Source organism: Glycomyces sp. NPDC050141 (assembly GCF_055586545.1).
The window spans coordinates 1-57,671 of sequence record NZ_JBVJHZ010000035.1 but is presented as its reverse complement, the minus strand read 5'-3'; the positions used below and the strand labels follow the sequence as shown (position 1 = coordinate 57,671).

General features: G+C 70.7%; 51 protein-coding genes (1 of these 51 running past the window's edge). 11 read left to right on the top strand and 40 right to left on the bottom strand.

Features of this window, described 5'->3' with window-relative positions; all coding sequences use genetic code 11:
- The 11 genes from rpe to ACZ60M_RS19435 all read right to left on the bottom strand — a co-directional run.
- On the bottom strand, positions 1-657 hold the 5' portion of the coding sequence (gene rpe, locus ACZ60M_RS19485; RefSeq protein WP_465419971.1) for a ribulose-phosphate 3-epimerase. The gene continues 39 nt to the left of window position 1, outside the view; the window shows 657 of its 696 coding nt (coding positions 1-657); its start codon is at positions 655-657; its stop codon lies off the left edge, out of view.
- A 226-nt stretch (positions 658-883) separates the two neighbouring features.
- Positions 884-2,257: a glycoside hydrolase family 6 protein gene (locus ACZ60M_RS19480; RefSeq protein WP_465419969.1), complete on the bottom strand. Its 1,374-nt coding sequence runs from the start codon at positions 2,255-2,257 to the stop codon at positions 884-886.
- A 171-nt stretch (positions 2,258-2,428) separates the two neighbouring features.
- Entirely contained in the window at positions 2,429-3,817 is a 1,389-nt protein-coding gene (locus ACZ60M_RS19475; RefSeq protein WP_465419968.1) for an RsmB/NOP family class I SAM-dependent RNA methyltransferase, read from the bottom strand.
- On the bottom strand, positions 3,814-4,737 hold the full coding sequence (gene fmt / locus ACZ60M_RS19470; RefSeq protein ID WP_465419966.1) for a methionyl-tRNA formyltransferase: 924 nt from the start codon (positions 4,735-4,737) through the stop codon (positions 3,814-3,816). Before fmt ends, ACZ60M_RS19475 begins: the two co-directional genes overlap by 4 nt.
- Positions 4,734-5,285, bottom strand: a complete 552-nt coding sequence (gene def, locus ACZ60M_RS19465) for a peptide deformylase (RefSeq protein WP_465419983.1) — start codon at positions 5,283-5,285, stop codon at positions 4,734-4,736. The genes fmt and def overlap by 4 nt, the downstream gene beginning before the upstream one ends.
- Before the next feature lie 246 nt (positions 5,286-5,531).
- Entirely contained in the window at positions 5,532-6,257 is a 726-nt protein-coding gene (locus ACZ60M_RS19460) for a hypothetical protein (protein WP_465419964.1), read from the bottom strand.
- Positions 6,258-6,259: 2 nt separating this feature from the next.
- Positions 6,260-6,958 (bottom strand): hypothetical protein, encoded by a 699-nt coding sequence (locus ACZ60M_RS19455; protein WP_465419962.1) that lies wholly within the window; start codon positions 6,956-6,958, stop codon positions 6,260-6,262.
- Positions 6,959-6,960: 2 nt separating this feature from the next.
- On the bottom strand, positions 6,961-7,719 hold the full coding sequence (locus tag ACZ60M_RS19450) for a hypothetical protein (RefSeq protein WP_465419960.1): 759 nt from the start codon (positions 7,717-7,719) through the stop codon (positions 6,961-6,963).
- Between the two features lie 2 nt (positions 7,720-7,721).
- A complete protein-coding gene (locus tag ACZ60M_RS19445; protein WP_465419958.1) occupies positions 7,722-8,597 on the bottom strand; it encodes an ATP-binding cassette domain-containing protein in 876 nt (291 codons plus the stop codon).
- Entirely contained in the window at positions 8,594-8,959 is a 366-nt protein-coding gene (locus ACZ60M_RS19440; protein WP_270109745.1) for a GntR family transcriptional regulator, read from the bottom strand. The genes ACZ60M_RS19445 and ACZ60M_RS19440 overlap by 4 nt, the downstream gene beginning before the upstream one ends.
- Positions 8,960-9,062: 103 nt before the next feature.
- Positions 9,063-11,408, bottom strand: a complete 2,346-nt coding sequence (locus ACZ60M_RS19435; RefSeq protein ID WP_465419956.1) for an AfsR/SARP family transcriptional regulator — start codon at positions 11,406-11,408, stop codon at positions 9,063-9,065.
- A gap of 132 nt (positions 11,409-11,540) precedes the next feature.
- Here ACZ60M_RS19435 and ACZ60M_RS19430 point away from each other — a divergent pair, with 132 nt between their 5' ends.
- Entirely contained in the window at positions 11,541-12,257 is a 717-nt protein-coding gene (locus ACZ60M_RS19430; protein WP_465419954.1) for a hypothetical protein, read from the top strand.
- 50 nt (positions 12,258-12,307) lie between these two features.
- On the opposite strand, the gene ACZ60M_RS19425 is transcribed toward ACZ60M_RS19430, so the two are convergent.
- Positions 12,308-13,726 (bottom strand): WXG100 family type VII secretion target, encoded by a 1,419-nt coding sequence (locus ACZ60M_RS19425; RefSeq protein ID WP_465419952.1) that lies wholly within the window; start codon positions 13,724-13,726, stop codon positions 12,308-12,310.
- Between the two features lie 8 nt (positions 13,727-13,734).
- On the bottom strand, positions 13,735-14,061 hold the full coding sequence (locus tag ACZ60M_RS19420; RefSeq protein ID WP_465419950.1) for a hypothetical protein: 327 nt from the start codon (positions 14,059-14,061) through the stop codon (positions 13,735-13,737).
- Positions 14,062-14,205: 144 nt separating this feature from the next.
- On the opposite strand from ACZ60M_RS19420, the gene ACZ60M_RS19415 reads away from it, so the two are divergent.
- Both ACZ60M_RS19415 and ACZ60M_RS19410 read left to right on the top strand, forming a co-directional pair.
- On the top strand, positions 14,206-15,870 hold the full coding sequence (locus ACZ60M_RS19415) for a hypothetical protein (RefSeq protein WP_465419948.1): 1,665 nt from the start codon (positions 14,206-14,208) through the stop codon (positions 15,868-15,870).
- 14 nt (positions 15,871-15,884) lie between these two features.
- Positions 15,885-16,328, top strand: a complete 444-nt coding sequence (locus ACZ60M_RS19410; protein ID WP_465419946.1) for a hypothetical protein — start codon at positions 15,885-15,887, stop codon at positions 16,326-16,328.
- Between the two features lie 47 nt (positions 16,329-16,375).
- Here the strand turns inward: ACZ60M_RS19410 and ACZ60M_RS19405 are convergent, their stop codons facing one another.
- The 3 genes from ACZ60M_RS19405 to ACZ60M_RS19395 form a co-directional block, all read right to left on the bottom strand.
- On the bottom strand, positions 16,376-17,017 hold the full coding sequence (locus ACZ60M_RS19405) for a response regulator transcription factor (RefSeq protein ID WP_465419944.1): 642 nt from the start codon (positions 17,015-17,017) through the stop codon (positions 16,376-16,378).
- Entirely contained in the window at positions 17,014-18,231 is a 1,218-nt protein-coding gene (locus ACZ60M_RS19400) for a sensor histidine kinase (protein WP_465419942.1), read from the bottom strand. The genes ACZ60M_RS19405 and ACZ60M_RS19400 overlap by 4 nt, the downstream gene beginning before the upstream one ends.
- 121 nt (positions 18,232-18,352) lie before the next feature.
- On the bottom strand, positions 18,353-18,832 hold the full coding sequence (locus tag ACZ60M_RS19395; RefSeq protein WP_465419940.1) for a VOC family protein: 480 nt from the start codon (positions 18,830-18,832) through the stop codon (positions 18,353-18,355).
- 107 nt (positions 18,833-18,939) lie between these two features.
- Here ACZ60M_RS19395 and ACZ60M_RS19390 point away from each other — a divergent pair, with 107 nt between their 5' ends.
- From ACZ60M_RS19390 to ACZ60M_RS19375, 4 genes are all read left to right on the top strand, one after another.
- Complete coding sequence (locus ACZ60M_RS19390) at positions 18,940-19,302, top strand: iron chaperone (RefSeq protein WP_465419938.1); 363 nt, start codon at positions 18,940-18,942, stop codon at positions 19,300-19,302.
- A 251-nt stretch (positions 19,303-19,553) separates the two neighbouring features.
- Complete coding sequence (locus tag ACZ60M_RS19385; protein ID WP_465419936.1) at positions 19,554-22,097, top strand: ATP-binding protein; 2,544 nt, start codon at positions 19,554-19,556, stop codon at positions 22,095-22,097.
- A gap of 145 nt (positions 22,098-22,242) precedes the next feature.
- Positions 22,243-22,668, top strand: coding sequence for a DUF4190 domain-containing protein (locus ACZ60M_RS19380; RefSeq protein ID WP_465419934.1), 426 nt, complete (start codon positions 22,243-22,245; stop codon positions 22,666-22,668).
- Positions 22,669-22,770: 102 nt separating this feature from the next.
- Positions 22,771-23,436, top strand: a complete 666-nt coding sequence (locus ACZ60M_RS19375) for an NAD(P)-dependent oxidoreductase (RefSeq protein WP_465419932.1) — start codon at positions 22,771-22,773, stop codon at positions 23,434-23,436.
- A 3-nt stretch (positions 23,437-23,439) separates the two neighbouring features.
- Here the strand turns inward: ACZ60M_RS19375 and ACZ60M_RS19370 are convergent, their stop codons facing one another.
- From ACZ60M_RS19370 to pyrR, 13 genes are all read right to left on the bottom strand, one after another.
- Positions 23,440-25,365 (bottom strand): primosomal protein N' family DNA-binding protein, encoded by a 1,926-nt coding sequence (locus ACZ60M_RS19370; protein WP_465419930.1) that lies wholly within the window; start codon positions 25,363-25,365, stop codon positions 23,440-23,442.
- A 59-nt stretch (positions 25,366-25,424) separates the two neighbouring features.
- Complete coding sequence (metK, locus tag ACZ60M_RS19365; protein ID WP_465419928.1) at positions 25,425-26,618, bottom strand: methionine adenosyltransferase; 1,194 nt, start codon at positions 26,616-26,618, stop codon at positions 25,425-25,427.
- Between the two features lie 115 nt (positions 26,619-26,733).
- Complete coding sequence (gene coaBC, locus ACZ60M_RS19360; RefSeq protein WP_465419926.1) at positions 26,734-27,924, bottom strand: bifunctional phosphopantothenoylcysteine decarboxylase/phosphopantothenate--cysteine ligase CoaBC; 1,191 nt, start codon at positions 27,922-27,924, stop codon at positions 26,734-26,736.
- Positions 27,925-27,933: 9 nt separating this feature from the next.
- The gene (gene rpoZ, locus ACZ60M_RS19355) at positions 27,934-28,206 is read right to left on the bottom strand and encodes a DNA-directed RNA polymerase subunit omega (RefSeq protein ID WP_465419924.1); all 273 of its coding nucleotides are present in this window, start codon (positions 28,204-28,206) and stop codon (positions 27,934-27,936) included.
- Between the two features lie 54 nt (positions 28,207-28,260).
- Positions 28,261-28,863: a guanylate kinase gene (gene gmk / locus ACZ60M_RS19350; RefSeq protein ID WP_465419922.1), complete on the bottom strand. Its 603-nt coding sequence runs from the start codon at positions 28,861-28,863 to the stop codon at positions 28,261-28,263.
- 20 nt (positions 28,864-28,883) lie between these two features.
- Positions 28,884-29,207, bottom strand: a complete 324-nt coding sequence (gene mihF / locus ACZ60M_RS19345; protein WP_465419920.1) for an integration host factor, actinobacterial type — start codon at positions 29,205-29,207, stop codon at positions 28,884-28,886.
- A gap of 148 nt (positions 29,208-29,355) precedes the next feature.
- Positions 29,356-30,273, bottom strand: a complete 918-nt coding sequence (gene pyrF / locus ACZ60M_RS19340; protein ID WP_465419918.1) for an orotidine-5'-phosphate decarboxylase — start codon at positions 30,271-30,273, stop codon at positions 29,356-29,358.
- Positions 30,274-30,289: 16 nt separating this feature from the next.
- Positions 30,290-31,366 (bottom strand): quinone-dependent dihydroorotate dehydrogenase, encoded by a 1,077-nt coding sequence (locus tag ACZ60M_RS19335; RefSeq protein WP_465419916.1) that lies wholly within the window; start codon positions 31,364-31,366, stop codon positions 30,290-30,292.
- 75 nt (positions 31,367-31,441) lie between these two features.
- Complete coding sequence (gene carB / locus ACZ60M_RS19330; protein WP_465419914.1) at positions 31,442-34,780, bottom strand: carbamoyl-phosphate synthase large subunit; 3,339 nt, start codon at positions 34,778-34,780, stop codon at positions 31,442-31,444.
- Positions 34,773-35,906: a glutamine-hydrolyzing carbamoyl-phosphate synthase small subunit gene (carA, locus tag ACZ60M_RS19325; RefSeq protein ID WP_465419912.1), complete on the bottom strand. Its 1,134-nt coding sequence runs from the start codon at positions 35,904-35,906 to the stop codon at positions 34,773-34,775. The genes carB and carA overlap by 8 nt, the downstream gene beginning before the upstream one ends.
- Positions 35,903-37,201, bottom strand: a complete 1,299-nt coding sequence (locus ACZ60M_RS19320; protein WP_465419910.1) for a dihydroorotase — start codon at positions 37,199-37,201, stop codon at positions 35,903-35,905. The genes carA and ACZ60M_RS19320 overlap by 4 nt, the downstream gene beginning before the upstream one ends.
- A complete protein-coding gene (locus ACZ60M_RS19315) occupies positions 37,198-38,118 on the bottom strand; it encodes an aspartate carbamoyltransferase catalytic subunit (RefSeq protein WP_465419908.1) in 921 nt (306 codons plus the stop codon). The genes ACZ60M_RS19320 and ACZ60M_RS19315 overlap by 4 nt, the downstream gene beginning before the upstream one ends.
- A complete protein-coding gene (gene pyrR / locus ACZ60M_RS19310; protein ID WP_465419906.1) occupies positions 38,115-38,693 on the bottom strand; it encodes a bifunctional pyr operon transcriptional regulator/uracil phosphoribosyltransferase PyrR in 579 nt (192 codons plus the stop codon). The genes ACZ60M_RS19315 and pyrR overlap by 4 nt, the downstream gene beginning before the upstream one ends.
- A 272-nt stretch (positions 38,694-38,965) precedes the next feature.
- On the opposite strand from pyrR, the gene ACZ60M_RS19305 reads away from it, so the two are divergent.
- Positions 38,966-39,466 (top strand): transcriptional regulator, encoded by a 501-nt coding sequence (locus tag ACZ60M_RS19305; RefSeq protein ID WP_289955862.1) that lies wholly within the window; start codon positions 38,966-38,968, stop codon positions 39,464-39,466.
- Positions 39,467-39,546: 80 nt separating this feature from the next.
- Here the strand turns inward: ACZ60M_RS19305 and nusB are convergent, their stop codons facing one another.
- The 6 genes from nusB to ACZ60M_RS19275 all read right to left on the bottom strand — a co-directional run bounded on the left by nusB (position 39,547) and on the right by ACZ60M_RS19275 (position 44,294).
- Positions 39,547-39,990 carry a transcription antitermination factor NusB gene (nusB, locus tag ACZ60M_RS19300; protein ID WP_465419904.1) on the bottom strand — a complete coding sequence of 148 codons (444 nt, stop codon included), beginning with the start codon at positions 39,988-39,990 and terminating at the stop codon, positions 39,547-39,549.
- Between the two features lie 2 nt (positions 39,991-39,992).
- Entirely contained in the window at positions 39,993-40,550 is a 558-nt protein-coding gene (gene efp / locus ACZ60M_RS19295; protein ID WP_465419902.1) for an elongation factor P, read from the bottom strand.
- Positions 40,551-40,663: 113 nt separating this feature from the next.
- Positions 40,664-41,086, bottom strand: coding sequence for a type II 3-dehydroquinate dehydratase (gene aroQ, locus ACZ60M_RS19290; protein ID WP_465419900.1), 423 nt, complete (start codon positions 41,084-41,086; stop codon positions 40,664-40,666).
- Complete coding sequence (gene aroB / locus ACZ60M_RS19285; RefSeq protein ID WP_465419898.1) at positions 41,083-42,639, bottom strand: 3-dehydroquinate synthase; 1,557 nt, start codon at positions 42,637-42,639, stop codon at positions 41,083-41,085. Before aroB ends, aroQ begins: the two co-directional genes overlap by 4 nt.
- 2 nt (positions 42,640-42,641) lie before the next feature.
- A complete protein-coding gene (gene aroC / locus ACZ60M_RS19280; protein WP_465419896.1) occupies positions 42,642-43,820 on the bottom strand; it encodes a chorismate synthase in 1,179 nt (392 codons plus the stop codon).
- Positions 43,821-43,940: 120 nt separating this feature from the next.
- Positions 43,941-44,294 (bottom strand): cupin domain-containing protein, encoded by a 354-nt coding sequence (locus tag ACZ60M_RS19275; protein ID WP_465419895.1) that lies wholly within the window; start codon positions 44,292-44,294, stop codon positions 43,941-43,943.
- A gap of 254 nt (positions 44,295-44,548) precedes the next feature.
- On the opposite strand from ACZ60M_RS19275, the gene ACZ60M_RS19270 reads away from it, so the two are divergent.
- Together ACZ60M_RS19270 and ACZ60M_RS19265 are read left to right on the top strand one after the other, a co-directional pair.
- Positions 44,549-45,535 carry a LacI family DNA-binding transcriptional regulator gene (locus tag ACZ60M_RS19270; RefSeq protein WP_465419893.1) on the top strand — a complete coding sequence of 329 codons (987 nt, stop codon included), beginning with the start codon at positions 44,549-44,551 and terminating at the stop codon, positions 45,533-45,535.
- A 71-nt stretch (positions 45,536-45,606) separates the two neighbouring features.
- Positions 45,607-48,192 (top strand): glycoside hydrolase family 9 protein, encoded by a 2,586-nt coding sequence (locus ACZ60M_RS19265; protein WP_465419891.1) that lies wholly within the window; start codon positions 45,607-45,609, stop codon positions 48,190-48,192.
- A gap of 75 nt (positions 48,193-48,267) precedes the next feature.
- On the opposite strand, the gene ACZ60M_RS19260 is transcribed toward ACZ60M_RS19265, so the two are convergent.
- The 5 genes from ACZ60M_RS19260 to gsmA all read right to left on the bottom strand — a co-directional run bounded on the left by ACZ60M_RS19260 (position 48,268) and on the right by gsmA (position 55,490).
- A complete protein-coding gene (locus ACZ60M_RS19260) occupies positions 48,268-48,672 on the bottom strand; it encodes a hypothetical protein (RefSeq protein ID WP_465419889.1) in 405 nt (134 codons plus the stop codon).
- A gap of 154 nt (positions 48,673-48,826) precedes the next feature.
- On the bottom strand, positions 48,827-49,435 hold the full coding sequence (locus ACZ60M_RS19255) for a prepilin peptidase (RefSeq protein ID WP_465419887.1): 609 nt from the start codon (positions 49,433-49,435) through the stop codon (positions 48,827-48,829).
- 196 nt (positions 49,436-49,631) lie between these two features.
- Positions 49,632-52,586, bottom strand: a complete 2,955-nt coding sequence (gene uvrA, locus ACZ60M_RS19250) for an excinuclease ABC subunit UvrA (RefSeq protein ID WP_465419885.1) — start codon at positions 52,584-52,586, stop codon at positions 49,632-49,634.
- A complete protein-coding gene (gene iscB / locus ACZ60M_RS19245; RefSeq protein WP_465419981.1) occupies positions 52,576-53,883 on the bottom strand; it encodes an RNA-guided endonuclease IscB in 1,308 nt (435 codons plus the stop codon). The genes uvrA and iscB overlap by 11 nt, the downstream gene beginning before the upstream one ends.
- Positions 53,884-54,428: 545 nt before the next feature.
- The gene (gene gsmA, locus ACZ60M_RS19240; RefSeq protein WP_465419884.1) at positions 54,429-55,490 is read right to left on the bottom strand and encodes a sporangiospore maturation cell wall hydrolase GsmA; all 1,062 of its coding nucleotides are present in this window, start codon (positions 55,488-55,490) and stop codon (positions 54,429-54,431) included.
- A gap of 177 nt (positions 55,491-55,667) precedes the next feature.
- Here gsmA and typA point away from each other — a divergent pair, with 177 nt between their 5' ends.
- The gene (typA, locus tag ACZ60M_RS19235) at positions 55,668-57,539 is read left to right on the top strand and encodes a translational GTPase TypA (protein WP_465419882.1); all 1,872 of its coding nucleotides are present in this window, start codon (positions 55,668-55,670) and stop codon (positions 57,537-57,539) included.
- Positions 57,540-57,671 lie beyond the last annotated feature (132 nt).

Below are 57,671 nucleotides of genomic sequence, written 5' to 3'. Positions count from 1 at the left end.
GCGCCGGGCCGCGTCGGCGGGGTCGGCCGCGCCGTAGATGGCGGTGCCCGCGACGAACGCGTCGGCTCCCGCTTCGGCTGCGGCGGCGATCGTGTCGTCGGCGATGCCGCCGTCGACCTCGATGCGCAGCTCCAGGTGGCCGGAGTCGGCGTGGGCGCGGGCGGTGCGGACCTTGGCGAGCAGCTCGGGCATGAACGCCTGGCCGCCGAAGCCGGCCTTGATCGTCATGATCAGGAGCGTGTCGAAGGCCGGGAGGATCTCCAGGTAGTCCTCGATCGGGGTGTCGCGGTCGATCGCAAGGCCGGCCTTGGCACCTGCCGCGCGCAAGTCCTTCGCGAGCCGGACGGGATCGTCGGCGGCCTCGGCGTGGAAGGTGACGTTGTAGGCGCCGAGCTCGGCGTAGCCGGGGGCCCAGCGCTCGGGGTCCTCGATCATGAGGTGGCAGTCGAGCGGGATGTCCGTGGCGGCCTTGAGGGACTTGACGATCGGCGGGCCGAGCGTGAGGTTGGGAACGAAGTGGTTGTCCATCACGTCCACGTGGAGCCAGTCGACGGCCCCCTCGACGGCGTCGGCCGCCTCGGCGAGGCGCGCGAAGTCCGCCGCCAGGAGGCTCGGGGCGATGACGGTGTCGGCCTGCGCCGTTCGGAACTGTGCCACACGCACAGTGTAGGTCGCGAAACCGCGACGCAGGCCGGACACCGGGCCCGCTGTGAGATCAGCGCGGAGTGGAATCCGAGTCCATTCGTTCGCTCGCAAGGCGGAGGGGCCTCTGCATACCGGTGTTGTATGCAGAGACCCCGACAACGCAGCGAGCGGGCGAATGGGCCGGATTCCGCCTGTGCTGGTCTCACAGCGGGCCCGAAGTGCCGGTTGTGATGTCAGATCAGCAGGGGACGTCCATATCGGCTGGCGAGCCGGAGGCGACGAAGCCGAACAGCTCCTTGGTCTGGCCCGCTGCGACGGCGGCGTTCCAGCCGACGTCCTTGGCGGTGACGCTGGCCCCGGACGTGGTCAGCGTCGTGTTCCAGCTGCTGGTGACCGCCTGACCCGAGGGCCAGGTCCACTGCACGGTCCAGCCGTTGACGGCCTGGGCGGAGGTCATGGAGACCTTGCCCTGCCAGCCGCCGTTCCAGGAGCTGACGACGTCGATGTGGACAGTGCAGGTGCCGACGGGGCCGCCGGTGGTGGGGTTGGCGGTCGGGCTCGTCGGCGCAGTTGTGGTCGGCGTAGTCACCGGGTCGGTCGGCTCGACCTGGCCGGGCCAGCCGCTGCCCGCGTTGTTGGCGAGCTGGTAGGCCAGGTCGGGGATGAACTGGCCCGCCGATCCGGCGCAGCCGTCGGCCTCGCCGGGGAGCTTGACCCACAGGTACGCGTCGATGCCCGAGACACCGGTCGCGGTCGTCGGGAACTTGCCGATCGCGCGGCCGGGCGGGTCGCACCAGTCGTTGGGGTTGGGCGGGCTCAGCGGACCGTTGCCGTTGCGGCTGGTGTCGATGACCACGCCCTTGTCGGACCCGACGATGCCGCGGACCTGCTGGGCGTAGGCGGTGGCCTCATCCGTGGTGCGGTAGTTGGAGACGTTGAGCGAGAAGCCGTCGGCGTACTGGATGCCGGCGGCCTGGAGGCGCTTGCCGGCCTCGGCGGCCGTCAGCCAGGCCGAGTTCCCGGCGTCGAGGTAGACCTTCGCGGCCGGGTCGGCGGCGTTGAGCTTCTGTGCCGCGTAGGCGAGCGAGGCGTTGATCTCGGCGCGCTGCGAGGTGGTGTGGCAGTCCTGCGCGAGCACGTCGGGTTCGATGATGATGTACGCGGGCCCGTCGATCTCGTTCGCGATCTGGTCGATCCAGCCGCGGTAGGACGCGTGGTCGGGCGCGCCGCCGCCGGAGTGGCCGCCGCAGTCGCGGTTGGGGATGCCGTAGACCACCATCGTCGGGGCGGCCCCGGAGGCGGCGGCGCCGTCGACGACGGCCGCGACCTGCGCGGCGATGCCTCCGGTGGGGGCGTACTGGGTGAACCAGGTGCCCGCCGGGGTCTCGGCGATCCGGTCGCGGATCATGGCCGTGCGCGAGTCGTTCGGGTTCTGGGAGACCCAGCGGGCGGCCCCCGTATTGGGGTTCGTCCACAGTGCTTGTGCCTGTGCGGTGACCTGGTCCTCCTGCGCGCCCGCGGTGGGGCTGAGCATGAGGCCCGCGCTGAGCGCGGCGGCAACGGCGGTGGCCGCTCCCGCGACGATCGCCGCGAGGCGCTGTCGTCGTTTCATCTGGTGCTCCTAGGGTTAGTCGTGCCGGTCAACCCAGGGGAATATTTACCCCTATCAATGCATGGTAGCGCTTCCAATCATCTGACTTTCGCTGCCCCACCCGAAAAAAACAGGCCCCCTCCCGCGACCGGTTCGCACCGGGACGCGGCAGGAGGCCTGCGAGCTGGAGTGTTATCGGTTGCCGGTCTTGCGAAGCAGCGCAAGGAACATCGCGTCGGTACCGTGGCGGTGCGGCCACAGCTGCACGAAGTCGCCGCGCGCCGAACCGGGCACCTTCTCGAGGAGCCAATCAGGACGGACGAGCTCCGCTCCCCCGGCCTTGAGCACCGACTCGACGACCTCTTCGGTCTCAGGCGTAACCGGCGAGCAGGTCACGTACGCGACGATCCCTCCCGGCCGCGCCAGGCGCAGACCCGAGGCCAGCAGTTCGCGCTGCAGCGGCACCAGGTCGTCGATGTCGCTGCGCTGCTTGCGCCAGCGCGCCTCCGGGCGGCGGCGCAGCGCGCCGAGCCCCGAGCACGGGGCGTCCACGAGCACCCGGTCGGCCGAGTTCGCCTCACCGTAGGTGCGGCCGTCGCCGGTGTGGACGGTGACGGGCAGGCCGCGCGCGGCCTTGGAGACGAGCTCGGCGCGGTGCGGCTGGATCTCGACCGCGTCCAGGCGGGCTTCCCGCTGCGCCGCAAGGGCACCGAGGAGGCCGGTCTTGCCGCCGGGACCGGCGCACAGGTCGATCCAGGCCGTGTCCGGGCCTTCGAGCGGGGCCTCGGCGAGCTGGACGGCCACGAGCTGGCTGCCTTCGTCCTGGACGTGCGCGAGCCCGGTGGCGACGGCCCGGACGCGGCCCGGGTCGCCGCTCGGCAGGTACACCGCGTACGGGGACCACTGGCCGTGCTCGCCGCCGCGCGTCTCGCGCGACAGGTCGCCCTTGGTGATGCGGCCCGGCTTGGCGCACAGGTGGACCGGCGGGGCGACGTTGTCCGCCGCCAGCGCGGGCGGCAGCTCGTCGGGGCCGACGACGGCCTCGAACTCGGCGGCGATCCACTGCGGGTGGGCGTAGCGCAGCGAGAGGTCGTGGAGGCGGTCGCCGGTGGCGAGCTCCGCGGTCCACTCGTCGAGGTCTTTCGCGGCGACCTTGCGCAGCACGGCGTTCGCGAGTCCGGAGACGCGCGGGGTGACGGCGGCCTTGACGAGGCTGACGGTGGTGGCGACGGCCGCGTGCGGCGGGACGCGCATGTACAGGAGCTGGTAGGCGCCCAGGCAGAGGGCGTCGACGAGGTCCTGCTGGAGCTGGCGCACGTCGCGGCCGGAGGCGGCGGCGAGGATCGCTTCGAGGGTGCCGAGGCTGCGGAGGGTGCCGTAGGTGAGCTCGGTGGCGAGCGCGGCGTCGCGGCCGGTGTTGTCGGTCTCGGCGAGCATGCGCGGGAGCACGAGGTTGGCGTAGGCGTTGTCGGCGGTGACGGCGCTGATGGCGTCGAACGCGACGCGGCGCGGGTTCACCTTCGGGCGGTCGGTCTCCTCGCCGCTCACGCGGGTGCTGCGTCGTTTCTTCTTGTCGCTCATGCGAACACCGGGCTCTCGGTCTGGAGGCCGCGGCCCCATGCGGCGGCGTCCATGGGCTTCTTCCCGGCGGGCTGGACCTGGTCGAGGAGGACCGGGTCGCTGGCGGTGCCGACGTGGACGGTTTTCTTGGTGAGGGCGATCTGGCCGGGGGCGAGGCGCGGGCCCTCGGGGTCGGGGCGGACGGGGCCGAGGCGCAGGCGCTGGCCTTCGAACTCGGTCCAGGCCCCGGGGGCGGGGGTGACGGCGCGGATGCGGCGGTCGACGGCGAAGGCCGGGTCGCTCCAGCGGACGCGGGCGTCGTCGACGGTGATCTTGGGGGCGTAGGAGACGCCGTCTTCGGGCTGCGGTTCGCCGTAGATCGTGCCGGCCTCGAGGGCGTTGACGACGTCGACGGTGAGGCGGGCCCCGGCGACGGCGAGGCGGCCGAGGAGGTCCCCGGAGGTGTCGGTGGGTTCGACGGGTTCTGTGAGGCGGCCGTAGACCGGGCCGGTGTCGAGGCCCGCTTCGAGCTGGAAGACGCACGCGCCGGTCATCTCGTCGCCGTTGAGGACGGCGTGCTGCACGGGGGCGGCGCCGCGCCAGGCGGGCAGGAGCGAGAAGTGGAGGTTGATCCAGCCCAGGCGCGGGATCTCCAGGGCGGCGGGCGGCACGAGCGCGCCGTAGGCGACGACGGGGACGAGGTCGGCGTCGAGTTCGCGCAGGCGGTCGAGGAACTCGGGTTCGCGCGGTTTCGCGGGGGTGAGCACTTCGACGCCGTGCTCGTCGGCCCAGGCGGCGACGGGCGAGCGGGAGACCTTGCGGCCGCGGCCGGTGCGCGCGTCGGGGCGGGTCAGGACGGCGACGACCTCGTGGTCGGACGCGTGGAGGGCCTCGAGGGTCGGCAGTGCGACCTCCGGGGTCCCGGCGAAGACGATCCTCATCGCTTGAAGAACACACCCTTGGAGTCGTGGGGGGTGACTTTCACTTTGACGTCTTCGTTGTACCAGTCCTGGGCCTGGATCTCGGTGAGCGCGGCTTTGCGGCGCTCGGAGTCGAGGCGGTCGATGAAGATGATGCCGTCGAGGTGGTCGGTCTCGTGCTGGAGGCAGCGGGCCATGAGGCCGGTGCCGACGATCTGGAGGGGGTCGCCGTATTCGTTGAAGCCCTTGGCGACGACGTTCTGGCGGCGCACGGTGTCGAAGTAGAGGCCGGGGAGGGAGAGGCACCCTTCGGGGCCGTCCTGCTCCTCTTCGTCGGGGAATTCGAGCACGGGGTTGACGATGTGGCCGATGACGTCGTCGACGTCGAAGGAGAACACGCGCTTGCTGACCCCGAGCTGCGGGGCGGCGAGCCCGGCGCCGCCTTCGTCGCGCATGGTGTCGAGCAGGTCCTTCACGAGGCCCCGCAGTTCCTTGTCGAAGGTGTCGACTTCCTCGGCCGCGGTGCGCAGGACCGGGTCGCCGAAGATGCGGATGGGCTGGATCGACAATGTGCTGACCTTCCGATGCGTGTACTGGCCGTCCACCAGTGTCCCACCCGCCGGGGGCTGTTCGTGCGCGGTCGGCGGCGGGTGTGGTGCGGGCCTGAGCCCGCGGGCCCGGACGGGGCCTGCGGCGGCGCGGGTCTCGGCGGTCCGTTCGGCGGCGAGCACGAGCCCGGCGACGAGGCTGGCGGTGGTGCACAGGAGGAGCACGACCAGGGGGAGCGGCACGGCGGCGTTGAGGAGTGCCATGGTTCAGGCCTGCTTCGGCCGCATCGGGGCGCGCGCGAGGAGGGCCCAGGCGAGGAGTGCGAACCCGAGCGCGAGCACGGAGTCGAGGTAGGGCCGGAACATATAGAGGTCGATCAGGGGGTATTGGAAGACGGAGCCGTCGGCGCTGCCGTTCTCCAGTCCGAAGAGGTTCATCGCCGCGAAGTAGGCGAGCTGGCGGTAGAAGACGGCGGAGACCAGGACCGCGCAGACGACCGCGCCGAGCCAGCGGCTGGCGGACCGGAGCATGACCGCTCCGGTGGCGGTGCCGAGCGCGAAGTAGAGGGCGGGGATGACGGTCGATTCGAGCGGGGTGAGTCCGTAGAACCCGACGTTGACGCCTTCGACCTGGTACGGGGAGAGGCCGAGGGCGAGGATCGCCAGTTGGGTGAGCGCCGCCGTGGCCAGGACGGTGGCGGCGCCGAACAGCGCGAAGCTGGCCAGGAACTCCTTGCGGGTCATGCCGTTGGTGATCGCGGTCGGGTAGGCGCGGGCGAGGCGGAGCCAGCCGATGGCGATCATCGCGATGGGGATGGCCTGGATGACGCCGTAGGACATCTCGGAGTCGCCGCCGAGGGTGGCCCGCAGGACCGCTGAGGCGACGGCGAGCCCGATGAACGCGGCGACGAGGGCCAGGCCGAAGGTCTTCGAGGTCTCGATCGCGAGGACGACGGCGAATCGGTACTTGCGTTGGGCGAGAACGTGGGTCATGGTCAGGCCTGCTTTGCTCTGATGGGGATCGACCGGAGGGACAGGGTCACGATGGCGACGAGTACGGCGAGGAACGCGAGACCGGTGGCGAGCCAGGCCGCGAAGGCCCAGGTCCCGGCCTCCACGCCGTAGTCGAAGAACTCGATGGAGAGGGTCCCGGCGAAAACGAGCGCGGGGAACAGGAGGAAGACCGTGGTGAGGAACGCGGCTTCCTTGCTGATGCGGAGCGCGACCGCGACGACGGCGGCTCCGCCGAAGAAGTAGACCGGGCTGACCAGCAGGTACCTCGCGCCCTTGCCGAGGGCTTCGCCCCAGGTGCCGACCGGTTCGGCGACCAGGGCGAGCATCGCGTGCTCGGCGGCGAATCCGGCGACGGCCAGGAGGCCGAGGCCGATGGAGGCCAGGGCGCCGAACACGAGGTAGGCGACCGTGACTTCTCTGCGGGTGAGCCCGTTGGCGATGTAGCCGGGCAGGGTGGCGAAGAGCCACATGCCGGCGGTGGCGGCGGCGAACCACTGGAGGACCGAGATCGCCGCACCCCAGAGGGTCACGTCGCTGTCGGGCCAGATGAGGGCCGCGGCGGGCGTGCCGATGACGGCGAGGGCGATCGCGGCGATGATCCAGTAGCGCAGCCAGTGCACCGATGCGGTGAAAAGGCGTCGTCCGAGACGGTAGCGGCGTTTGGCGAGAACGTCGGTCATGGTCAGGCCTTCTTTGCGCGGAGCGGGATGTCGATGAGGATGCGGTGGGCGGCGAAGGCGAGGACGGCGGCGGCGAGGACGAGCCCGGCGAGGACCGGGACGCGGCCCCAGTCGTCCATGAACCGCTCGAAGACGCCCGCCCAGGACGGGCCGAACGGCTCGGAGTTGTAGAGCGCGTTGTCGAGGCTGAACACGACCGGCAGGATCGGGACCAGCAGGAGCCAGCCGGTGCTCTCCCAACGGTAGGAGGCGGCGCCGATGACGGCTCCGGCGGCGAAGTAGACGAGGTAGATCAGCGGGTAGACGGCGGCGAACGCGGCGGTCTCGCCCCAGGAGCCGATCGCGGTGACCGCGCCGTTCGCGTCGACGCCCTGGGTCCAGTCCATCGCACCGTAGTAGGCGCGCTCGATGAGGAGCCCGGCGAAGACGGCCGCGCCGATCGCGGCCGACCACAGGAGACCGAAGACGCCCATGGAGACGCTGAGTTCGCGGCGGGTCATGCCCGCGGCGATCATGCTTGGCACCAGGGCGAAGAGGAACCCGCCGCCGACGAACGCGGTGAACCACTTGGCGACGTTGGCGGTGTAGAACCAGGTCGAGAGGTCGATGTCGTTGTACTGCGAGAGCGCGAGCGGCCCGAGGAAGGCGATGAGGACGGCCGCGATGATCCAGTACTTGAAGTACTTCAGGCCCTCCCAGGTGAAGCCGGCGCCGAGGGCGTACCGGCGGCCCGGGAGCGTGAGGTTCTGGAGGGTGGACACGGTCAGGCTCCGTTCCGGCTCGGTTCGGTGAGGTGGATGAAGAGGTCCTGGAGGCCGACGGGGCCGATCTCGAGTCCGGCCGCGGCGGCGCGCTCGCGCACTCCGGGCGCGACGGCGGCGACGGTGAGGCTCTTGGTGCCGCCGAGCTGCTGCTCGGCGAGGATCTCCAGGCCCGCGGCGACTTCGTCGACGGCGGCGGCGGGGCCGGTGAGGGTGGCGCCCATGCCCTGGAACACCTCGAGCTCCTCGTGGCGCAGGATGCGTCCCCTGTCGACGATGACGACCTCTTCGAGGTAGTTGGCGACCTCGTCGATGAGGTGGGTGGAGAGGATGACGGTGTGGGGCCGGTCCATGTACTCGGCCAGGAGCTCCTTGTAGAACGCGTCCCGGGTGGGGGCGTCCATGCCCAGGTGGACCTCGTCGAACATGGTGAGCTCGGCGCGGGCGGCAAGGCCGCAGACGGCGGCGAGGACGGAGCGCTTGCCGCGGGAGAGCTCGCGGATGCGCTTCTTGAGCGGCAGCTCGAACCGGTCGGCGAGCTTGAGGGCGTACGCGGTGTCGAAGCCGGGCCGGATCTGGCCGGTCTCGATGGCGGCCTTGACGGAGTCGGAGTCGTCGAAGTCGCCGCCTTCGCGGACGAGGGCGACGCGCGAGACGATCCCGGCGTTCTCCCACACCGGTTCGCCGCCGACGAGGATCTCGCCGCTGGTGGGCTTGCGGAAGGCGGCGAGGAGGCTGAGGAGGCTGGTCTTGCCCGCGCCGTTGCGGCCGAGCAGGCCGTAGATCTTGCCTGCTTCGAGTTCGAGGTTGACGTCGGCGAGCGCGTCGGTGTCGCGGTACTTCAGCGTGACGTCGCGGAGGGTGGCGGAGAAGCTCATTTGCGGGCGCCTTCCTGTGCTTCGAGGTAGTCGATGATGTCGGTCAGGGTGATGCCGGCCTGGCGGGCCTCTTGGACGAGGGGGGCGAGCACGCGCTCGAAGAACCGCTCGCGGAAGTCGGCGGCGAGCCGCTCGCGGGCGTCCTCGGCGACGAACATGCCGACACCGCGCTGCTTGTAGAGGACGCCTTCGTCGACCAGCTCCCGGAACGCCTTCTGCGCGGTGGCCGGGTTGATCTGGTAGAAGGCGGCGTACTGGTTGGTCGACATGACCTTGCCTCCCGGTTCAAGCGAGCCGTTCATGATCTCGGCCTTGATCTGATCGGCGATCTGCCGATAGATCGGTGTGCCGTCATCGAACATCTCGCCTCCTTCGGTCTAGTGCGAATCGGTTCGTTGGTTCAGAGGTTCATTACTTGACTAATGAACCATAGCACGACTGCGCCCATGCGTGTCAACCCGAGATCTACCGGGGTGCGACCGGGAGGGAGGCGAGGCGGGCGCGGAGGGTCGCGGCCTCGCGGTCGCGTCCGGCCGCGGCGGCGCGGGCGTAGGTCGCGAACCCGCGCGTCCAGGTGCGGCCGTCGCGCTCGGCGAATGCGGCGGCGCGGTCGGCGCAGGTCCGGGCGGCGCCCGCGTCGCCGAGGGCGCGGTGCGCGATCCCCAAGTAGCCCAGGGAGACCGCCTGCTCGAACGCCTCGCCGCGCCGCTCAGCCGCGGCCAGCGCGGCGGTCTGGACCATCAAGAGCTCTGTGGGAAGGCCGAGCGAGCGTTCGGCGAGGAGCCAGCCGAGCTGCCAGACCCGCAGGTCGGTCCCGAACCCGGCGTCGGTCCGCAGGAGCCCGCGCAGGACCGCGTGCTCGGCGGAGAACCAGGCGGGGGCGTCCGCGACGGGTTCGGCGAACACGCCGGGGGCGGGTGAACCGGGGTCGAAGCGGTGCGCGGCGTGCCGGTCGGCGCGGCGGGCGGCGAACAGGTAGTGCTCGACCATCCGCAGTGCCGCGGCGCGGCGCTCCACTTCGAGCACTTCGTCGACCAGGCACTCGGCGGCGTAATCGCGCATCAGGCCGTGCACGCCGTAGCGGCCGCCCGGGAACCGGTCGACCAGGTTGATCTCGGCGAGCGCGGCCAGCGCGGCGCGGGCCTCGGCGAGCGGCGCGCCCATGAGGCTCGCGAGGGCGGCCGGGGTGAGCGAGGGCCCGGGGTGGAGCGCGAAGAGGCAGAACGCGAGCGCGTCCCGCTCCCCCAGCAGCTGGTAGGAGCTGTCGAAGACCGCGCGCGGGTCGGCGGCGTAGTCGGTGGAGGCGAGCACGTTCAGGAGGTTCCCGGTGCTGGCGAGCCGGTCGGCGAGGGAGTCCAGGGCGATCGCGGGGTCGGCGGCCGACCAGGACCCGACGAGGGTGAGCGCCAGCGGGAGCCGCCCGCAGGCGGCGGCGATGCGGCCCACGGCGGCCCGGTCGTCGGCGGCGCGCTCGGGGCCGAGCCGCCGCGCCAGCAGCGCCTCGGCGTCGGCTTCGGAGAGCGGGCCGAGGGGCACGACCTCAGCGCCTTCGCTCATGTCGAGGCCGGTGAGCCGGTCGCGGCTGGTCACGATCGTGAACGAGCCGGGCGCGGTGGTCAGGAGCGGGCGAACGTGGGCGGCGTCGCGGGCGTTGTCGAGGACGATGAGGACGCGCCGCTGGGCGAGGATCGTGCGGTAGAGGCCGGCGCGTTCGTCGAGGCCGGAGGGGAGGCGTTCGGCCGGGACGCCGAGCGCGGTGAGCGCTTCGCCGAGTACCTCTTCGGGGCGGGCGCCGGGTGCGGACGGGTCGAAGCCGCGCAGGTTGAAGTACAGCTGCCCGTCGGGGAAGCGGTGGGCGACGCGGTGCGCCCACGAGACGGCGAGCGCGGTCTTGCCGACCCCGCCCATACCGGTGACGGCCGCGAGCCCGGCTTCGGCGCCGGCGTCCATGAGGAACCGGTCGAGGGCGCCGATCTCGTTCTCGCGGCCGGTGAAGCGGCGCGTGGTGCGCGGCAGCATCGCCGGGACGGCGGCGGCGACCGGCTCGGCCGGTTCGGGCGGGGCGGGTGCGGCGGGCTGGTCGCGCAGGATCGCGGTGTGGAGGTCGACGAGTTCGCGGTTGGGGTCGGCACCGAGGGTGTCGGCGAGCCGTTCCTTCAACGCGGCGAACGCGTCCAGGGCCTCGGCGGTGCGCCCGCACGCGTGCAGGGCCCGCATGAGCAGGCCGACGAGGCGCTGGCGGGAGTCGTGGACGGCGAGGACCTGCCGCAGCTCCTCGACGGCGGCCGGGGCGCGCCCGGAGTCGATGTCGGCGTCGATGCGCTGTTCGAGGAGGGTGAGCCGGTACTCGTCGAGGCGGCGGCCGATGGCCCCGGCGGCGCGGCCGGGCAGGTCGGCGAGCGCGGGGCCGCGCCATTCGGCGAGGGCTTCGCGCAGGACCGCGGCGGCGGCGTCGCTCTCGCCTTCGCGGCGGAGCGTGCGCGCCTGGTGCTCGAGCGCCTTGCAGCGCAACGTGTCCAGTTCGGTCTCGGCGATGCGGAAGCGGTAGGCGCGGCCGACGGTCTCGATGCGGTCGCGGGCGGAACCGAGCTGGCGGCGCAGGACGCCGATGGTGTTCTGGATCTGCGCTTCGGGATCGAGCGGGAAGTCGTCGCCGTAGACGCCGGAGACGAGGCCGCTCATGGGGATCACGCGGCCGGCGTCGTCGAGCAGCAGCGCGAGGATCGTGGTGGCGTTGCCTCGCGGGAAGGACGCGGGACGGCCGTCGACGCGGACTTCGAGGGGTCCGAGCAGGCGCACGTCGAGGGTCATGGCGTCGTCGCTTTCAGCACCGCGGTCGGGGGAACTCCAGTGTCCCACAAAGGTGTGACACCGGTACCACCGTGAGGCATGGCGATTCGAGGGCGGATTCGTGGCGGCCGGGGCGAGGATGCGGGCAACGACATGGAACGAGCCGAGGAGGGTCCCCGCATGGACCGGATCGCCATCCCTGAGGACTACGAGGACCGCCTGCGGGCGGCGTACACCGCGGCCGAGCGGCTGCCCGAGGGGCCGGTGCGCGACAACGCGCTGCGGGCCCTGGCCGGGGCGCCGACGCGCGAGCAGTACGCGGACGCGCAGCAGGCCGCCGCGAAGGCGGGCGCGCTGGCGGCGGGGCTGATGACCGCCGGGTTCGACGGCACCGACCCGGGCCGGGTGGTCTGGCTGCGGCTGGACTACACGGGGCGGCTCGGTTCGCTCGCGTTGAGCCCCACAGTGGACCGGATGAGCGGCCGGGCCGTCGCGAAGGCGGTGCAGACCGCTTGGGACGCCGCCGAAGCGGCCCGGGCCGAGCACGTGATGCGGGCCGAGCGCACCGCCGCCGACCTGCTCGCGCGCTGCCAGGCGGACGCACGCTCGGCGGACCTGAGGGAGTGGATCGAGCGCTCCCCCGAGCGGTTCACGAGCGAGGCCACCGACGACGACCTGTGCGAGGCGGAGGTGACCTTCGCGGGGCGGCTGACCGCGTTCCGGTTCCTGGTGCCGAATGCGACCGTGGACAGCGACCACGAGACGCTCTCGGCGGCGGTGTCGGCGGCGATCGGGCTGGCGCAGCGGCAGGCCTCTGCTCGGCTGACGGCGCTGTTCGAGGCCACGTCCCGGTTAAGCGAGACCCGTTAGGACGCAAAAGGAACGGCCCGTCGCCGACGGGCCGTTCCATGGCGGGTTCCCTAGGGTTTGCCTGGGCCCGGCAGGTCGAAGCCGGGGATGGTGAACGGGGGGTCGTCCAGGGCCGGGAGCGGCGGCAGCTCGGGGCGCTTCGGCTGCTCCTCCTGGTAGTCGACGTACGGGTTGCCCTCGTCGGTGCCGATCCCCCACACGTCGTCCTCCGGGTCCTCGGTCAGGAACGACTCGCGCTCGAACTCCTCGTCGGGGTTCGCGGCCCCGCGCGCACCGGGCGCGCCGACCAGGCCGCTGCCGACGCCGGACCTGCCTCCCGTCCCGGGCGCTCCGGTGGGGGCGGCGCCGCCGGGCGCGGTGACGAGGCCGGCGCCACCGGCCGTGCCGCCGGTCGTGCCCGTCGGGACGTCAGGCGAGCCGAGCCCGCCGCCGAGGCCGCCGCCACCGCCGGAAGCGAGGCCGCCCGAAGGCGTCTCGGGGTTCTCCAGCTCAGACGGCTTCCACGGGTCGCCCAGGTCGGGGCTGGTGGGGACGTACGGGTCGGCATTGAAGTCGGGGACCTCGGGACGGACCGGGTTCGTCGGGTCGTAACCGGGGATCTCGCCGGGTTGCGGCACTTCGGGTTGCGGGACGTCAGGCTGCCCCGGCTGCTGCTCGTCGGGCTGCTCGTTCCCGGGCCGGTCCTGGTCCTGGTTCTGATCCTCTTTGTCCTTGTCGGCGTCCTTGTCCTCGTCTTCCTTGTCCTTCCCGTCCTTGTCCTTGTCGGAATCCTTGTCCTTGTCCTTGTCGTTCTGGTCCTTCTCGTCCTTGCCCGAGTCCTTGCCGGTGTCCTTGTCGGCCTTGACGTCCGCGCGCCGGTCCTCCTTCTCGGCCCTGCCGTCGACGGGCTCGTCCGGCGGTGGCGGCGGGCAGATGGTGGGCCCGGGTCCCTTGTCCTCCAAGGGCTCCAGCGCCTCACCGGCGGCGGTCAGGGCCGTCCCGGTCGCCACGTCGGTCACGGTCAGCACCGCCAGCCCGGTCGTGAGCAGCGTCGTGCCCTCGTCCGCGCGGGCCTGGAACATCGCCTGCAGGACCGGCCCGAACGGCCCGGCCGCCGCGATCGCCGCCCAGTGGACGGCCCCCAGCTCCACCTTCGGCGCGGGCTGCACGACGAACCCGGCGCCCTTGTAGGCCGCGTCAGTGGCCTTCAACTGCTCCACCTGCGAGACCATCGCCGAACCGCCCGTGCTCAGCAGCTCCGAGGCCTCCCCGACCTTCGAGACGACCTCGTCAACATGCTCGTCCACAATGGTCACGTCGTCGTTGAACGCGGTGTTCGCCTTGTCCTGCCAGCCGTCGTTGATCTCGGTGACCTTGGTGTCGTACTCGGCGCGGTGGTCGGTCAGGTCGATCCCGGCCGCGCCCATCTCCGAGGCGCAGTCGACGAACGCGGTCGGGTCGGCGGCCAGCGCCTCCTCGTATGCGGGCATGGCTCCTCCTATTGCTCGCGGCGGACGGGGATGCGGCGTTCGAGCGCGCTGAACCTGCCGCCCACCTCCTGGTCGCACGATTCGAGCTCGTCGGCGCTGGTGGTCACCTGCGCGCCCTGCCACTGGACGCGGCGTTCGACCCCGGCGGTGACCTCGTCGAACTTCCCGTGCCAGCGCACCCCGGCGTCGCCGGTGACGAACCCGCCGTTGCCGGACGCGGCCGACTCGGCGGGCGCCTGCACCCGGTCGGAGGCCAGCTTGGCCTTCGGCGCGAGCGCCTGCAGGTCGCCGCCGCCGCCGCGCACCTGCTCCACTTCCATGTACACCTCGTCCACGCTGTCCTCCTTCACTCTTGCGCTCCCTGCAATGTGCACCAGGGCGCCACGGACCCGCCCTTTCCCGGCTAGAGCGAAGTCATGGCGAATCCGGGGCGGACCGGTCTTCCATGGGACGCACCAGGAACCATGGAGGTGCACGGCATGAGCGACGAGGGACTGATCGAGGGCTCGGCCCCCAGCGGCGACTCGGGGTCGGAGTTCGTCACGGTCTTCGAAGCCGATTCGGGCGCGACCGCCTACGACGGCGCGAGCCTCGTCTACGAGGACGCCACCGCCTACGAGACCACCAGTTACAGCGCGATGGAGACGGCCACCGCGAGCTCCACCATCGCGTTCGGCGACACCGCCGACCTGGAGACGGCCGGGGCCGAGCGCGCCGGCTGCACTGCGGGCGCCTGCCCGCACCCGGTCGCGCACCCGGCCGAGACCGACTGGGAGCAGCTGGCTTCGGCCGTCCCGGTCGAGGGCCAGCTGGGCCGGTTCAAGCCGTTCTGCGAGGGCATGTCCTACCCGACGGAGGACGACTTCCGGGCGGCGGTGAGCGCGGTGCGCCCGATCGACCCCGACTCGTTCTCGCTGCAGCGCTTGCGCACCGGCTGGAACGAGGAGGTCGCGGCCGTCATCGGCGAGTGGCCCGCCCGCCTCAAGACGCAGCTGACGGCGCTCTCGACCGGTTGGGCCGGAACGGACTTCGACGCGTTCGCCGACCAGACCGACCAGGCCCGCGCCCTCCTGGAGGGCGTCCTCGACGACGTCGAGGCGGCCGCGCAGGAGCTCAAGCACCGCGAAGAGGCGATCTACACGCTCCAGGGCGGCGACTCCGGCGAGATCCCCTACCCGGCGCCGCTGGTCGGCGCGGACGGCGAGTGGACGAACCTGGTCGCGATCCACGTGCGGCCCGCGTGGTGGCACGGCGACTGCATCCAGATGACCTGCGAGGAGGCCGAGAAGGCGCTCGAGCTGGGCGGGGCCGATCCGGCGCTGGCGGCGGAGGTCCGCGCGTTCATCGAGCAGAAGGCGGGCGAGACCGTCGCTACTGTGGTCGGTGCGGTTCCTTCCGACGCGCGCGTGGCGGCGGGCGAGGAGGCGAAGTCGGGCTTCGGTTCGCGTATCGATGCCGAGCTGGCGGCGTACACCGAGCGGCAGGCGGCGATCGACGAGTCGATCGGCGAGAAGCGCACGGGCCAGAGCGAGCAGCTGGGTTCGCTGCAGACTTCGGGCGCGGACCGGCCGTACCCGGACAGTGCGGACGCGGCCTATATGGACCTCGAACCGCCGGTGATGGAGCAGCCCGCGCCGCCGGTGGCGCCGCAGACGACGCAGGACCCGACGCCGGTGCCGCCCGGCGGGGACGGCTCGGTCGCCGCGACCGAGACGGCATCCGAGGCCGCCGCCGACCCCTGGGAGGAAGCGGCGGCGGCCGAGGAGGTCTCGGGCGGCCTGGCGAGCGGCGGTGGCGGCGGGTTCGGCGGGGGCTTCGGCGGCGGCGCCGGTGCCGTTCCGGGATCGGTGCCGGTGACGACCGGCGGCGCGGGCCCCGGGGGCGGGTTCGGGCCGACGATGCCGGGCTCGTTCGGCACGGCCGCGACGGCGGGCGCGGCCCCGTCGGGCGGAGCGGGCGGCGGCGCGGGCGGGTCGAGGACCGCGATGGTCAGCGGTGCGCCGCAGCAGCAGCAACAGGCGGCCGAGGCCCGCAAGAAGGGCAAGTCCGATGAGGACGACGAGGCGGAGGACGAGGACCTCCGCTTCCGTGAGACCGACTTCGCCTGGGGCTACGTCAAGCCCGGCGACGACCCCTACAGCTAGCGAGGAGACGCGCGATGGCAGACGAGCGGGTGTTCGACCCCGAGGCGATCGAGGAGTACCGGCTGTTCCTGCTGGAACTGCTCGACGCGCTGGAGAACCAGGTCATCCCGGTGCTGGACACCGGGACCCTGAGCCGGGCCCCGGCGTTCGGGACCGCGCCGGGCGCGGCCGAGAACGCTGCGGGCCAGTACCTGGAGTTCCACGCCGCCACGTGGCGGAACCTCCAATACCTGCGGGGAACGCTGCACGGCATGGAGGCCGCGCTGACCGTGGTCGCGGCGAGCGGCGGCGAGGCCGAGGAGGAGTCGACCGCGGGTCTCGCGGCCACCGAGTCCGACCTGGCCGAGCCTGCCGTTGAGCCGACGGCCGACCAGAGCACGGTCGGCATGGTCGTCATGTCCGAGGCCTTCACCATCGAGGGCACCGATCCCGGTGAGACCGCGGTGTTCACCGCATAGGAAGGCGTCCGGCCTCGCGCACTCGGGGCCGGGCGCCGCTATCAGACTCAGACGAGGCCGCCTTCGTAGGCGGCGATGACGGCCTGGGTGCGGTCGCGGACGCCGAGTTTGGCGTAGACGCCGCTGAGGTGGGTCTTGACGGTCTCGCGGCCGAGGAAGAGCTCGGCGGCGATCTCCTGGTTCGAGAGGCCCCTGGCGGCGAGCACGAGGACTTCGCGTTCGCGTTCGCTGAGGTCGGCGATGCCTTTGGGGGCCTTGCGGGCCGGGGCCGCAGCGGCGAGGCGGCGGACCGCTTCGGGGAACAGGAGCGCGTCGGTGCGGGCCACGAGCCGGACGGCCGCGAGGAGGTCTTCGACGCGGGTGCGCTTGAGCAGGAACCCGTCGGCCCCGGCGCGCAGGGCCTGCCACACGTAGTCGTCGTTGTCGAAGGTGGTGACGACGAGGATCTTCGGCGGCGCGGCGAGCTCGGCGACGATCCGCTCGGTCGCCTGGATGCCGTCCACTGTGGGCATCCGCACGTCCATGAGGAGCACGTCGGCCTTGCCCGAGCGGGCGATGGTGAGCGCGTCGATCCCGTCGGCGCCCTGGGCGACGACCTCGAGGTCCGGTTCGGCGCCGATGATCGCGGCGAACCCGGTGCGGATCAGGGCCTCGTCGTCGATCAGCGCGATGCGCAGCGGTGCGGTCATTCCCGGCCCTTCTGGTCGATCGGTACGGCGGCGCGGACGGTCCATTCGCCTGCGCCCCATTCGGTTCCGGCGGTCCCGCCGAGGACGGCGGCGCGTTCGGCCATGCCGATGAGGCCCCGGCCGCCCTGCCTGCCGCGCGGGCGGCGCGCGGCCGGGCTGGTCACCGTGACGGCGGCCTCGGCGGTCCCGACGTCCACCGTGACCGAGGCGCGCGGCTCGTCGGCGTGGCGGATCACGTTCGTCAGCGCCTCCTGGACGATCCGGTAGATCTCGCGGGACGCCAAGCGGCCCAATGTCTCCGGGTCGCCGGTGAGGCGCAGGTCGACCGCCACGCCGGACTCCTTGACGAGCGCCGAGAGGTCGCAGAGGTCGCGCTGCGGAGCGCGCGAGCCCTCGCGGTCCTCGCGCAGGGCCCCGATCACGGCGTCGAGTTCGGCCAGCGCGCCGCGCGCGGTCTCGCCGACGGCGGCCATGGCCTCGGCGGCGAACGCGGGGTCGCGGGCGATGAGCCGCGAGGCGGCCTCGGACTGGACGACGACCACGGAGAGGGCGTGCCCGACCGAGTCGTGGAGTTCGCGGGCGATGCGGTTGCGGGCGGCGAGGCGGGCGGCCTCGGCGCGGGAGGCGGCGAGGCGGTCGCTCGCGCCCTGGCCGAGGAGCTTGGGCGCGAAGGCCCTCATGGCGGCGGTGACGGCGGCGACGAGCGCGATGAGGGCGACCAGGCACAGCGGGCCGGTGAGCAGGCCCCAGTCGGAGAACCAGCCGTCGTACCAGCGGGTGTCGACGGGCCCGTCCGTGAACGTGCGGAGCGCGCCGTAGTGGACCAGGAAGGCGGCGAAGGGGACGAGGGCGAGCGTGATGCCGCTGACGACGCCGCCGATCGCGGCGTGGAGGGTGAACCAGCAGCCGGTGCGCCAGCGGGAGTTCCAGGAGTCGTCGTCGGCGGGCGAGGCGAACTCGGCGCCGAGGAGGCGGCGGGCGGCCGTGCGCTCGACTTCGCGGTCGGGCAGGAGGAGCGAGGCGGCGGCGACGAGCGGGAGGACGGCGGCGAAGACGACGGGTTCGATGACGCCGTCGAACCCGGCGTCCGGGTTGAGGAAGTTGTAGCCGAGGGCGCCGACCATCATGAACGGCATCATGAGCGCGCCGCCGAGGATCGCCCAGACCCAGCCGCGGTAGGTGGCCCGGGACCAGAGCGGGGCGAGGAGGCGCATGGGGCCATTGTGCCAGCGGCGGTTCATGGGTCAAGCTTCGCAGGCGCGGGGGCGGGCGGCTTCCCTCCGGGGTGGGGCGCCGGTCCCCCGCGCGGGGGACCGGGCCTGCCCGGTTTCGGTCCTAGGAGCCTTCGTAGGCGTCTTTGAGGCCTTGGAGGTCGATCTTCTTCATGGCGTACATGGCCTGGACGGCGCGCACGGCGGCCTCCTTGTCGGGGCCGCCGACGTACTGGTCGGCCTGGGTGGGCCAGACCTGCCAGTTGACGCCCCACTTGTCGGCGATCCAGCCGCACTGGATCTCGCTGCCGCCGTTGGCGAGGAACGCGTCCCAGAGTCGGTCGACCTCTTCCTGGGTGTCGCAGTTGATGAGCAGCGACATGGCGTGGTCGTGCTTGGCGGAGTCGTCGCCGTTGATGGCGGTGAACGACTGCCCGGCGAGGTCGAAGTTGACGACCATGGCGTCGCCGGTCTTGCCGTGGGCGTCCTCGACGTAGGGGATGGTGCTGGTGACCTTGGCGTCCTCGAAGAGGGTGAGGTACCACTCGACGGCGGCTTCGGCGGCGTTGTCCTGGTACCAGATGTTGGTGACGATCTTCTGCATGGCGGTTCGTCCTTCCGAGCGGATTCGATAAGCCGATTGCATCAGTTGAGACGAGGCGGCGCGCCGAAACTCATCGCTTCGGCGCGCATCGGCGCTACGTTCTGGGGATGGTGCAGAGCGACGCGGCGACCGTGGACGAGTACCTGGCGCAGCTCCCCGCGGAGCGCCGGCCGGTGATGACGGCGATCCGGGACGTGTGCCGGGCGGCGATGCCCGGGTTCGCGGAGGTCATGGCCTACGGCATGCCCGCGTTCGAGCGGGGCGAGGACGGGATCGCGTTCGCGTCGCAGCGGCGGTACATCTCGTTCTACGTGCTGCGCACGGACGTGCGGGACGCCTTCGCCGAGCGCCTCGCGGGCTACGACATGGGCAAGAGCTGCCTGCGGTTCTCGAGGCCGGAGAAGGTGGACCTGGAGCTGATCCGCGACCTGGCGGCGGCGACGGCCGCGACCCCGGGCACGATCTGCTGAGAAGCCCGGCCGCCCCGAAGCGGAGCGGCCGGGAGGACGGGCCGACGACAGCACTGGTCGGCCCGAGTTTCCTGGAAGGAACAGCCTGGAAGGGACAGTCCGGAAGGGATGATCGGCCCCGAAGGACCGCGGGCCTTCCCGGAGGATTCCAGTGCACCACCCGATCCCGGTGGGCGGCAATGACTGCGAGTGTCCCGGTGCGTCCCGGACGGGGCGGACGGGGACGCATGGGTCTCGGTACACTCAGTGATGTGCGTCATTCCCTCAATGGCCTTGACCCCTCCGCCGCCGGTTCGGCGCCCCAGATGGTGGCCCTGCTCCGCGAGCTGCGCGCCGGCTCGGGGCTGAGCATCCGGGAGGTCAGCCGCCGCGCCCGCGACCACGGGGACTGGCTCCCGACCTCCACGCTCGCGGCCGTGCTCAACCGCGACTCGCTCCCCCGCTCCGAGGTGGTCGCCGCGCTCGTGCGCGCCTGCGGCGGCGATGAGGCCACTGTGGACACGTGGCTGGCGCAGTGCTCCCGGATCGCCGCCTCCGACGTGGCCGACGCCGGGCAGGTCCCCCGCCAGCTCCCGCCCGCCCCGCACGCCTTCACCGGCCGCGAGCGCGAACTGCGCCTCATCGGCGAGCACACGCGCGAGACCGCGCCGCGCGCCGTCGTCGTCGCCGGTTCCGCCGGGATCGGCAAGACCGCGCTCGTCCTCCACTGGGCCCACCGGGCCCTCGACGACTACCCCGACGGGCAGCTCTACGTCGACCTCCGCGGCTTCTCCGGCGCAGACCCGCTCACGCCTTCGCCGGTGCTGCAGCGGTTCCTGACCGCGCTCGGCACCGACACCGACGAGATCCCGGCGGACGTGGACGAGCGCGCCGCGATGTACCGCTCGCTCCTGAGCCACCGCCGCGTCCTCGTCGTCCTCGACAACGCCCGCAGCCCCGAGCAGCTCCGCGACCTCCTCCCCGGCACCGGAGGCTCCGCCGCCCTCATCACCGCCCGAACCGTCCTATTCGGACTCACCGCGACGCACGGCGTCCCGCACCTGCGCCTCGCCCCGCTCGCCCGCGAGGAGTCCATGGACCTCCTGGGCGCCATGGTCGGACGCGACCGCATCGCCACCGACCCGCAAGCGGCCCGCGGCCTCGCCGCCGCCTGCGGCGACCTCCCCCTCGCCCTGCGCCTCGCCGCCTGCCAGTCCCTCGCCCACCCCGAGCAGGCCCTCGGCGACCTGCGCGACCGCATCGCCAGCGCGCCCCTCGCCCACCTCGACCTCCCCGGCGACGAGGCCGCCGGGCTACGCTCCTGCCTCGACGTCACCCGCGCCCGCCTCGAACCCGCCGAACACCTGGCGCTCAACGCGATCGGCCTCCACCCCGCCACCGAGTTCGAGCCCTCCGGCATCGCCGCCCTCACCGGCACCGCCGTCGCCGACGCTGCGGCCGCGCTCCACCGCCTCGCCGAAGTGCACCTCACCGCTGCTGTCGGCGACGGCCGATGGAGCGTCCACGACCTCGTCCGCGCCTACGCCCGCGAGCAGGCCGAAAACCAGCCCGACCGCGACGCGGCCCTGGCGCGCCTCTACGACTGGTGCATCGCCTCCGTCGCCGGAGCCTGGCCCGTCCTGTTCGGCCTCGACCCCGAAGTGGTCCCCGAGACCGACGTCCCCCCAGCAGCATTCGCGACCGCCGAAGCCGCCCTCGAATGGCTCGACACCCGCCACTCGGCGCTCACCGAGACGCTCCGCCACGCCGCCGCCACCGGCCACCGCTGGCACGCCGCCCGCCTCGCGACCGCGCTGTGGCGCTTCCAGTACCTGCGCGGCCTGCGCACCGAGGCCCTCGACTGCCTCGCCGTCGCGCTCGAGGCCACCCAGACCGAAGGCGACAAGCGGCACGAGGCCACCGTCCGCTACCAGATCGGCAGCACACACCGCGCCATCGGCGCCCTCGACGACGCCGAATACCACCTCACCGCGTCCCGGGACCTCGCCGCCGAGCTTGGCGACCGCCACGGTGAACTCGTCGCCCTCGCCGCCCTCGGGTGGTGCCACAGCCAGCGCTGGCGCCTCGCCGAGGCCCGGCAGTGCGCCGTCGAGGTCGCCGAGGGCTTCCGCGAACTCGGCGACGCCGTACGCGAGGCCAACGCGCTCGACGACATCGCCCACCTCGACCTCCTCGTCGGCGACAACGCGAACGCCCAGAGCGGGTTCGAGAAGTCCGTCAAGACCTTCGCCGACCGGGGCTGGAGCCAGAACCTCGGCGCCGCCCTCGCCGGGCTGGCCCGCCTGCGCCTGCGCGACCACGACCCCGAGGCGGCCGCCGACCTCCTCGACCGGGCCCTCGACGCGTACCGGGACTCCGGGGACGAGTTCGGCGAGGCGTTCATCCGCAGCCGCCTCGCGTACGCACGCGCCCACCAGGGCCTCCACGACCAGGCGAAGGCGCTGTGCGAGAAGGCGCTCGACGCGACCGCGAGCGTCCCCAGCATGGAGTTGCGCCTCGAGGTGCTCAACAACACCGGGTTCACGTACAACGTCGTCGGCGACCCGGCCACCGCCGAACGCCTCCACCGCGAAGCGCTCGACCTGGTCGAGGCCGCCCCCGACCCGTACGAGGAGGCCCGCGCCAACCACGGCCTCGGCAACTCCCTCGCAGCTCAGTCCGACGACAAGGGCGCCCGCACGCACTGGGCGCGGGCCCTGCGCCTGCACGACTCGATCGGCACGCACGGGCGCGCCGAGGTCGCCGAACTCCTCGGCAAGCGGGCCCGGGGCGGGGCCGACAGCGGACCCCGGTGAACCGGTGTTCCGCCAGCGCCTGCGCGAACTGTGGCTCGTCGCCCGGGCCCGGCTCGGGCGCGGCGAACCTGAGTGAGCAGCGGCGGGACCCCTCCCGGTCCGTTACTGCGACAATCGAAGTCCCCCTGACGTGAAGGACCCCGACATGTCCCAGGACGAACCCCGCCCCGCAGAGCCCGCGCCCGAACCGGCCGAGCCCGCCGCAGACGCTCCCGACCCGGAAACCGGGACCGCCGACGCCGAACCGGATACGCCGCCCGCCCCCGAATACCCGGCGCCGCCGCCGCAGTACGCGCCCGCAGGGCCGTACTACTACCAGTACCCGCCCAAACCCGGCACCAACGGCTACGCCGTCGCCGCCCTCGTCGTCGGCATCGTCGGCCTCTGCCTGTGCTTCGGCTTCCTGGGCATCATCTTCGGCAACATCGCCAAACGCCAGATCGAGGAGACCGGCCAGGCCGGGGCGGGCCTCGCCACAGCTGGCATCGTCCTCGGCTGGATCGCGGTCGGCTGGGTCCTGCTCCGCATCATCGCCGTCCTCGCGGTCGGCGCCTCCCCGACAGAGTTCTGACCGCGCTCGCGGCCGTACCGGGGGTCGGATCGGACCAGATCGCCCCCGCCGAGGACGCGGGCACGCGACCATCAGAACTGACCCCGAATCGAGGAGCAGGAAATGCGCATCGCAGTAGTCGGCGCCACCGGGAGCATCGGACGCCACGTCGTAGAGCAGGCACTCGCCGCCGGACACGAGGTCGTCGCCATTGCCCGCAGGCCCGAACCCGTCGCCGATCAGCCCGGACTGCAGACCGTCGCGGGCGCCGCACACGACGTCCCGGCCATGACGGCCGCCTTCACCGGAACCGACGCCGTCATCGTCGCCATCGGCCCGAAGTTCAGGAAGGGATCGCGCAAACCGGTCGACTTCATGCAGCAGCACGTGCCGCTGATCATCGAAGCCGTCAAGGCATCCGGGGCCGGGAGGCTCGTCCTCGTCTCGGCCTTCGGCGTCGGCGACACCGCGGCCAAAGCCTCCGGCTTCGCCCGGTTCATCTACCGGACCATGACCGCCCCGCTCTTCGCCGACAAGGAGGCGTCCGAACGGCTACTACCGACCTCCGGCATCAGCTGGACAGTGGTCTACCCGGTTAACCTCAACGAAGGCGTACCGGCGCACATGGCCGTGAAGGACCTCGACGAGGTCGGCAAAGTGCCAGGGCTGCCGACGCTCCCGTTCGCGGACGCCGCCACCGGCATACTCCAGGCCGCGGCCGACCCGGACGCCGCGGGCAAGCGGCTCCTCATCACCACCGAGAAAGGCTGGAAGCCCGCGAGCCGCTGAGGCTCAAGCGATCTCGCGCGGATCGATCTGGATCTTCACCTGCTCGGCCTTCGCCAGCGACCGCTCCGCGGTGGCCTTCGCGAGCACACTCGCGAGGGCCGCGCCGTCGCGGCGGCGCACCCGCAGCAGCAGCCGCTCCGTGTGCTCGTCCACCGGGATCGGCCCGATCACCTCGGCACCCAAACCTGAAGGCAGGTTCGCGGCGATCTTCTCCGCCTCCCCGTTCGGCCCCGTCAAAGCCGCGAACTTCATCACCGGCGGGAACCCCAGCTCCGACCGGTCCGCGAGCTCCTGTGCTGCGAACCACCCTGCGTCCCAACGGATCAGCGCCTGCACCACCGGCAGACCGCCGTCAGCCGTGACGACAGCGGTGCCCGTCGGCGCCGCCAGCGCCACCGCGTTCATCCAGATCCGCAGCGCCTCTTCGGCAGCGGTCAGCTCCGCCCGGGTCAGCTGCGCCCACGTGTCGAGCAGCAGCACCGCGCCGTAGCCCTGCGGCGCAGCAGGTTCGACACCGGGCGTCGAGACGACGATCCGCCGCCCCGCCGGGATCGCGTCCAAACGCTCCGAAGCATTCGACTCGACCACCTCGACGCCGGGGAACGCGCTCGAAAGCTCCTCAGCGGTCCTGGCGGCCCCGATCACCACCGCGCGGATCTGCGGCGACCCGCATTCCTGGCACTTGTGGTGCTCGTCGACCCGCCCGCACCACGTGCACACCGGCGGTCGGCGCGGGCCCGTGAGCCGCAGCGGCCCAGTGCATTCCGGGCACTGGGCCCGGGTGCGGCAGCGCTGGCAGGACACCGCCGGAACGTACCCGCGCCGCGGCACCTGCAGCAGGACCGGCTGGTCGGCGTTGAGCGCCTTCCTGGCCGCTTCCCAAGCGACCGTGGGCAGCCGGGCCGTCGAACTCGACGGGTCGGCCGACAGGTCGGCGTCGTCGCCGATCGGCACCACGCGCGGCGAGGCCTCGCGCAGCGCGCTGCGCTGCCCGGGAGCCGAATGGGCCCAACCGGTCTCGACCAGCAGCTGCGCCTGCGGCGTGCGCGAGAACCCGCCGACCACGCACGCGGCCCCGGCCAGCTCGGCGCGGGTCAGCAGCACCTCGCGGGCGTGCGGGTGCGGGGCGTGCAGGCTGACGAGGTTCTTGTCCCCGTCGTCCCAGACCGCGACCAGGCCGAGGCGTTCCACGGGCGCGAGCATCGCCACCTGCGTCCCGGCCACGACCCGCACCTCGCCCCGGAGCGCCTTGAGGAACGACCGGTACCGCGGGGTCGGCCCCATCGCGTTCGACAGGGTCACATGGCGATCCGGCCCGAGCACCTCTGTGAGCGCCGCATCGAGCCGCTCCAGGTCGTACTGGTCCGGAACGACGAGCAGCGCGCCGCGCCCGGCGGCCGAGGCCGTCGCAGCCGCTTCCGCCAACCGCGCCGCCCAGTCCTCTCCTGGGACCGCGTTCCAGACGATCCTCGGCGACTTCCCTTCGCGCACCGCGCGCAGGAATGCCTCGCCAGCGATATATCTATTCCAGTGAGTGTCAGTCGGCGCGTCCACCGGCAGCGCCTCCGCCACCGGCTCCTTCTCGACCCGGATCTTCCGCTCCGGCAGCGCGAGCCGCAGCACGTCCGCGAGGTTCCCCGCATACCGGTCCGCGACCCGCCGCGCCGCCGCCGCCACTTCACCGGTGAGCACCGGCCCCGGCGGGACCGCTTCGAGCACCGGCAGGATCTTCCCGGGGAACTCCGTCCGGTCCCGCAGCTCCATCACGGTGGCCTTGAGCTTGCGCCCGCTGAACCGCACCGCGACCCGGCACCCCGGGCGCACCTCGTCCAAGAGCTCCACCGGCACCCGGTAGTCGAAAAGCTGGTTGAGCTGCGGCAACGGGTGGTCAACGCAGACCGCTGCGTATCGTGCCGGGGACTCGTCCATCGGATAAAAATACCGGGCCCCGCCGACAGTCGACGGGGCCCGGCGGGTTGCGTCGGTGATTAGCTCACGGCTTCTTTGAGGGCCGCGGCCCGGTCGGTGGCCTCCCAGGTGAACTCGGGGAGTTCGCGACCGAAGTGGCCGTAGGCGGCGGTCTTGGAGTAGATCGGCCGGATCAGGTTGAGGTCGCGGATGATCGCGGCCGGGCGGAGGTCGAAGACCTCGAGCACGGCGCGCTCGATCGCGGCCGGGTCCACGGTCTCAGTGCCCATGGCGTCCACGGCGATCGAGACGGGCTTGGCCTTGCCGATCGCATACGCGACCTGGACCTCGCAGCGCTCGGCGAGCCCGGCGGCCACGACGTTCTTCGCGACCCAGCGGGCGGCGTAGGCGGCCGAGCGGTCGACCTTCGACGGGTCCTTGCCGGAGAACGCGCCGCCGCCGTGGCGGGCGTAGCCGCCGTACGTGTCGACGATGATCTTGCGGCCGGTCAGACCGGCGTCGCCCATCGGGCCGCCGATCTCGAAGCGGCCGGTCGGGTTGACCAGGAGCTTGTAGCCCTCGGTGTCGAGGTCCAGGCCCGAGACGACCGGCGCGATGACGTGCTCGGCGACATCGGGCGCCAGAAGCGAGTCGAGCGAGATGTCGGGCGCGTGCTGGCTGGAGACGACCACCGTGTCGAGGCGGACCGGCTTGTTGCCTTCGTACTCGATGGTGACCTGGGTCTTGCCGTCAGGGCGCAGGTACGGCACGGTGCCGTCCTTGCGGACCTCGGTCAGCCGCTGGGAGAGGCGGTGCGCCAAGGCGATCGGCAGCGGCATCAGCTCGGGGGTCTCGCGGCACGCGAAACCGAACATGAGGCCCTGGTCGCCCGCGCCCTGGAGGTCGAGCTCGTCGTGCTCGGCGGCGTCCACACGGGACTCCCAGGCCTTGTCGACGCCCTGGGCGATGTCGGGGCTCTGGCCGCCGATCGAGACGTTCACGCCGCACGAGGCGCCGTCGAAGCCCTTCTTGGAGGAGTCGTACCCGATCCGCAGGATCACGTCGCGCACGATCCGGGGGATGTCCGCGTAGGCGTGGGTCGTGACCTCACCCGCCACATGCACCTGACCGGTGGTGATGAGGGTTTCGACCGCGACCCGACTGGAGGGGTCCTCCGCGAGCAGGGCGTCCAGAATCCCATCGGAGATCTGGTCGGCGATCTTGTCCGGGTGGCCCTCAGTGACCGACTCGGAGGTGAACAGGCGACGTGCCACGGCACTCCTCAACACTTCCACGCCGCGATACGGCGCTCTTCAACTGACTTCGCAGCTCACAAGTCTATGCGCTGAAGATCTTGCCACCAAGTCGGCACGCGGCGGCCACGCGGTGTCAATCCCGTCCACTCAGCGGGAGCCGCGCTGAGACGGCATCCCAGATGGCGTCGGCAACGACCTCCTTGGAGACGCGCTCGCGGACGTCGACTTCGCCACGTTCGTCGAACACGGTGACCGAGTTCTCCGCCGAGCCGAACACGGCACCACCCGAAACGTCGTTCAGGACGACCAGATCGGCGTGCTTGGCCTCGCGCTTTCGCATGGCGTGCTCGGGTCCGTCGTGGGTCTCGGCGGCGAAGACGACGAGGACCTGGCCGGGGCGTTTCGCGGCGCCAACAGCGGCGGAGATGTCCGTCGTCGAAGTCAAAGCGAGGTCTATGTCGCCTTTGCGTTTGAGTTTGCGATCCGATGAATTCTTGGGAGTGAAGTCGGCCGGAGCGGCCGCGAGCACGGCCGCGTCGGCCTCGGCGGCGGCCTTCAAGGTGGCCCCGTGCAGTTCGGCCGTGGAGGAGACGCGTTCGACGCTGATCCCGGCGGGCAGGGCGGCGTCGATGTGGGCGGCGATCAGGTGCACGTCGGCGCCGCGCGCGGCGGCCGCCGCGGCGAGCGCGATGCCCTGCTTGCCTGAAGAGTGGTTGCCGATGAAGCGGACCGGGTCGATCGCCTCGCGGGTGCCGCCCGCGGTGACGAGGACCTTGCGGCCCACCAGGTCACGAGCGGGGGATGTGAGGAAGCCCTTGATGAGGGCGAAGAGCGACTCGGGCTCGGGCAGGCGCCCGGGGCCGGTGTCGGCGCCGGTGAGGCGGCCCGAGTCGGGCTCGACGACGTGCGCGCCGCGCTCGCGCAGGGTGGCGACGTTCGCGCGCGTGGCCGCGTGCTCCCACATCTCCGTGTGCATCGCCGGGGCGAACACGACGGGGCAGGTCGCGGTCAGCAGGGTGCTGGTGAGGAGGTCGTCGGCGCGGCCGTGCGCGGCCCGCGCGAGCAGGTCGGCGGTCGCGGGGGCGACCACGACGAGGTCGGCCTGACGGCCGAGGCGCACGTGCTTGACCTCGGACACGTCGGAGAAGACGCCGGAAGCCACCCGGTGGCCCGAAAGGGCCTCCCAGGTGGCTTCACCGACGAAATGCAGCGCCGCCTCGGTCGGGATCACTTGGACGTCGTGACCGGATTCTTTGAGGAGGCGGAGCAGGATGCAGGCCTTGTAGGCGGCGATGCCGCCGGACACGCCCAGGACGATGTTCACGCGCGAAGCTTACGCCTCGGGGTCGTCGAACGCCTTCGTCTCGAGCAGGCCCTTGTCGAGCTCGCGCATGGCGATCGACAGCGGCTTCTCCTCGGGCGTGGTCTCGACGAGCGGGCCGACGTACTCCAGCAGGCCTTCGCCCAGCTGGGAGTAGTACGCGTTGATCTGGCGCGCGCGCTTGGCCGAGTAGATGACCAGCTGATACTTCGACTCGCTCTTCTTGAGCAGGTCGTCGATCGGCGGGTTGGTGATGCCGATCGGGTCGGCGACAGTCCCTGACACGTGTATTCCTTCGTGTACGACTCGTGTGTTGCTGCCGGGTCCGGGATGCCGGACCTAGCGCGCTCCGGACTTGACGATCGCCGGAGAACTGAGCAACTCTACCAGCTCAGCGGCCGCCTGCTCGATCGACACATTGGTGACTGTGTGATCGAACTCGGCCTCCGCGGCGAGCTCTTGGCGGGCGGCGTCCAGGCGGCGCGCGATCGTGGCCTCGTCCTCGGTCCCCCGCCCGGTGAGGCGGCGGACGAGTTCGTCCCACGACGGCGGCGCGAGGAACACCAGTTGGGCGTCGTGCATGGTCCGGCGGACCTGGCGGGCGCCCTGCAGTTCGATCTCCAGCAGCGCCGGGAGTCCGGCGCGCAGGCGCTCCTCGACCGGGCCGCGGGGGGTTCCGTAGAGGTTCCCCGCGTAGGAGGCCCACTCAAGGAACTCCCCCGCGGCGATCATCGACTCGAACTGCTCGGTCGACACGAAGTGGTAGTCGGCGCCGTCGACCTCACCAGGACGCGGCTTGCGGGTCGTGCAGCTCACGGAGAGCCAGACCCACGGGTAGTACTCCTGGATGAGGGCCTTGACGCTGCCCTTGCCGACTCCTGACGGGCCGGACAGGACCGTCAGGCGCTGGGCCGGGGCTGCGTGGTGGTGATCGATGCTCACGCGACTACTACTACCCGAACTTAGGCCTGGTCGCCCTTGAATTCATCCAGAAGCGCGGCGCGCTGGTGCTCGCCGAGGCCGCGGAGGCGACGGGAGTCAGCGATCTTCAGCTTCTCCATGATCTGGGTGGCGCGCTTGTCGCCGATGCCCGGGAGGGCCTTCAGCACGGCCGAGACCTTCATCTTGCCCGGGATGTCGTCGGTGGCGGCGTCCTTGAGGACCTGCTCCAGGGTGGTCTCGCCCGACTTCAGCTTCTCCTTGAGCTCGGCGCGGGCCTTGCGGGCCAGGGCGGCCTTCTCAAGGGCTGCGGCGCGCTGTTCCGGAGTCAGTTTAGGGAGCGGCACGGGGTCTCCTTGCAGTCGATGGTTTCGTCCCTGTGGACCTTGACGTGCGGGTATCGGTGAAGCATACCCAGCTCGGGAACGGTAACCCCAGTGTCCGACACGCCTGCGACCGGGGGTGGGGCAAATTTCGGGCCCCGAATCCGCTGGTTTATTCCCCCATCGCGGCGCGGCATTCCTCCTGCAACGCCTCGACGGCGGTGCGAATGCTCGCCACGGTCGGCCCCGGCTGTGCGATTTGTCGGGAATAGGACGGGATTGCGAAGTTCGTTGCCGCGCCGAGGACGCGCGGAAGATCACTCGGGCGCCCGCCCTGGGCGCCCATGCCCGGGACCAGCACGGGGCCGTTGAACTGCGACAAGTCGTGAGCGGTGTCACGTTGGCGAACGGTGGTGTGCGTGATTCCGTAAGTCGACTCACGCAGGCGCGCCTCGCTCTCGGAGGCGCAGGCCCCGATGGTGGCGCCCATGACGATGCCGAACGGGCCCATCGGGTCCGCGTCGCCGTTCTGCTCGATGACCTCGTCGATGACCCCCTGCGCCACGGACTTGCCGTCGCGCCGCTTGGCCGTCTGCACCTGCTTGCCCTCGGGGTTCGAGGTGCGGGCCAGCACGAACAGGCCCTTGCCGTGCTCCTTGGCGAGGTCGAAGGCGGGCTGCAGCGAGCCGGTGCCCAGGAACGGGCTCACCGTGATCGCGTCGACCGCCAGCGGCGAGGCCGGGTCGAGGTAGGCCTGCGCATAGGCGGCCATGGTCGAGCCGATGTCGCCGCGCTTGACGTCCAGGATCACGAGCGCACCGGCCTGGCGGGACGCCGCGATCACCCGTTCGAGGAGCGCGATGCCCTTCGAACCGAACCGCTCGTAGAACGCCGACTGCGGCTTGATGAACGCGCAATGTTCAGCGGTGGCCTCGACGAGGGTCATCGCGAAGCGCTCGGCCCCGGCCAGGTCGTCGTCGAGCCCCCACTGCTGCAGCTGGGCGCCGTGCGGGTCGACCCCGGCGCACAGCGGGCCCCTGGCCTGCGACAAGTGGTGGGCCCGGGAGCCGAAGTCCTTCTTGGTGGGCATGGCGTTTCCTTCGTCTTCAGCGGTTCTGAGGGGAGCGGTGGCCCTGGCGGGCGGCGTTGCGGTAGCGGCGCACACTGCTGCGCACCAGGCCGGGGCCGTTGTAGACGAGGCCCGAGTAGAGCTGGACGAGGCTCGCGCCCGCGTCGAACATGGCCTGCGCGTCGTCGGCGGTCATGACGCCGCCCGAGCCGATGATCGGCAGCGTCCCGTTGGTCTCGCGGTGCACGAACCGCACGATCTCGCGCGAGATCTGCGTGAGCGGCTTCCCGGACATGCCGCCGGGCTCGGCGGCGATCGCGTCATCGCTCGGGTCCACGCCGTCGCGGCCGAGCGTCGTGTTCGTGGCGATGACGCCCGCGACGCCGGTCTCGAGGCAGACCTCCAGGAGCTGCGCCATGGCGGGCTCGGTGAGGTCGGGCGCGATCTTGACCAGGACCGGGCGCGGCTGGCGCCCGGCGGCCAGGCGCACGCCTTCGGTGCGCAGCGCGCCGAGCAGGGCCCGCAGTGCCCCGGCGTCCTGCAGCTGGCGCAGGCCCGGCGTGTTCGGCGAGGAGACGTTGATCGCGATGTAGTCGGCGAACGGGTAGAGGAACCGCATCGACGTCAGGTAGTCGTCGATCGCGCCTTCGAGGGGCACCGCCTTCGACTTGCCGATGCTGATCCCGAGCGGGCAGTTCACGGCCGGGGCGGCGGTGAGCTGCGCGGCGAGGGCCTGCGCGCCGAGGTTGTTGAAGCCCATGCGGTTGACGATGCCCTCGGAGCGCTTCATGCGGAACATGCGCGGCTTCGGGTTGCCGGGCTGGGGCTGGGCGGTCACGGTGCCGATCTCGGCGAAGCCGAAGCCGAGGGCGGGCCAGGCGCCCGTCGCGACGCCGTTCTTGTCCATGCCCGCGGCGAGGCCGATCGGGTTGGGGAAGGGCACCCCGAAGACCGTGACGGGGGCGCTGAGCTGGTTGAGCTTGATGAGCGCGTTTCGGGCCTGTCGCTGGGAGGACAGGCGGGTCAGCCAGCGCAGGGTCGTCTCGTGCGCTTTCTCGGCGTCGCCGCGTCCGATCCCGAACAGGACCGGGCGGGCCAGTTTCTGGTACAGCATGCTCATTCCTGTATACGTCAATGCGCCGGGTGAGCGGGACGGCTACCGCCGCGAACCCGCTCACCCGGCGGCGTGTCAGACGGTCGCTTCGTCGCCGCGCAGGCGCTGGTGCAGCTCCTGGAGGGAGGCGACGCGGATCTCGCCGCGGGAGGCCGACTCGATGGCCTGGGTGGCGGCGGCCGCGCCCTGGATGGTCGTCACGCAGCTGACGTCGGCGACGACGGCGGCCGAGCGGATCTCCCAGCCGTCGGTGCGCGGGCCCGAGGAGGCCGAGGGCGTGGTGATGACCAGGTCGACATTGCCTGCGGCAATTAGGCTGACGGCATCTTCGACGATTCCTCCGCCGGCTTCGCCGGTGCCGGCGCTGTGGCGGGCGACGGGCGTGAAGTCGATGCCGTGGCGCTTGAGGACCAGGCCGGTGCCTTCGGTGGCGTAGACGGTGAAGCCGAGGTCGACGAGGCGGCGCACCGGGAAGACGATGGCGCGCTTGTCGCGGTCGGCGACCGAGACGAAGACCTTCCCGGAGGTGGGCAGCTTGCCGTAGACGGCGAGCGTGGCCTTGGCGAAGGCCAGGCCGAAGGACGAGTCGATGCCCATCACCTCGCCGGTGGACTTCATCTCCGGGCCGAGCACGGCGTCGAGTCCGGCGCCTTCGACGGTGCGGAACCGCTTGAAGGGCAGGAGGACTTCCTTGACGCTGATCGGGACTTCCGGTCCGGCGTCGGAACCGTCGCCCACGGGCAGGAGCATCCCCTCGGCGCGCAGCTCCGCGATGGTCGCGCCGAGCGCGATGCGGGCGGCGGCCTTGGCGAGCGGCACGGCGGTGGCCTTGGAGACGAACGGGACGGTGCGCGAGGCCCGCGGGTTCGCTTCGAGGACGTACAGCTGCTCGTCCTTCAGGGCGTACTGGACGTTCATGAGGCCGCGCACGCCGATGCCGAAGGCGAGCTTCGCGGTGTAGTCGCGGATCTGCTCGATCACGGTGGCGCCCAAGGTGATCGGCGGGAGCGCGCACGAGGAGTCGCCGGAGTGGACGCCGGCCTCCTCGATGTGCTCCATGATGCCGCCGAGGTAGAAGTCGGTGCCGTCGCAGAGGCAGTCGACGTCGATCTCGATGGCGTCGTCGAGGAACCGGTCGATGAGGATCGGGTGCTCGGGGCTGGCCTCGGTGGCGCGGGAGATGTACCCGGCGAGGGTGTCCTCGTCGTAGACGATCTCCATGCCGCGGCCGCCGAGGACGTACGAGGGGCGCACGAGCACGGGGTAGCCGATCTGGGCGGCGACCTCGCGGGCCTCCTCGTAGGAGGTGGCGGTGCCGCCGTCGGGGGCGACGAGCCCGAGTTCGCCGAGGAGGCGGCCGAAGACGCCGCGGTCCTCGGCGTTGTCGATGGCCTTCGGCGAGGTGCCGACGATCGGGAGCCCGGCGTTCTGGAGGCGTTCGGCGAGGCCGAGCGGGGTCTGGCCGCCGAGCTGGACGACGACGCCGATGACGCCGGGCCCGCCCGCGGCGGTGCCGGACTGGTGCTCGGCGTGGAAGACCTCGGTGACGTCCTCGAAGGTGAGCGGCTCGAAGTAGAGCCGGTCGGCCGTGTCGTAGTCGGTGGAGACGGTCTCGGGGTTGCAGTTGACCATGATGGTCTCGTACCCGGCCTCGCGCAGGGCCTGCACGGCGTGGACGCACGAGTAGTCGAACTCGATGCCCTGGCCGATGCGGTTGGGGCCGGAGCCGAGGATCATGACCTTGGGCCGGTTGGAGGGCGCGACCTCGGTCTCGTCCTCGTACGTCGAGTAGTGGTAGGGCGTGTGGGCCTCGAACTCGGCGGCGCAGGTGTCGACGGTCTTGTAGACCGGGCGCAGGCCGAGCCGGTGGCGCAGGCGGCGCACGCCGTCCTCTCCGGCGAGCTCGGGGCGCAGGGCCGCGACCTGGGCGTCGGAGAACCCGGCGCGCTTGGCCTTGCGGAGCAGGGCCTCGTCGACGACGGCGGCGCCCTCGATCTCGCCGCGCAGGTCGATGAGCTGGGCGACCTGGTCGAGGAACCACGGGTCGATCTTGCAGGCCGCGTGGACTTCACTGATCGAGGCGCCGAAGCGCAGGGCGCGCTCGGCGGTGTAGATCGTGCCGTCGTGCGCGGTCTGCAGGGCCTCCATGGTGTTCTCGAGGGTGGCGCCCTCGGGGTCGGGGCGGGTCCAGAACCCGGCCTGCTTGGTCTCGGTGGACCGCAGGGCCTTCTGCAGGGCCTGCTGGAAGGTCCGGCCGAGGCTCATGGCCTCGCCGACGGACTTCATGGTGGTGGTGAGCGTCGGGTCGGCGCCGGGGAACTTCTCGAACGTGAAGCGCGGGACCTTGACGACGACGTAGTCGAGCGTGGGCTCGAACGCGGCCGGGGTGGCCTTGGTGATGTCGTTCGGGATCTCGTCGAGCGTGTAGCCGATGGCGAGCTTCGCGGCGATCTTCGCGATCGGGAAGCCGGTGGCCTTCGACGCGAGCGCGGAGGAGCGGGAGACGCGCGGGTTCATCTCGATGACGATCATGCGGCCGTCGGCCGGGTCGATCGCGAACTGGATGTTGCAGCCGCCGGTGTCGACGCCGACCTCGCGCAGGATCGCGATGCCGATGTCGCGCATGTGCTGGTACTCGCGGTCGGTGAGGGTCATCGTGGGGGCGACGGTGACGGAGTCGCCGGTGTGGACGCCCATGGGGTCGACGTTCTCGATGGAGCACACGATCACGACGTTGTCGTTGCGGTCGCGCATGAGCTCGAGCTCGTACTCCTTCCAGCCGAGCACGGACTCCTCGATGAGGACCTCGGTGGTGGGCGACTCGGCGAGGCCGTTCCCGGCGATGCGGTCGACGTCCTCCCAGGTGTAGGCCATGCCGGAGCCGAGGCCGCCCATGGTGAAGGAGGGGCGGATGACCACGGGCAGGCCGAGGTCCTTCACGGTGGCGGTGACCTCGTCCATGCTGTGGCACACGGCCGAGCGCGGCACTTCGCCGCCGACTTTGAGGACGACCTCTTTGAACTGCTGGCGGTCCTCGCCGCGCTGGATGGCGTCCATGTCGGCGCCGATGAGCTCGACGTTGTACTTGTCGAGGATGCCGGCCTCGTGGAGGGCGACGGCGGCGTTGAGGGCGGTCTGGCCGCCGAGGGTCGCCAGGAGCGCGTCGGGCTTCTCCTTGGCGATGATCTGCTCGATGACCTCGGTCGTGATCGGCTCCACGTAGGTCGCGTCGGCGAACTCGGGGTCGGTCATGATCGTGGCCGGGTTGGAGTTGACGAGGGTGACCCGCAGGCCCTCCTCGCGGAGCACGCGGCAGGCCTGCGTGCCGGAGTAGTCGAACTCGCAGGCCTGGCCGATCTGGATGGGTCCGGACCCGATGACCAGGATGTGCTTGAGGTCTGGGCGCTTAGGCATGGGTCGGGGCCCCTTCTTGCTGCTGAATGAGTTCGATCAGGCGGTCGAACAGGTAGTCGGCGTCGTGCGGCCCGCCGGCGGCCTCGGGGTGGTACTGCACGGAGTAGGCGGGTACGTCGAGGCAGGTGAGGCCTTCGACGACGTCGTCGTTGAGGCACACGTGGCTGACCTGGACGCGGCCGAAGTCGGTCTCGAAGAACTCGCCGCTCTCCGGGGCTTTCAGCGCGAAGCCGTGGTTGTGGGCGGTGATCTCGATCTTGTTGGTGTGGCGGTCGAGCACCGGCTGGTTGATGCCGCGGTGGCCGAACTTCAGCTTGTAGGTCTCCAGGCCGAGGGCGCGGCCGAGGATCTGGTTGCCGAAGCAGATGCCGAACACGGGGACCTTGCGGCGCAGCAGTTCCTGCGTGACCTTGACCTGGTGCTCGGCGGTGGCCGGGTCGCCGGGGCCGTTGGAGAGGAACACGGCGTCGGGCTTCTGGGAGAGCAGCTGGTCGACCTCGGCGGTGGCCGGGTACACGGTGGTGGTGATGCCGCGCTCGGCGAGGCGCCGCGGCGTGTTCCGCTTGATGCCCAGGTCGAGGGCGGCCACGGTGTAGCGCTGCTCCTTCGCCTCGTAGGTGTAGGGCTCGGCCGTGGTCACGGCGCCGACGTGGTTGGCGCCGGCCATGTGCGGCGAGGCCTTGACCTTCGCGAGGAGCGCGTCCACATCGGTGTCGCGCGAGGAGATCCCTACGCGCATCGCCCCTGCTTCGCGCAGGTGGCGGGTGAGGGCGCGGGTGTCGACCCCGCAGATGCCCACGATGCCCTGGGAGGCGAGCTCGTCTTCGAGGCCGCGCTTGGCGCGCCAGTTGGAGGCGGTGCGGGCGGCGTCGCGCACGACGTAACCGGCGACCCAGATGCGGCGGGACTCGTCGTCCTCGTCGTTCCAGCCGGTGTTGCCGATCTGCGGGGCGGTCTGCGCGACGACCTGCCCGTAGTAGGACGGGTCGGTGAGGGTCTCCTGGTAGCCGGTCATGCCGGTGTTGAAGACCGCTTCGCCGAAGGTCTCGCCGACCGAGCCGAAGGCCTCGCCGCGGAAGACGCGGCCGTCCTCGAGGACGAGGATCGCGGGTGCTCTGCTGCTCATTCGGACATCTCCTCTGCAATTTTCCCGTTCAGGACGGTGGCGCGTCCGCGAAGGAACGTCGCTTCAATGGTGACCGGGAGTTCCATCCCGGCGTAGGGCGTATTGCGAGACAGGGACGCGAGGCCTTCGGGCACCACGGTCCACTTCGCGGAGGGGTCGACGAGGGTGAAGTTCGCTTCGGTGCCCGGCTGCGGGTCGCGGCCGTGGGCCTCGAGGCCCGCGATGCGCGCGGGGGTGCGGGAGGTGCGCTCGGCGAGCACGTCCCAGTCCACATCGGCGGGACCGCCGAGGGCGAGGACGCTGATCGACAGCGCGGTCTCCAGGCCGAGCATCCCGGGGCGGGCCGCGGCCCACTCGCACTCCTTGTCCTGCCGGGCGTGCGGGGCGTGGTCGGTGGCGACGGCGTCGATGACGCCCTCGGCGAGCGCGGCCCGCAGGACCTCGACGTCCGCTTCGCGGCGCAGCGGCGGGTTGACCTTGTAGACCGGGTCGTAGGAGCGCGCGGCCTCGTCGGTGAGGAGGAGGTGGTGCGGGCAGACCTCGGCGGTCACGTTCGCGCCGCGGGCCTTGGCTTCGCGGATGATCGCGACCGAGCGGGCGGTGGAGACGTGGCAGAAGTGGACGCGCGCGCCGGTGTACTCGGCGAGGAGCACGTCGCGGGCGATGATGGCCTCTTCGGCGACCGCGGGCCAGCCGGGCAGGCCGAGCTCGGCCGAGACGGCGCCCTCGTTCATCTGCGCGCCTTCGGTGAGCCGGGGCTCCTCGGCGTGCTGGGCGATGAGCCCGCCGAAGGTCTTCACGTATTCGAGGGCGCGGCGCATGAGCACCGGGTCGTGCACGCAGTGGCCGTCGTCGGAGAACATGCGGACCTGCGCGGCGGACTGGGCCATCGCGCCGATCTCGGCGAGCCGCTTGCCTTCCAGGCCGATCGAGACGGCGCCGATGGGCTGCACGTCGGCGTACCCGGCGGCGCGGCCGAGCGCGGCGACCTGCTCGACGACCCCGGCCGTGTCGGCGACGGGGTAGGAGTTCGCCATGGCGCACACGGCGGTGTAGCCGCCCTTGGCGGCGGCGCGGGTGCCGGTGAGGACGGTCTCGGCGTCCTCGCGGCCGGGCTCGCGCAGGTGCGTGTGGAGGTCGACGAGGCCGGGCAGGAGCACCAGGCCGTCGGCGTCCACGACCTCGGCGTCGCTAGAGGACAGACTGCCGAGTTCGACGACGCGGCCGTCGCGGACGAGGACGTCCTGGCGTCCCCTGCCGACGATGTCGGCGCTCTTGATGAGCAGTTCGCTCACTTGCTCTCTCCGTTCGTCAGCAGGAGGTAGAGGACGGCCATGCGGACCCACACGCCGTTGGTCACCTGCTCGGTGATGGTGGCTCGGGGCGAGTCGGCGACGGCGGCGGCGATCTCCATGCCGCGGTTCATCGGGCCGGGGTGCATGACGATCGCGTGGTCGGGCATGAGCGCGAGGCGGCGCTCGTCGAGCCCGTAGAGGCGCGAGTACTCGTTCGCGGTCGGGAAGAACGCGGCGTTCTGGCGCTCGTGCTGGACGCGGAGCATCATGACCGCGTCCACGCCTTTGAGGCTCGCGTCGAGGTCGTAGCCGACCTCGACGGGCCAGGCGTCGATGTCCTTGGGCAGCAGGGTCGGCGGGCCGACCAGGCGCACGTTCGCGCCGAGCTTGGTGAGCAGCCAGATGTTCGAGCGGGCCACGCGCGAGTGGAGGATGTCCCCCACGATCGCCACGGTCCGGCCCTCGATGCCGCCCAGGCGCTGCTTCATCGTGTACGCGTCGAGCAGGGCCTGCGTCGGGTGGGCGTGCGTGCCGTCCCCGGCGTTGAGGACCGCGCCGTCGATCCACTCGGTGAGCCGCTGCGGGGCCCCGGCGGCCGGGTGGCGGATGACGACCGCGTCGGCGCCCATGGCCTGCAGGGTGAGCGCGGTGTCGCGCAGGCTCTCGCCCTTGTTGACGCTCGAGGTCTTCGCCGCGAAGTTCACGACGTCGGCGCTCAAGCGCTTGGCGGCGGTCTCGAAGGAGGTGCGGGTGCGCGTGGAGTCCTCGAAGAAGAGGTTCACGACGGTGCGGCCGCGCAGCGCCGGGAGTTTGGGGACCTCGCGGCCGGTGACGGCCTCGGCCATCTGCTCGGTGACGTCGAGGACGAGCTCGGCTTCCTCGCGGGTGAGCTCCTTGGTGGTGAGCAGGTGCTTCATCGCTCCCGGCCTCCAGTGAGGACCACGGCGTCGAAGCCGTCGTACTCCGTCAGGCGCACGGCGACGGACTCGTCGCGCGCGGTGGGGATGTTCTTGCCGACGTAGTCGGCGCGGATGGGCAGCTCGCGGTGGCCGCGGTCGACGAGGATGGCGAGCTGGACGCTCGCGGGGCGGCCGAGGTCGTAGAGCGCGTTGAGCGCGGCGCGGACGGTGCGCCCGGAGTAGAGGACGTCGTCGACGAGGATGATGCGCTGGTCGTCGACGCCGCCGGGCGGCAGCTCGGTCGGGCCGAGGGCCCGGAGCGCATTGCGGCGCAGGTCGTCGCGGTAGAGCGTGATGTCGAGGGTCCCGGCGGGGACGTCGATGTCGGCGAAGCGGCGGATGCGGTCGGCGAGCCGGCCGGCGAGCGCGACGCCGCGGGTGGGGATGCCGAGGAGCATGGTGTCGGGGGCGCCCTTGGTCTTCTCCAGGATCTGGTGGGCGATGCGGTCGAGGATGCGGCCGATGTCGTCATCTGACAGGATCTGCTTGCCCGACGGGTCTTCCTCTGACTGCCTGAGGGCAGGGGAAACCACGCGAACCTCCTTCTCCGCCTCACTGGACGGTCTGTTAAAGAACGGTTTCGTCGCGGGTCATGCTACGCCGCCGGTGACGGAGCGTAAAGGCAGATCCCAAAACCGCAGGGTCGGTAGCGGCATTGATGTCGGGTTATATATGGTTTGCCAGGCGGTTGCGAAGGGTTCACGCGACGAAGAACACTGTTTGAGGGCACCCCACCGGCCGATGGTCACCGACCGTAGTCAACAATAGGATTCCTCTCGTACCGAAAATTGGAGTTGATCCCAGCATGGCGACATCTGACTACGCCAAGGCGCTCGGCAACCGGCTGCGTGACATCCGCATGCAGCAGGGTCTGTCGCTGCAAGGCGTCGAGGACAAGTCCGGCGGCAAGTGGAAGGCCGTCGTCATCGGTTCCTACGAGCGGGGCGACCGGTCGATCACCGTGAGCCGCCTCGCCGAACTCGCGGACTTCTACCGCATCCCCGTTTCCGAGCTGCTCCCCGAGGGCGTGCCGCTCCCGGTCGAGCAGGCCGAGAAGATCGTCCTCAACCTCGAGGCGCTGTACGACCACCCGGACTCCGAGCTGGAGCACGTCGCCAAGCTCGCGCGCTCCATCCAGCAGCGCCGCGGCGACTACAACGGCCGCATCCTCTCGATCCGCGCCGACGACCTCTACACCCTGGCCGTGGTCTACTCAACCACGCCTTCGGGCCTGATCGAGAAGCTCGAGGACTTCGGCGTCCTCGTGCACGACCTCCAGGCCTTCTTCGCCTCGGACGCCGAATAAGCGGTTTCGGCAGGGACAGATGAAGCCGGGCCTCCCCAAGAGGGAGACCCGGCTTTCGCGTATCTACTTACGGCCCTTGGCTACTCGGCCCTCGCGGCGGCGTCGAGGACGGCGTTCACGAACGACGTGTCGTCCGAGGAGCCGATCTGCAGCGCCACGCGCATCGCCTCTTTGATGGCGACGGCGGTGTCGACGTCGTCGACGTGGCGGATCTCGTAGAGGGCCACGCGCAGGACGTTCCGGTCGACGGCGGGCATCCGCTCCACCGACCAGCTCGTGGAGGCCTTCCCCAGGACGGCGTCGAGCTCGTCCAGGTGCGAGGCGACGCCGCGCACGAGCTGCTCCGCGTACGCCGGGAGGCGCGGGGCCTCCGGGTCCTTGAAGGCCCGGTCGGCGCGCTCGGCGAGGACCTTCGACGGCTCGGTGTCGCGGCTCTCGGCTTCGTACAGGATCTCGACGGCCCGCATCCGCCACTTCGTGCGGGCGCTGAGCCGGTCAGGGCTGCTGTTGCTCTGGTTCCCCACGCCTAGGCCCGGGAGAGGTACTTGCCGTCGCGGGTGTCGACCTTGATCTTCTCCCCGTTGTCGATGAACAGCGGCACGAGGACGGTCGCGCCGGTCTCGACGGTGGCCGGCTTGGTGCCGCCGGAGGAGCGGTCGCCCTGGAGGCCCGGCTCGGTGTAGGTGATGGTGAGCTCGACCGAGGCCGGGAGCTCGACGTAGAGGACCTTGCCGTCGTGCTGGGCGACCGTGGCGTCGGAGTTCTCGAGGAGGAACTTCGCGGCGTCGCCGACGACCTCGGGGTTGACCGGGATCTGGTCGTAGGTGTCGGTGTCCATGAAGACGAACGAGTCGCCTTCCTTGTACAGGTAGGTCATGGTGCGGCGGTCGACGTTCGCGGTCTCGACCTTCGTGCCGGCGTTGAAGGTCTTGTCGACGATCTTGCCCGAGGGGATCTGCTTGAGCGTGGTGCGCACGAACGCCGGGCCCTTACCGGGCTTGACGTGCTGGAATTCCTGCACCTGCCAGAGCTGGCCCTCCAGGTTGAGCACCAGGCCGTTCTTGAGGTCGTTCGTGGATGCCACGGGCGTTCGTCTCTTTCGGTAGAGGTTCTGTCTTGACCGACCGTCAATGGTAGCGGGCGGTCGAGCTGGTCAGGGCCGCGGCCGCACCGGCTGTGGTGGGCGGCGCAGCGGGATTACTCGGAAATGAACCGGAGCGCGGCGGTGTAGCCGCTGGCACCGAGCCCGGCGATGACGCCGACCGCGTGGGCCGACACGTACGAGTGGTGCCGGAACGCCTCGCGCTTGTGCACGTTCGACAGGTGGACCTCGACGAGCGGGGCCGTCAGCTGCGCGCACGCGTCGCCCACGGCCACGGACGTGTGGGTCCAGGCGGCGGCGTTGAGCACCACCGGGTAGCCGTTGTCGGCGGCCTCGTGCAGCCATCCGAGGAGCTCGCCCTCGTGGTTGGTCTGCCGGAAGTCGACGTCCAGGCCCAGTTCCCCGCCCGTCTTGACGCACAGCTCGGCGAGGTCGGCGAGCGTCTGGGAGCCGTAGATCGCGGGCTCCCGCTTGCCCAGCCGGTTGAGGTTGGGGCCGTTCAGCACCAGGGTCTTCATGCCGTCAGCCTCTCATAGGCCTCGCGCTGCTGCTCGGCGGTCACGTCATCGGCGACGACGGGTTCGGCGAGCGCGTCGAGGAGCACGAAGCGCTGGGTCGCGCCGACGTTCTTCTTGTCGATCTTCATGACCTTGAGGATGTCGTCCCAGCGTCCGGCCTCGTACGTGATTGGCAGGCCGAGCGAGGCGAGCACGGTCTTCGTGCGCTCGACGAGGTCGACGCGGCCGGTGATCGCGTTCAGGTGCGCGGCGTAGACCATGCCGACGGCGACGGCGTCGCCGTGGCGCCAGCGGTAGTGCTCGAGCTTTTCAATCGCGTGGGCGAAGGTGTGGCCGTAGTTGAGGATGGCGCGCAGGCCGCCTTCCTTCAGGTCGGAGCCGACGACCTCGGCCTTGACGGCGATGGCGCGCTCGACGAGCTCGGCGACCACAGGGTTCTGGGCGTCGAGGGCCGCTTCGGGGTCGGCTTCGACCAGGTCGAGGATGACCGGGTCGGCGATGAACCCGGCCTTGACGACCTCGGCGAGGCCCGCCGCGAGGTCGCGCTTGGGCAGGGTGGTGAAGTGGTCGAGGTCGACCAGGACCGCGCGCGGCGGGTGGAAGGCCCCGACGAGGTTCTTCCCGGCGGCGGTGTTCACGCCGGTCTTGCCGCCGACGGCCGCGTCGACCGCGCCGAGCAGCGAGGTCGGGACGTGGACGACCGCGACGCCGCGCAGCCAGCAGGCGGCGGCGAACCCGGCGAGGTCGGTGACCGCGCCCCCGCCGACGCCGACGACGAGGTCGGTGCGGGTGAAGCCTTCGGCGCCGAGCGCTTCCCAGACCTGCTCGGCGACGGCGACGGTCTTGCCGTCCTCGGCGTCGGGCAGTTCCATGAGCGTGGCCTCGACGCCGTCGGGGCAGAGCCCGCCGACGCGTTCGGCGAGCTGGGCGGTGCTCGCGGTGTGGAGCACGGCGACCCGGGCGGCCTTGCCGAGGAACTCGGGCAGCCGATCGGTGGTGCCGCGTCCGATGAGGACCGGGTAGGGGGTCTCGGCGTCGTTCACGATGACGGTGCGGATGGCCAGGCGCGATTGGATCTCGGCGGTCAGGTCGTCCACTTCCCTTCCGGTGGTGTCGATCGCGAAGGTCTCGACCTCGCGGTAGAGCGGCAGGCGCTCGTCCATGAGGCGGCGCAGCGTGGCGCGCGGGTTGACCTGCAGGAGCGGGCGGCCCTTGTCGATCTCGGTGCGCTTGACCGCTTCGCCGAGGTCCACGCGCAGGTGGACCACGGTGGCGTCGGCGAGGAGCTTGCGGGTGGCCTCGGCGAGGACGGCGCCGCCGCCCAGGGCGAGGACCCCGTCGTGCTCGGCGACGGCCCGGCGGACGGCCTCGCGTTCGAGGGCGCGGAAGTGCTCCTCGCCCTCGTCCACGAAGATGTCCGGGATCGGCTTCCCGGCGGCGTCGGCGATGTCGGCGTCCACGTCGCGGAACGGCGCGTCGAGGGCGGCCGCGAGCGCGCGGCCGATCGTGGTCTTGCCCGAGCCCGGGGGCCCGACGATGACGACCAGTGCCACCGCTACTTCACCCGCAGGTTCTCAAGGTAGGACTCGAAGTTGCGGCGGGATTCACCGACGGAGTCGCCGCCGAACTTCTCCAGGGCCGCTTCGGCGAGGACGTAGGCGACCATGTGCTCGGCGACGACGGCCCCGGCGGGGACCGCGCAGACGTCGGAGCGCTGGTTGATGGCCTCGGCCGCTTCGCCGGTGACGGTGTCGATGGTGCGCAGCGGGCGCGTCAGCGACGAGATGGGCTTGAGCATGGCGGAGACGCGCAGCGGCTGTCCGGTGGTGATGCCGCCTTCGAGGCCGCCCGCGCGGTCGGTGAGGCGCTCGACGCCGTGGGGTCCGGCGACGATCTCGTCGTGCGCGGAGGAGCCGCGGACGGCGGCCTGCATGAGGCCGTCGCCGATCTCGACGGCCTTGACCGACTGGATCGACATGAGCGCGGTGGCGAGGCGGGCGTCGAGCTTGCGGTCCCACTGGACGTGCGAGCCCAGGCCCGGCGGGAGGCCGTAGGCGAGGACCTCGACGACGCCGCCGAGGGTGTCGGCGTCCTTCTTGGCGGCGTCGACCTCGGCGATCATGCGGGCGGAGGCCTCGGGGTCCATGCAGCGCAGCGGGTCGGCGTCGACGGCGTCGAAGTCGTCCGGGGTCGGCGCGAGGCCTTCCTTGGCGCGGACGGGGCCGAGGGCCTTCACGTGGGAGACGATCTCGATGCCGAAGGCCTGCTTGAGGAAGGCCTTGGCGGCGGTGCCGCCCGCGACGCGCGCGGCGGTCTCGCGGGCGGAGGCGCGCTCGAGGATCGGGCGGGCGTCCTCGTGGTCGTACTTCTGCATCCCGGCGAGGTCGGCGTGGCCGGGGCGCGGGCGCGTGAGCGGGGCGTTGCGGGCGATCCCGGCGAGCTCCTCGGGGTCGACCGGGTCGGCGGCCATGACGGTCTCCCACTTGGGCCACTCGGAGTTGCCGACGCGGATGGCGACCGGCGAGCCGAGGGTGCGGCCGTGGCGGACGCCGCCGATGAAGTTCACGACGTCGGCCTCGAACTTCATGCGGGCGCCGCGCCCGTAACCGAGGCGGCGGCGGGCCAGTTCGGCCGCTACCGCGCCGGTGGTCAGCTCGATCCCGGCGGGCAGGCCGTCGAGCGTGACCACGAGTTCGGGTCCGTGTGATTCTCCAGCAGTCATCCATCGCAACACGCCGTCAAGTCTGCCACCCGCCCGGATGTGATCAGGCACCTGGTGGAAAGCGTGTCTCAGGGGCTGGGCACGATTCTGGCCGCCCTCGCTGCGCGGGAGCGGCCCGGTTTCGCCTAGCGGCTACATGGTGCCCATCGCCTTGCCGAAGTCGACCAGGACGACCTTGCGGTCGCCGACGACTTCCGCGTCGTGCCCCGGCGGGATCTCGAACACGTCACCGGCGTTGATGTCCTTGTCGGTGCCGTCGTTCATGTGGACCAGCAGATGGCCCTCGACGCAGTAGCCGAGGTGGTTGGCCTGGCACGAATCGCCGCCGACGATCGGTTTGACGTCGTTGGACCAGCGCCAGCCCTTCTCGAACTCGGAGAACTCGACGGGCATGCCGTCGAGCATCACCGTGTCCTTGTGGCCGTGACCGCTGAGATTGACGGTCTGCTCGGGATTGCTGAAGTTCTTGACTGCCAGCTGATGCATGGCTTTCACCCCCAAGGTCGAGTCTATGGCCACGGAGGTGATCATGTTTCGCGTTCGGGCCGGAGGCAAACGACTTCCAGTCCCTGCCGCCTTGGAACCAGGTGGTTACACTGGGCACTTCGTTCCCAGGTCAACCCCCTCGTTACTGGAACTTTCAACAAAGCTGCATAAGGAAGGACGACGCTGCGATGAGCCCCGAGCACGCGCGGAAATCCACAGACCGCTCCCCGGCACCGCGGTCTCGCAAGCCCACGATGGCGGACGTCGCCGCGGAGGTGGGCGTGTCGCGGGCACTGGTCTCGCTGGTGTTCCGCGGCCAGCCCGGCGCGAGCCCCGACACCCGCGAGCGGGTCTTCGACGCCGCCGCGAGGCTCGGCTACAAGCCCGACATGGCCGCGCGGCTGCTCGCCCGCGGCCGCAGCAAGGTCCTCGGCGTGCTCTTCACCGCCCGGAACCCGTACCACATCGACCTGGTGGAGGCGATCTATCCGGCCGCCGAGGAGCTCGGCTACGACCTCGTGCTGAGCGCCACGGTGCCGACCCGCAACGAGCACAACGCGATCGAGGCGCTCATCGGGCACCGCAGCGAGGCGCTGCTGCTGTGCGGGCCCACGATCCCGGACGAGGACGTGACGGAGCTGGGCGCGCGGGTGCCGACGGTGGTGCTCGGACGGCACATCAAGGACGCGCGGGTCGACGTGGTGACCTCGTACGACCGGCCCGGCGCCCGCGAGGTCGTGGACTACCTGGTGGGCCTGGGGCACCGCGACATCGTGCACGTGGACGCGGGCAACCGGCCGGGCGGGCCGGAGCGGCGGCGGGCCTACCGGGACGCGATGCGCGCGCACGGCCTGGCCGAGCGCGTGCGGGTGATCCCGGGCAACCACTCCCAGGAGGGCGGCTCGGACGCGGCGCGGCTGCTGCTGGAGGAGGGCGGCCCGCTGCCGACGGCGGTGTTCGCGGCGAACGACCAGTGCGCGATCGGGCTGCTCGACGTGTTCACGCGGGCCGGGGTGAAGATCCCCGAGCAGGTCTCGATCGTCGGGTACGACGACAGCCACATCGCCGGGCTGAGCCATATCGACCTGACGACGGTGCGCCAGGACGTGCCGCGCCTGGCGCGGCTCGCGGTCGAGGCGGCCGACGAACAGCTCAGGGGCGCAAGGGAACCTGGCGTCACGTTGAAACTGGAGTCGAAGCTGGTGGTGCGCGGCACGAGCGGGCCGCCCGCGGCGGAATGATTGACATTTACATATTTGAATGACAAGATGGCGGGTGGTATCGCTCCCAATCCTTTCGGAGGGCCACCCCCATGCCGCGAACCGCACTTCGCAGAAGACGCTTCGGCGTCGCCGTACTCACCGCACTGACACTCGGCGCCGCAGCCGCGGCACCGGCCGCGCAGGCCCAGGACGAGGAGCCCACGGACCTCATCACCAACGGCGACTTCGCCTCAGGGACCAGCGGCTGGTGGGCCACCGCCAACCTCACCGGCGCGGTCGCCGACGGCGAGTGGTGCGTCGACGTGCCCGGCGGCACCGCCAACGCCTGGGACGCCATCGTCGGCCAGGACGGCCTGCCGCTGGTCACCGGCGAGTCCTACGAGCTGCGCTTCACCGCCCGCGCCTCGGCCGACGTCAGCGTCCGCGCCCTCGTGCAGCGCCCGGTCGACCCCTGGCCCACCGCCGTCGAGGAGTTCCCGGTGCTCTCCAGCGGGGCGCAGGACTTCAGCTACGCCTTCACCGCCAGCGCCGACTGGACGGACGCGCAGCTCGCGTTCCAGATCGGCCGCCACGCCGAGCCGTGGCAGTTCTGCCTATCGGAGGTCCAGTTGCTCACCGGAGCCGAACCGCCCGTGTACGAGCCCGATACCGGGCCGCGCGTGCGGGTGAACCAGGTCGGGTACCTGCCCGACGGCCCCAAGCGGGCCACGCTCGTCACCGACGCGGTCGACCCGGTCCCGTGGCAGCTCCGCGACGCCGAGGGAGGCCTGGTGGCCGAAGGCGACTCGTCGCCGCACGGCGAGGACGCCACGTCGGGCGAGTCGGTGCACGTCATCGACTTCTCGGCGGCGGCCGCCACCGGGGAGGGGTTCACGCTCACCGCCGACGGCGAGACGTCCTATCCGTTCGCGATCGGCGGGAACCCCTACCGGGACCTGGCGGTCGACGCGATGTCGTTCTACTACCCGCAGCGTTCGGGCATCGCGATCGATGAGGCGATCGCGCCCGGTTACGGCCGGGACGCCGGGCATGTGGGTACCGCTCCCAACCAGGGCGACGGGGCCGTGCCCTGCTACGCCGACGCGTGCGACTACACGCTGGACGTGACCGGCGGCTGGTACGACGCGGGCGACCACGGCAAGTACGTGGTCAACGGCGGCATCTCGGTCGCGCAGCTCATGTCCGTGTACGAGCGGGCGCTGCACGCCCCCACCGGCGACGCGGGGCTCCTCGGCGACGGGTCGCTCCGCATCCCCGAGCACGGCGACGGCGTGCCCGACGTGCTGGACGAGGCCCGCTGGGAGGTCGAGTTCCTGCTGTCCATGCAGGTGCCCGCGGGTGAGGAGCTGGCGGGCATGGCCCACCACAAGATCCACGACGAGAAGTGGACCGGCCTGCCGCTCATGCCCGCCGACGACCCGCAGCCGCGCTACCTGCAGCCGCCGTCGACCGCCGCGACCTTGAACCTCGCTGCAGCGGCGGCGCAGGCCGCGCGCCTGTTCGCGCCGTACGACGCGGCGTTCGCGGCCGAGTGCCTTGATGCGGCGGAGACCGCGTGGGCGGCCGCCCTCGCGCACCCGGACGTGTACGCCCCTGAGACCAGCCCGGACGGCGGCGGCCCGTACGGCGACTCCGATGTCACGGACGAGTTCTACTGGGCCGCAGCGGAGCTGTACCTGACCACCGGCGCCCGTACCTATGAGGAGCACGTGCTCGAATCGAAGCTGCACGACGCCGACTCGTTCGGTCCCGGGGCGTTCTCCTGGGGCAGTGTCGCGGCGCTCGCGAAGCTCGACCTGGCGCTGGTGCCGAACGCGCTGCCGGGCCGCGAGGAGGTCGTCGCCCAGGTCGTCGCGGGTGCCGACGGCTATGTGGCGCTGCAGGCGGCGAGCCCGTGGGGCCTGTCCTACGGGTCCAACGGGACCTTCGACTGGGGTTCCAACAGCGCCGTGCTCAACGAGCTGGTGGTCGTGGCCGCCGCCTTCGACCTCACCGGAGAGACGCAGTACCGCGACGGCGTCCTGACGGGCCTCGACTACATCCTGGGCCGCAACGGCCTCGGGAACTCCTATGTGACCGGTTACGGCTCACACGACTCGCGCAACATGCACAGCCGCTGGTACGCCAACCAGCTCGACCCGAGCCTGCCGAACCCGCCTGCCGGGACGCTCGCGGGCGGCCCGAACACGGTGACGGGCACGTGGGACCCGGTGGCGCAGCGGTGGCTCAACGGCTGCGCGCCGCAGCGGTGCTACATCGACGACATCGGCTCGTGGGCGACGAACGAGCTGACGATCAACTGGAACGCCCCGCTGGCGCAGATCGCGAACTTCGCGGCCGAGCAGTCGGGGGCGGTCGCGGCGGCCCCGGCGTGCGAGGTGGAGTACCTGATCAACGGCCAGTGGCCGGGCGGGTTCAACGCGCAGATCCTGGTCACGAACACCGGTGACGAACCGCTGCAGGACGTCTCACTGCGGTGGGCGCTGCCGACGGGCCAGTCCATCGTCCACTCGTGGAGCGTGGCGCTGGTCCAGGAGGGCCACACGGTGACCGCCACGGACGTGGCGGGAGGCCGGGACCTGAACCCGGGCCGGACGTTCACGTTCGGGTTCATCGGCAGCAAGGACGCCCGCACCGCGGTCGCGCCCGCGTCGGTGACCTGCTCGGCTGGTTAAGGGCATGAGAAAACGGGGCGGCCGCCGGTGTCGAGAGCGGTCGCCCCGCGATGTTCTTGCGTCGGGTAGCGCGGGCTACCAGGCGTGGTGGTGCTTCTTCTGGTGCTTCGACCAGTTGCAGACCTTGTCGACATCGGAGGTGCCGAGCAGGCCGAGGCTGGCAGCGTTGCTCCAGTCCCAGTTCAGGGCGCAGATGTTCGAAGCGACGTTGACGCCCTTCGGGTTCTGGTCCCACCCGTTGCACAGGTCGGTCATGTCGCTCTTGGCGACGTTGAGCAGGCTGATCACGTCGCCGCTCCAGTTGCCGATGCAGAGGTTCGACAGGAAGTTGACCCCGCCGAAGTCCTTCGGGTCGTACTCGTAGCTGCTCTCGGCGACCGGAGCAGTGGTCTCGGCCGCGAGGGCCGGGGCGGCCATGCCGGCGACCATGATGCCTGCGGCGGCTGCGGCCACCGCGGCTTTGGCGATAAAGCGAATCACTTTCACCTCTCAGTACTCGGTGTCCATCTTGACCCTTTTGTGACGGGTCGGCCACGAATATAACTACTGAGCCTTGTCGTAAAAGGGAAATCGGAAAACCAGGCGCGTCGCATTTCGCGACGCCACCCGGCCGTGGTCAGTACATATCAGACGCTCACCATTGGAACCACGGCTCGGCGGCGATGGCCGCCGCGGTTCCGGCGAGCATCGCCGGGCCGTACGGGAAGTCCCTGCGCCGCATGGCCAGGACCGCGGCCGCCTGCGCGCCGCCCGCGAGGACCGTGGCCGCGAGCGCGATGACCGCCGCTTCCCAAGCGGCCCAGCCGAGTACGAGGCCGAGCAGGCCCGCGAGCTTGACGTCGCCGAAGCCGATCTGGCCGGTCGCGCAGCCGATGCCGTACAGCGCCATGGCGATCGCGGCGCAGACGACGGACCGGAGCATGGCGTCGTGGTCGCCGGTCGCGATCAGGAGCGCTCCCGCGAGCGGGTAGGCGGGCAGGATGAGCGCGTCGGGCAGCCGCCGCTGGTAGACGTCGATCCACGCGGCGGCGACACCCACCAGGGCGACCGTGCCGAGCGCGAAGCCGTGCAGGAGTCCGTCTGCGCGCCAGGCGATCAGCAGTCCCGCGCCGAGGCTCACGAGTTTGACGAGCCGCGGGTCCGGGTGCCGGTCGGTGGCCAGCGCGACGCACCGGCCCAGGCCGGGACCGGCGAGGAGCGCGGCCGTGGCCGCGCCGATATAGAGAGCACCGGGGAAGAGCACGCTGCGATGCTCGCATTCCCTTGCGCCCGAAAGCGGGAGCGACGCGGCCGGAATCGGCCGCGTCGCGATGTCGGACCCTTGTGGGAGAGTCGTCTTATTTACACCGGTGGTCGGAGGTGGATGTGGGTGGGAAGGGGCATGCCCTATAGCCGACTCCGGCGTCGGGGCCGAAGGTCCCCGACGCCGTCGCCCGCTCTTACCGCTTGGCGGCTGCCGTCCTTCTGCCGTTGCCCGCCTTGGCCCTTCGGGCCGCTGCGCCGTCGGTCTTGCCCTTGCCGTCCATGCCGAGGAGCGGGCGCAGGTACGTGCCGGTGTGGCTCGCCGCGATCGCCGCGACCTCCTCCGGGGTACCGGCCGCGACGAGGGTGCCGCCCTTGTCGCCGCCCTCGGGGCCGAGGTCGATGACCCAGTCGGAGCACTTGATCACTTCGAGGTTGTGCTCGATGGTGATCACCGTGTTGCCCTTGTCGACCAGCCCGTCGAGCACGCCGAGGAGCTTGCGCACGTCCTCGAAGTGCAGGCCCGTGGTCGGCTCGTCCAGGATGTACACGGTCTTCCCGGTCGAGCGCTTCTGCAGCTCAGAGGCGAGCTTCACGCGCTGCGCCTCGCCGCCCGAGAGCGTCGGCGCAGGCTGCCCGAGCCGCACGTACCCCAGGCCGACGTCGTTGAGCGTCTTCAGGTGCCGGTGGATCGTCTGGATCGGCTCGAAGAACTCGGCGGCCTCCTCGATCGGCATGTCGAGCACGTCCGAGATGGTCTTGCCCCGGTAGTGGACCTTGAGCGTGTCGCGGTTGTACCGCGCCCCGCCGCACTCCTCGCACGGCACGTACACGTCCGGCAGGAAGTTCATCTCGATCTTCAGCGTGCCGTCGCCCGAGCACGCCTCGCAGCGCCCGCCCTTGACGTTGAACGAGAACCGGCCCGGCCCCCAGCCGCGCACCTTCGCCTCGGGCGTGCCCGAGAACAGCTTGCGGACCTTGTCGAACACGCCCGTGTACGTGGCCGGGTTCGAGCGCGGGGTGCGCCCGATCGGCGACTGGTCGACGCCGACGACCTTGTCCACGCCGTCGATGCCGGTGATCGTGCGGTGGCGGCCCGCGACGATCTTCGCGCCGTTGACCTCCGCCGCGAGCGTGTTGTACAGGATCTCGTTCACGAGCGTCGACTTGCCGGAACCGGACACGCCGGTGACCGAGACGAGGCAGCCCATGGGGAACGCCGCGTCGATGCCCTTGAGGTTGTTCTCCCTGGCGCCCTTGACGACCAGCTCGCGGCCGTGGTCGGCCGGGCGGCGCTGCTCCGGCACCGGGATGTGCTTGCGACCCGACACGTAGTCGCCGGTGATCGAGCCTTCGGCGTCCGTGAGCCCCGCGACCGGGCCCGAGTAGATGACGTGCCCGCCGTGCTCGCCCGCGCCGGGGCCGATGTCGACGATGTGGTCGGCCACGCGGATCGTGTCCTCGTCGTGCTCGACCACGATCAGCGTGTTCCCCAGGTCCCGCAGGCGCTCCAGGGTCGCGATGAGCCGGTTGTTGTCCCGCTGGTGCAGGCCGATCGACGGCTCGTCCAGCACGTACAGCACGCCCACGAGGCCCGCGCCGATCTGCGTGGCGAGCCGGATGCGCTGGGCCTCGCCGCCCGAGAGGCTCCCGGCGGCGCGCGCGAGCGTCAGGTAGTCGAGGCCGACGTCGAGCAGGAACCGCAGACGCGCCTTGACCTCCTTGACGATCGGCGCGGCGATGATCGAGTCGCGGTTCGAGAGCTTCAGCGCGTCGAAGAACACCGCGCAGTCCGCCACCGACAGCGTGCAGACCTCGTGGATCGACAGGCCCTCGACGGTGACCGCCAGGACCTCGGGCTTGAGCCGGGTGCCCTCACAAGTCGAGCACGGGATCTCCCGCATGAACTGCTCGTACTTCTCGCGCGTCCACTCGGAGTCGGTCTCGTGGTGGCGGCGCTCGACCCACGGCACGACGCCCTCGAAGCGCGTCTCGTAGGAGCGGCGCTGCCCGCGCTTGTTGCGGTAGGAGACCTGCAGGGTCTCGTCGTAGCCGTAGAGGACCGCCTTCTGCGCCCGGTCGGGCAGGTCGGCCCAGGGCGTGTCCACGTCGAAGCCGACGGCCTCGCCGAGCGCGACGATCTGGAACAGGAAGTAGTCGCCCATGCCGACCGAGGACCAGGGCGCGAGCGCGCCGTCGCGGATCGAGGACTCCTGGTCGCGGATGACCAGCTCCGGGTCGACCTCCTTGCGCACGCCGAGGCCGTGGCACACCGGGCAGGCGCCGAACGGGGCGTTGAAGGAGAAGGTGCGCGGCTCGAGCTCGTCGAGCGAGAGCGGGTGGTCGTTGGGGCACGCGAGCTTCTCGGAGAAGCGGCGGGTGCGGTCCGGGTCGTCCTCGGCGACGTCGACGAAGTCGAGCACCACGACCCCGTCGGCGAGCGCCAGCGCGGACTCGACGGAGTCGGTGACGCGCTGGATCGAGGAGGCCTTGACGGCGAGGCGGTCGACGACCACTTCGATGTCGTGCTTCTCCTGCTTCTTCAGCTTCGGCACGTCGGTGAGGGCGTACACCTCGCCGTCGACGCGGGCGCGGGCGTAGCCCTGCTGCTGGAGGTCGCCGAAGAGGTCGACGAACTCGCCTTTGCGCTTGCGCACCACCGGGGCCAGGACCTGGAAGCGGGTGCCTTCGGGCATCGCCATGATCTGGTCGGTGATCTGCTGCGGGGACTGGCTGACGATGGCCTCGCCGCACTGCGGGCAGTGGGGGATGCCGACGCGGGCGTACAGGAGCCGCAGGTAGTCGTAGATCTCGGTGATGGTGCCCACCGTCGACCGCGGGTTGCGGGAGGTGGACTTCTGGTCGATCGACACGGCCGGGGAGAGGCCTTCGATGAAGTCGACGTCGGGCTTGTCCATCTGGCCGAGGAACTGGCGGGCGTAGGCCGAGAGCGATTCGACGTAGCGGCGCTGGCCCTCCGCGAAGATCGTGTCGAAGGCCAGGGAGGACTTGCCGGAGCCGGACAGGCCGGTGAAGACGATGAGCGAGTCCCGGGGGAGGTCGAGGTCGACGTCCTTGAGGTTGTGCTCGCGCGCGCCGCGCACGACGATGGTGCCGGCCGACAGGGACTTCTGCTGAGGCTCAGATTTCAACGCCGCATTCCTTACGAACTCTGTAGGAGTACCCGTCTGCTCGCTGAAGCAGTCGGAGATACCGATGGTGAAGGTCGAATCGCCCGCTCGGGTGAGTGATCGCGAATCTCCCGGTCGAGCGGATCGCCACGCGGCCCGTGTACTTCCCGGCATGCGAGCCTCGCGTCACCGTCGCATGAACCAGGTCGCCGGTCGCGAATCCGAAGTGCATCTTGGCGCGAGGGCGAAGGAGCCTTGGGAATCCATACTTGTCGGGGACCGTGCGTGCGTGAACTCCGCGCCCGGAGGCCCTCACCTCAAGCACCCGCGCAGGCCAGGCGCGTACGCCACGGGCCTCACCGACATGCAGCGCATCAAGCGTGTGCGACTTGGCTGCACCGCTCTGCAAGCGATTCCACTTGGTTTGACCGCCTGACGAAGCGTACACCGGAAGGCCGAACGTCTTCAAAGACGCGAGCAATGACCTGCGGGTCGAGTTCAGGGCTGCCGCATGACGCAATGTCGGTCTGATCTGCTCCCGGATCTTCCTCAAGACGTTCGGTTTGCCGCTGAGGAAGTCCTCGACAGGCCTTGCCCCTTTCGCTTCGTTGCACCGCACGCAGGCGACTACCAGGTTCGCTATCCGATCTGACCCGCCTCGAGCCCTCGCCAGAACATGATCGACCTGCAATCGGGTGTCCCTGGCCGCACAGTAGGCACAGGCCCAACCCCACCGCTCCAGCAAGTACTGCCGAATCTCATATCCTGCCAAAGTTCCCTGCTGGTATTCCTCAGCCGCAAGTTGTCGCCCTGCGCTCATCGCATGGACATCGAATGACGGCACTTCCAGATGGATGGCCAGTACGGGAGCCCAGGTCCGTAGACGGGCAATCCAGCTCGCAGTGGTCTCGACGCGGTGCCGAAGCGACGGCGCTAGCCACCCGGAGGGCTTGCGCCTGTTCAGGAAGCGGGGACTTCGATAGCGAAGCTTGCGATACCTGCGACCGCCCCGGTGAGCGGATCTGCTCTGCATCTTCTTCCTGATCGCAGCGCTCCGGTGCTGAAGTTCGATGCTGTACTTACCGACCCTCGGTTGCCCGGCACTCACCATGAACACACTGATCCCGGTGAACTCACTCCCAGGATCGATTCCGATCTCCGGTCCTCGTACCGTCGAACGAGCGATATCCCTGTCCTTCAAGCGAATTACGAACGGAACCCGCCTCGCAACCACGGCCCTTCCCTGGGCAAGCAACTTCCTCGCCCGTGCCGGATGGCAAGGGTCGAGGGGGGTGCCGTCCTTCGACAGAACAAACACCGATGGGTGGGTCTCACGACCCGCTCCGCTTTCGCGGGTGACGCCACCTACACCAGATGCGACCGTGTAGGCGATCTCCTCTCGCTCATGTTCCGTACCAGTGCCCTGTGTAGCCAGGGGCCCATCGACCGTTTCATCTCGGCCCGAGTTGTCTACTTCGATGGGTTCCAGAGCTTGCCGCTGAGGAAGCACGGCAAGGTGGGTCTGCTCGCTCGCACGAAACGTAGCCAATCGAACGCACCTTCCACTTGATCGGCTGGAGCTGGTCAGCACGAACCTGAGCACAGGTTCTCTCCAATCGGAGAGGGCCGCTGACGGTGGGAATCTAACGTCCGTGGAATCTAACGTTCGGGTCCGACAGTTCTGGGAGCCCCGCTGTTCGAACGGGGGCCGCCCTACGAGGCTACTCCCCCGCGTAGTGCGGATTCGTACGTCGATGTGACCTTTAACTCACCCTTCACACAGCCGAGAAGACAGTCGAAAGCGGGCCCGGACTCGTGTCCGGACCCGCCCCCGATGGCAGGAATCAAGCCGTGTGGGTGACCTCAGTCGAACTGGTAGAGGTCGTAGTCGTCCATGATGCCGATGAGCTTGTTCGAATACTCGGGATCGGTGGCGTACCCGGCCTTGTGGATCTCGCGGGCGAAGCGCTTGGGATCGTCGGCGTGGTCCATGGCGGTGTCGTAGCGGGACCAGTTGGCGAGCAGGTCGCCGTGGTCGCGGTAGGAGTCGGCGACGTTCCTGTACGCGCGGAAGGTCGCGTCCATGTCGAAGCAGCCGCCGGTGGGGCTGCATTCGAAGGTGGCGTAGTCGCGGCAGCCGATGGCGTGGTCGCCGGGCGAGCCGAAGCACTTCATGCCGAACAGGTTGTGGTCCTCGCGGGCGAGCGCGCCTTTGCCCCAGCCGGATTCGAGGATCGCCTGGGCGATGGTGACGGACGCGGGCACGCCGGTGGCGCGGTCGCTGGACTGGGCGGCGGGCGCGTGCGCGTTGATGAATCCGCTGGTGCCGCCGCGCGGGACGGACGGCGCGTCCTGGCCGCACCAGGGCAGCCACGGCTCTCCGGCGCTCCACTTGATGTACGCGGCGGAGACGAAGCGCTTGTCGCCGATGCGGTACCAGGCCCCGGTCTTGCGGGCGGTGCCGTCGACCTCCTGGCCCCAGACCTGGCACTGGACGGCGACGCCCGCGCCGTTGGCGTAGGCGCCCTGCCGGCCCGCGGTGGAGTTGGCGGCGGCGCGGATGTTGAGCTCGCCGCCCTTGGTGCTGACGGAGGCGTTGGTGGCGGCCTTGCTGGCGGCGGAGCACCAGGGCACGGGCTGGGAGGGCGACCAGGTGACGTACGCGTCGGAGATCCAGCGGTCCTTGCCGATGCGCAGCCAGGTCGAGCTGGTGCGGACGTAGCCGTCGATCTCCTCGCCGCGGACCATGCAGAACACCTCGGGGTTCGCGCCCTTGGCGAGGGTCCCGGCGGTCTTCTGGTCGGTGGCGGGGCCGGTGCGGACGTTGAGGGTGCCGCCTTCGGTGGTGATGATCGCACCGGTGATCTTGGCCTGTCCGGGGACCGCGCCGACGAGGATAGCCCCGGCAGCGAGCGCGAGAACCATAACGAATCGGATGGATATATGGAATACGCCCATAATGGGCAGTCTAGGTAACGAAGGATTTTCTGTCATCGAAAGGCGCAATGTGAACACCCCTCGGGGACGCACCGGGAATTCTGGTGTCGGCGATCACCTGGGTTGACGCCAGGTCCGTCTCCTGCTTAAGAGACAATGGTCGTCGTGTCTACACGCTCTGATCTGCGAAACATCGCCATCGTCGCCCACGTCGACCACGGCAAGACCACGCTCGTCGACGCCATGCTCAAGCAGGCGGGCGCCTTCCGCGAGGGCGCGGCGGTCGACGACCGCGTCATGGACTCCGGTGACCTTGAACGCGAGAAGGGCATCACGATCCTCGCGAAGAACACCGCGGTCCACTACGCCAACCCGGCCGACGGCTCCGAGATGGTCATCAACATCATCGACACGCCCGGCCACGCCGACTTCGGCGGCGAGGTCGAGCGCGGCCTGTCCATGGTGGACGCCGTGGTGCTCCTGGTCGACGCCTCGGAGGGTCCGCTCCCGCAGACCCGCTTCGTGCTCCGCAAGGCGCTCACCGCGCGCCTGCCGGTCATCCTGTGCATCAACAAGACCGACCGCCCCGACGCCCGCATCGACGAGGTCGTCAACGAGACCTACGACCTGTTCCTGGACCTGGACGCCGACGAGGACCAGATCGAGTTCCCGATCGTCTACGCCTGCGCCCGCGACGGCGTCGCCTCGCTGAACAAGCCGAAGGACGGCACGGTCCCCGAGGACTCCGACAGCCTCAAGCCGTTCTTCGACACCATCATCGAGCACGTCCCGGCTCCCGAGTACGACGAGGCGAAGCCGCTCCAGGCCCACGTCACCAACCTCGACGCCGACAACTTCCTCGGCCGTATCGCGCTGTGCCGCGTCATCGAGGGCGAGCTGCGCAAGGGCCAGACCGTCACCTGGATCAAGCGCGACGGCACGCAGCAGAACGTGCGCATCACCGAGCTGCTCATGACCGAGGCGCTGACCCGCAAGCCCGCCGAGAAGGCCGGGCCCGGCGACATCTGCGCCATCGCGGGCATCCCGGACATCATGATCGGCGAGACCCTCGCCGACCCGGAGAACCCGGTCGCCCTGCCGCTCATCACCGTCGACGAGCCCGCGATCTCCATGACCATCGGTACCAACACCTCGCCGCTGGTCGGCAAGGGCGGCAAGGGCCACAAGGTCACCGCCCGCCAGGTCAAGGACCGCCTCGACCGCGAACTGGTCGGCAACGTCTCGCTCCGCGTGCTCCCGACCGAGCGCCCCGACGCCTGGGAGGTGCAGGGCCGCGGCGAGCTGGCCCTGGCCATCCTGGTCGAGCAGATGCGCCGCGAGGGCTTCGAGCTCACCGTCGGCAAGCCCGAGGTCGTCACCAAGCAGATCGACGGCAAGACCCACGAGCCGGTCGAGCGCATGACCATCGACTCCCCCGAGGAGCACCTGGGCGCGATCACGCAGCTCATGGCGACCCGCAAGGGCCGCATGGAGACCATGACGAACCACGGTTCGGGCTGGGTCCGCATGGAGTGGCTCGTGCCCTCGCGCGGCCTCATCGGCTTCCGGACCGAGTTCCTGACGCAGACCCGCGGCACCGGCATCGCGCACTCGATCTACGAGAAGCACGAGCCGTGGTTCGGCGAGCTGCGCACCCGCAACAACGGGTCGCTCGTGGCCGACCGGGCCGGGGCCATCACCGCGTTCGCGATGATCAACCTGCAGGAGCGCGGCGTCCTGTTCTACGGGCCGACCACCGAGGTGTACGAGGGCATGATCGTCGGCGAGAACTCGCGCTCCGACGACATGGACGTCAACATCACCAAGGAGAAGAAGCTCACCAACATGCGCGCGGCCGCGGCCGACTCCACGGAGAACGTGGTGCCGCCGCGCCTGCTGTCGCTGGAGCAGTCGCTGGAGTTCTGCCGCGACGACGAGTGCGTGGAGATCACCCCGGACACCGTCCGCATCCGCAAGGTCGTCCTGGACCAGAAGGAGCGCGGCCGCAGCGCTTCGAAGGCCAAGCACGGCAAGTAAGCCCTGAACGCGAGCGGGGGGGGGGGGGGGGGGGGGGGGGGGGGGGGGGGGGGTTTTTTTTTTTTTTTTTTTTTTTTTTTTCTCTTTTTCTCCCCCCCCCCCCGTTTCCTTTTTCCTCAGTTTTTTTTTCCT

Coding starts and splice junctions, on each gene's coding strand:
- ACZ60M_RS19480 (WP_465419969.1), bottom strand. CDS start 2,257: ATGAAACGACGACAGCGCCTCGCGGCGATCGTCGCGGGAGCGGCCACC.
- ACZ60M_RS19475 (WP_465419968.1), bottom strand. CDS start 3,817: ATGAGCGACAAGAAGAAACGACGCAGCACCCGCGTGAGCGGCGAGGAG.
- fmt (WP_465419966.1), bottom strand. CDS start 4,737: ATGAGGATCGTCTTCGCCGGGACCCCGGAGGTCGCACTGCCGACCCTC.
- ACZ60M_RS19460 (WP_465419964.1), bottom strand. CDS start 6,257: ATGACCCACGTTCTCGCCCAACGCAAGTACCGATTCGCCGTCGTCCTC.
- ACZ60M_RS19455 (WP_465419962.1), bottom strand. CDS start 6,958: ATGACCGACGTTCTCGCCAAACGCCGCTACCGTCTCGGACGACGCCTT.
- ACZ60M_RS19445 (WP_465419958.1), bottom strand. CDS start 8,597: ATGAGCTTCTCCGCCACCCTCCGCGACGTCACGCTGAAGTACCGCGAC.
- ACZ60M_RS19440 (WP_270109745.1), bottom strand. CDS start 8,959: ATGTTCGATGACGGCACACCGATCTATCGGCAGATCGCCGATCAGATC.
- ACZ60M_RS19435 (WP_465419956.1), bottom strand. CDS start 11,408: ATGACCCTCGACGTGCGCCTGCTCGGACCCCTCGAAGTCCGCGTCGAC.
- ACZ60M_RS19430 (WP_465419954.1), top strand. CDS start 11,541: ATGGAACGAGCCGAGGAGGGTCCCCGCATGGACCGGATCGCCATCCCT.
- ACZ60M_RS19425 (WP_465419952.1), bottom strand. CDS start 13,726: ATGCCCGCATACGAGGAGGCGCTGGCCGCCGACCCGACCGCGTTCGTC.
- ACZ60M_RS19415 (WP_465419948.1), top strand. CDS start 14,206: ATGAGCGACGAGGGACTGATCGAGGGCTCGGCCCCCAGCGGCGACTCG.
- ACZ60M_RS19410 (WP_465419946.1), top strand. CDS start 15,885: ATGGCAGACGAGCGGGTGTTCGACCCCGAGGCGATCGAGGAGTACCGG.
- ACZ60M_RS19405 (WP_465419944.1), bottom strand. CDS start 17,017: ATGACCGCACCGCTGCGCATCGCGCTGATCGACGACGAGGCCCTGATC.
- ACZ60M_RS19400 (WP_465419942.1), bottom strand. CDS start 18,231: ATGCGCCTCCTCGCCCCGCTCTGGTCCCGGGCCACCTACCGCGGCTGG.
- ACZ60M_RS19395 (WP_465419940.1), bottom strand. CDS start 18,832: ATGCAGAAGATCGTCACCAACATCTGGTACCAGGACAACGCCGCCGAA.
- ACZ60M_RS19390 (WP_465419938.1), top strand. CDS start 18,940: ATGGTGCAGAGCGACGCGGCGACCGTGGACGAGTACCTGGCGCAGCTC.
- ACZ60M_RS19380 (WP_465419934.1), top strand. CDS start 22,243: ATGTCCCAGGACGAACCCCGCCCCGCAGAGCCCGCGCCCGAACCGGCC.
- ACZ60M_RS19375 (WP_465419932.1), top strand. CDS start 22,771: ATGCGCATCGCAGTAGTCGGCGCCACCGGGAGCATCGGACGCCACGTC.
- ACZ60M_RS19370 (WP_465419930.1), bottom strand. CDS start 25,365: ATGGACGAGTCCCCGGCACGATACGCAGCGGTCTGCGTTGACCACCCG.
- pyrF (WP_465419918.1), bottom strand. CDS start 30,273: ATGCCCACCAAGAAGGACTTCGGCTCCCGGGCCCACCACTTGTCGCAG.
- ACZ60M_RS19335 (WP_465419916.1), bottom strand. CDS start 31,366: ATGCTGTACCAGAAACTGGCCCGCCCGGTCCTGTTCGGGATCGGACGC.
- carB (WP_465419914.1), bottom strand. CDS start 34,780: ATGCCTAAGCGCCCAGACCTCAAGCACATCCTGGTCATCGGGTCCGGA.
- carA (WP_465419912.1), bottom strand. CDS start 35,906: ATGAGCAGCAGAGCACCCGCGATCCTCGTCCTCGAGGACGGCCGCGTC.
- ACZ60M_RS19315 (WP_465419908.1), bottom strand. CDS start 38,118: ATGAAGCACCTGCTCACCACCAAGGAGCTCACCCGCGAGGAAGCCGAG.
- ACZ60M_RS19305 (WP_289955862.1), top strand. CDS start 38,966: ATGGCGACATCTGACTACGCCAAGGCGCTCGGCAACCGGCTGCGTGAC.
- aroQ (WP_465419900.1), bottom strand. CDS start 41,086: ATGAAGACCCTGGTGCTGAACGGCCCCAACCTCAACCGGCTGGGCAAG.
- ACZ60M_RS19275 (WP_465419895.1), bottom strand. CDS start 44,294: ATGCATCAGCTGGCAGTCAAGAACTTCAGCAATCCCGAGCAGACCGTC.
- ACZ60M_RS19270 (WP_465419893.1), top strand. CDS start 44,549: ATGGCGGACGTCGCCGCGGAGGTGGGCGTGTCGCGGGCACTGGTCTCG.
- ACZ60M_RS19265 (WP_465419891.1), top strand. CDS start 45,607: ATGCCGCGAACCGCACTTCGCAGAAGACGCTTCGGCGTCGCCGTACTC.
- gsmA (WP_465419884.1), bottom strand. CDS start 55,490: ATGGTTCTCGCGCTCGCTGCCGGGGCTATCCTCGTCGGCGCGGTCCCC.